This window comes from Serinicoccus profundi (genome assembly GCF_008001015.1).
Taxonomy (GTDB): Bacteria; Actinomycetota; Actinomycetes; order Actinomycetales; family Dermatophilaceae; genus Ornithinicoccus; species Ornithinicoccus profundi.
The window spans coordinates 2,612,734-2,670,404 of record NZ_CP042862.1 but is presented as its reverse complement, the minus strand read 5'-3'; the positions used below and the strand labels follow the sequence as shown (position 1 = coordinate 2,670,404).

The window sequence follows — 57,671 nt, the reverse complement described above, 5'->3', positions numbered from 1 at the left end:
CGGTGCTGCTGCCGCACGTGCTGTGCGTCGCGGTGGTGCTCTGGGGCGTGGGTCGTGCGTGCGTCGAGCTCGGGCGGCCCGCCGGTGTCCCGGTGGTGCAGGTGCTCGCGACGGTGCTCCTCGGGCTCTCGCCCAATGTCGCCGTCCCCTACACCGACGTGCCCGCGGCGGCGGGTGTGGCGGTGGCCGCGGCGGCGATGGCGCGGTGCAGCAGGTCGTGGCACTGGGGGTGGGCGGTGCTCGGCGCTCTCGGTCTGGGCCAAGCGGTGGCGCTCAAGCCGTATGCCGTCGTGCTCGTCATCGCTGCTGTCCTCGTGGCCCTGGGCTCGCGACGGCTCGTTCCGGTCCTGCGGGTCGGGGCGCTGGGGGTGGTCGTGGCCGGCACGGTCGTCGCGGTGTCGGTGGGTGCTGGTGCGGTCACCGGGTTGAGCCAGGAACGGCTGGCCCAGGTGGAGCAGCCGTTCCCGCCGGAGCACTTCCTGGCCATGGGCACGTGGGACTCCGAGGAGGAGTCCGTGGTGCGCCGGTGGGGGGCTTACCGGCAGGACCAGGTCGACGCCACGGCGGCGATGGACCCGGCCACCCGGGCGGAGGAGCTGCGGGAGCAGGCCCGCACCCAGGTCGCCGAGCGGGGGTTGGTCGGCAACGTCCGATTCTTCGGCGCCAAGGCGGTCTGGGTGTGGGGTGACGGGACCTTCTGGGCACACGGTGAGGGAGCCGACGGGGTCGCGCCGAGCAGCCTGCCGGAGCCGGTCTCGGCCCTCACCGAGGCCAGCCGGGGCGCGGGCTCGCTCTACCCGTGGCGGGCCGCCGTCGTGCAGGGGGTCTGGCTCGCGGTGGTCCTGGCCACGGCCGGCGCGCTCCTGCGCGCCCGACCCGGCCCGCTCCTGACGACCTGGGTGCTCGCGCTCGGCGGGCTGACGGCATACCTCATGATCTTCGAGGCGCGACCGCGCTACCTGCTCGCCTTCCTCCCGCTGGTGCTCCTCGTGCTCGTGCGCGCCGGGCTAGGATCGGCCGACCACCGACCGGCGACCTCCGAGGGACGATGACCGCAGCATCACCGGGCGCGCCCGCGCTGAGCGTCGTCGTGCCCGTCTACGACGAGCAGGAGGTGCTGCCACTCTTCGTGCAGCGGCTGCGCCCCGTGGTCGACGGCCTGGGGGTCGACTACGAGGTGCTCGTGGTCGACGACGGCAGCATCGACGCGACCCCGGTCGTGCTGCAGCGCGAGCGCCGCACCTGGCCGCAGCTGCGGGTCGTCCGCTTGCGCGCCAACGCGGGCCACCAGGCGGCGATCTCCGCCGGGCTGGAGCGGGCCCGCGGCGAGCTGGTCGTGACCATCGACGCCGACCTGCAGGACCCGCCCGAGCTCATCGCCGACATGGTGCGGCTGGCCCGCGAGGAGTCGCTGGACGTCGTCTACGCCGCGCGCGGTGACCGCAGCAGCGACACGCGGTTCAAGCGGGTCACCGCCAGCGGCTACTACGACACGATGCGGCGCCTGGGTGCCGACCACGGGCCCACGCACGCGGGCGACTTCCGGCTCATGTCGCGCGCCACCGTCGACGCGGTGACCGCGCTGCCCGAGCACCACCGGGTGCTGCGCCTCGTCGTCCCCTCGCTCGGGTTCCCCGCGGGGGTGCTCACCTACCGCCGTGACGAGCGCGCCGCGGGCACCTCGAAGTACCCCCTCGCCAAGATGCTCCGGCTCGCCGTCGACTCGATCACCGGCGCCAGCCTGGCCCCGCTGCGGCTGGCGACCTGGCTGGGCTTCGCCGGCGCCGTCGTCGCGCTCGGCCTGCTCGTCTACGCGCTCATCGGGTTCGCCGTCGGCCTCAACGTGCCCGGGTGGACCTCGACCTTCATGGTCGTCACCGCGGTGGGCGGGGTGCAGCTGCTGTGCCTAGGCATCCTGGGGGAGTACGTCGGGCGCACCTACACGATGCAGCTCGGCCGGCCCACCTACTACGTCGCCCACGACTCGGCGGCGGACGACCCGCAGGACTGAGCCTCCGCCGGGGCGGCCCCGCCCAGAGTTCCTCCGCGCCAGCCCCTGCTCGCCCGTTCCTGCCGCTCCTCCCCCTAGGAGTGCGGTCGGCATAGCCCGAGCTTCATCGGCAAACTTCCCGATGAAGGTCGGGCTATCCCCACGTTGGTCCCGAGGCCGTCGGGGAAGTGAGGGGTCAGGGGGAGCCGGCCAGCTGGGCCGGGAGCGGCTCGGCGTGGACGACGGTGAGGCCGCTGACGGCGCGGGTGAGGACGACGTAGAGGCGGCGGAGGCCGGTGCGCTCGTCAGGCTCGGCGTCGGCGATCGCGGCCGGTTCCAGGACCACCACCTGGTCGAACTCCAGGCCCTTGGCGACGGTCGCCGGCACGAGGAAGACCCGCACGCCCAGCCCTTCCTCGGCGTGCTCCCCGTCCATCACCTCGTGGGTGACCCCCGTCCCGCGCAGGGCCGTGCCCACCACCTCCATCCAGGCGTCCGGCACGATCACGCCGACCGATCCCTCGTGCGTGGCCGCGTTGGTGGTCGCCTCGACGGCGCCCGCGACCGCGTCAGCGACGGGTATGACGTCCAGTCGCCCGGGGTTGGACCGGACCGACTCCGGCGGGGCGAGGTCGGGGGCGATCGCCGGGAGGAGCCGCGCCGCGAAGTCGATGACGGCCGAGGGTACCCGGAAGCCGCGGACCAGCTCCTCCAGGTGGGTCGTCGGCGAGGAGAGGTCCTTGCCCAGGTGACGCAACGACTCCTCCCACGACGCCGTCGACCACGGCGTGGTGCCCTGGGCGAGGTCGCCCAGCACCGTGAGCGAGCCGGTGGAGGCCCGGCGTCCGACGGCGCGCAGCTGCATAGGGGAGAGGTCCTGGGCCTCGTCGAGCACGACGTGCCCGAGGCTGGGGGTGCGGTCGAGCAGGTCCGCCAGCTCGTCCAGCAGCACCAGGTCGGCGGCGCTCCACCGCGCCCCGGCGGGCGTGCGCGGCGGCTTCTCCCACACGATCGCCTGCTGGTCCTCTGCCAGGTGCTCGCCGGTCGAGAGGACCTGGGCCAGGACCGCGCCCGGCTTGACCTCAGGCCATACCTGCTTGACGTAGGCCTTGACGGGGGCCGAGCGGGCCACGCTGTCCTGCACCCGGTCGTCGGGGGAGTCGCCGGAGCGCTCCATCGCCACCATGACCGCGTGCGCGAGCCGTTGGTGCAGCATGGCGCGGGCGGCGGAGTAGCTCACGCCCCGCCCGCGCAGTTCCTCGATCATGTCCTGCACCTCATACGCGGGGACCCGCCACTTGCGCGAGCCGCGCGGGACGACGAGGGCCTCGGTGGCCGGCCCGACCCCGCCCCAGAGTGCCGCACGTAGGACGCCGGCCATCCGGGCCTCGCCCTTGAGCCGGGCGACCTCGGTGCTCTCGGTGGTGCGGACGCTCGCCGAGGTGCCGCCGACGACCAGGTCGTCGGCCGTGGTGTGCCGCACGCTGATCTCGCCGAGCGAGGGGAGGACCGCCCCGACGTGCTCGAGGAACGCCCGGTTGGGACCGACGACGAGGACGCCGGAGCGGGCCAACCGGTCGCGGAACGCATAGAGCAACCAGGCCGCGCGGTGCAGCCCGACGGCGGTCTTGCCGGTGCCGGGGGCGCCCTGCACGCACAGCGTCGTGCTGACGTCGGCGCGCACGATCTCGTCCTGCTCGGGCTGGATCGTGGCGACGATGTCGCGCATCGGCCCGATCCGGGGTCGTTCGATCTCGCGCGCGAGGATGCTGCTGCCACTGCCCGCGCCGGTGCCGCCCCGACCTCCGGTATCGGCATCGCGCGCAGACCCGTCGTCCGCCCCCGTGCCCAGCAGCTCGTCCTCGTAGGCCGTGATCTGCCCACCCTCCACACCGAAGCGACGCCGCAGCCGCAGGCCCATCGGGTCCTGGGTGCTCGCGCGGTAGAACGGCGTCGACACCCCCGCCCGCCAGTCGATGACGACCGGGTCGCCGTGCCCGTCCGAGACGTGGCGGCGCCCGATGTAGAGACGTTCCTCCTCTGCATCGGCGGGCCCGGCCTCGCGATCGACCCGGCCGAAGAACAGCGTCGTCCCCGGGTCGTCCTGGAGCGCCTTGGCCCGCAACCACAGGGTCTGCGCGAGCGCCTCGCCCGCGATCGCGTCACCGCCGTCCGCCTGCAACGACAGGGTGTGCTCGCGCATGCGGGCCAGCTCGGTGCGGGCGCGGACGAGATGGGCCTGCTCGGCGGCGAGCTCGGCGCGGGGGTCGGAGGGGGTGGGAGCGGGCATCGCGGCAGACCTCGCTGGAGCAGGAGCGGCGGGTGGGGAGGAGGGGGGAGAAGCACCATACCCCCACCGGGCGCCGCAGATGGTTGCGCTGGCTCCGACCGAGCGTCGCAGATGGTCGCCCTGGCTCCGACCGAGCGTCGCGCATGGTTGCCGCTCGAGCCGGCATACCGATCGCGGGCTAGCGTGGTGGCATGCTCTTCGCCTTCTCCGTCGCTCCCACCCAGTCCGCCGACGAGTCCGGCTCGGTCAGCGCCGCCGTCGCCGACGCCATCCGGGTCGTCCGCGACTCCGGCCTGCCCTACGAGCTGACCTCGATGTTCACCACGATCGAGGGGGAATGGGACGAGGTCATACCGGTCGTCAAGGCCGCGTGCGACGCCGTCGCGCACCACTCACCGCGCGTCTCGCTCGTGCTCAAGGCCGACCTGCGACCGGGGTATGCCGGCCAACTCACCGAGAAGGTGGACCGGGTCAACGCATACCTCTCCGACGACTGACCTGGCGCGCGAACCATCTGCGGCGCCCGGTGGGCCGGTGGACAACCATCTGCGGCGCCCGGTGGGCCGGTGGGCGACCATCCGCGACGCTCGGTGGGCCGGTGGGCAACCATCTGCGACGCTCGGTGGGTCGCTGGGCGACCATCTGCGACGCCCGGTGGGTCAGAGCAGGCCGACCAGCGAGGCCAGGAAGAGCAGCGTGAAGCCGATGAGGAAGACCAGCCCGGCGTAGGACAGCACCCGCATGCTGCTCGACAGCTGCCGCTCGCTGCGGATGATCGAGAAGTTCAGCCACGCGAAGACCGGCGCGGTGAGGAAGGCGCTGACCATCGCGAAGCGCAGCATGTCGGCCAGGGAGGCGCTCATCCAGACGACGATCGCGAGGGCGATGACCGAGATCCCGGTGATCCACAGGTCCTTGGAACGGCTGCTCATCTCCTCGCCGCCACGGATGAGCCGCAGCGACTCGGCGCACGCGCGGGCATACCCGTCGACGACCGAGATGACCGTCCCGAACATGCAGGCGAAGGCGATGAGCGCCATGAGCGGCACGGCCCACTGACCGATCGCCGCGCCGTACATGCTCATGAGCTGCGGGATGTAGGCGCCGCCGGCCATCTCCAGCTCCTGTCCGCTGCCGTACTGGACAAAGACGCCGAGGCCGACGAAGAAGACCGCGAGCACGGTGGAGACGGTGTAGCCGAGGTTGAAGTCGAAGAGGACGTCCCGCACGGCGAGGCGCCGACCGTTGGCCTTGGCCTTGACCCACAGCGAGTTGAGGGCGCTGATCTCGATCGGCGCGGGCATCCAGCCGATGACGGCCACGAGGAAGGGCAGCGTCGCCAGCGTCCACGGCGAGGGGTCCTCGAACCCGGGCTGGCGGACCGGCCCCTGGCTGGCGGCCATGACCACCGCGGCCACCGTGGAGACCGCGAGCACGGCCATGATGATCTTCGTGACGCCGTCGAGCGCGGTGTAGTGCCCGCCCACGAGCAGCATCCAGGTCACCGCGAGCAGGGCGGCGGCGAGCACCGGGACCCCGAGCCCCCAGGACGCCGGCAGCAGGTAGGCGAAGATCACGGTGCACAGCAGCGCGACGCCCGCCGTGGAGATGACCGACGACACCGCCGCCAGGACGAAGAACACCCAGAGGTATGCCTTGCCGCGCCGCGCGTAGCCCTCGACCAGGCTGCGGCCGGTCTCGGCGGCATACTGCGGGCCGAACCGGAAGAACGGGTACTTCAGCACGTTGGCGAGTACGATGAGCCACACCAGCTGCCAGCCGAAGAGGGCCCCCGCCTGGGTGGAGGAGATGAGGTGGGAGGCGCCGATGGCCGCCGAGGCCGCGAGTAGCCCTGGCCCCATCGCTGCCCATTTGCTGCTCCAGGTCGAGCGCTCGGTCGCGGTTGTGGTCTCCCCATCGATCACCATGGGCCGCACGGTAGCACCGTGGTGGGCGCGTGCTGCTGCAGCGACATGTGGCGACCATCTGCGGCGCTCGGTGGGGCGTGGGGCGACCATCTGCGGCGCTCGGTCGGGGTGAGAGCGACCATCTGCGGCGCTCGGTGGGTCCCGGGGCGACCATGTGCGGCGCTCGGTGGGATGGTCGGGCGGGGCTCCTACCCTGGGGGCGGGAGGTCGCGGTGCGCCCGGGCACGCAGCGGCTTGGGCACCGGGCGGCGGCCGGCGTGCCGCTCGACCGCGAGCTCGTAGGACTCCACGAGCGACTCGGTCGAGGCCCGCCACGAGTGCGTCAGCGCGTCCGCCCGGGCCGCGGCGCCCATGCGCTGCTTGAGCCCCGGCTCCAGGAGCAGCCGGCGCAGGCGGTCCGCATACCCCGTCGTGTCGCCCGGCTCCACGAGGAAGCCGGTGACGCCGTCCTCGATGACGAACGGTATGCCGCCGGCCCGGGCGCCCACGACCGGCACCTCACTGGCCATCGATTCCAGCGCGACGAGCCCGAGCGTCTCCGTCGTCGAGGGGAAGGCGAAGGCGTCCGCGCTGGCGTAGGCCGAAGCGAGGTCCTCCCCGGCGAGGTAGCCGGTGAAGACGGTCGGCGTGCCGGCGAACATCGTCTCCAGCTCCTCCCGCGCCGGCCCGGACCCGACGAACGCGAGCCGCACCCCCTCAGGAGCGAGCGCGCGGATCGGCTCCAGCAGCTGGTCGAGGTCCTTCTCCCGCGACAGCCGCCCGACGTAGAGCACGAGCGGGGCGTCCGGGTGCCCACCGCTGAGCCGGTCGCGCATCTGCGCGCTGCGCTTGGAGGGGTGGTAGCCGACGGTGTCGACGGCCTTGGGCCACAGGTCGACCTCGCGGATGCCGACCTCGCGGGCCCGCTGCACCATCTGCATCGAGGTGCACAGGTTGACCTCGGCGAGGTTGTGCATCCCGGTGATCCACGCCTGCGAGGGCGCGCGCAGCACGGACAGACCGTTGCCGAGCCGCGTCGTGTAGGACGGGACGTCGGTGTGGAAGCTCGCGAGCAGCGGCAGGTTGCGCCGTCGGGCCGAGATCACGCCGTAGGCCGCCAGCCACACGGGGTTGACCGCGTGCACGATGTCGGGGTGGTAGGCCTGCATCTCGCGGGCGATCCGGGCCGTCGGCAGCCCGACCATGATCTCGGGGTACCACGGTTGGAAGGACACCGAGCGCACCTTGACGACACGGTGCGGGCCGTAGTGCGTCGGCGGCTCACCGGGCGCGAAGACGAGCGCCTCGTGGCCGAGGTCGGTCAGCTGGTCCAGGGTGCGGGTGATGCGGGTGACGACCCCGTCGACCTTGGGCAGGAAGACCTCGGTGAAGAGCGCGATGCGCATGCGGGTATGCCGTCGCCCGGCTCAGGCCGTGCGTTCGACGGAAGAGCCGCGGGAGGCGGGCACGCCGGCCTGCTGGGCGCGGGTCCAGGTGGACGTGCAGGGGATCTTCTCGAGGTCGGCCCGGTCGGCGTAGCGCCGGGCGACGTCCTCGACCTCCATGAGCAGGCCCTCCTCGAGCAGCGTCGGCTCGAGCCCGAGGTCGAGGAAGGTCTCGTTGTGCACGTGCAGCTCGTTCTCGGCCGCCTCGTGGCGCGGGTTGGGGACCAGCTCGACCTCGGCGTCGCTGATCCGGGCGACGAGCTCGGCGAGGTCGCGCACCCGGTGGGTCTGCGTCATCTGGTTGAAGATCTTGACCCGGTCACCGGCGGTGGGCGGGTTCTCCAGGGCGATCTGCACGCAGCGGACCATGTCGCGGATGTGGATGAAGGCGCGGGTCTGGCCGCCGGTGCCGTGCACGGTGAGCGGGTAGCCGACCGCCGCCTGCATGAGGAAGCGGTTGAGCACCGTGCCGTAGTCGCCGTCGTAGTCGAAGCGGTTGATGAGCCGCTCGTCGCGCACCGTCTGCTCCGTGTGGGTGCCCCAGATGATGCCCTGGTGCAGGTCGGTGATCCGCAGCGCGTCGTTCTTGGCGTAGTAGGCGAAGAGCTGCTGGTCCAGGCACTTCGTCATGTGGTAGATCGACCCCGGGTTGGTGGGGTAGAGGATCTGCTGCTCCACCCGCGTGCCGTCGTCCCCGGCGATCTCGACGTCGAGGTAGCCCTCGGGGATCGCCATACCGGCCGTGCCGTAGCCGTAGACGCCCATGGTGCCGAGGTGGACCAGGTGCGCGTCGAGCCCGCTCTCGACGAGCGCGCACAGCACGTTGTGGGTCGCGTTGGTGTTGTTGTCGACGGTGTAGCGCTTGTGCCCCGGCGACTTCATCGAGTAGGGCGCGGAGCGCTGCTCGGCGAAGTGCACGACGGCGTCCGGCCGCGCGGACACCAGGAAGGCGAGCAGGCCGTCGTAGTCCTGCGCGAGGTCCAGCTCGACGAACTCCATCGGTCGGCCGCCGACCTCGGCCCACGCGTCGAGGCGCTCCTGCGGGCTCGCGATCGGGGTGAGCGAGGAGGCCCCGAGCTCCTCGTCGATCCGCCGCCGGATGAGATTGTCGACGATGACCACGTCGTGGCCGAGGTCCGACAGGTGCAGCGCCGCGGGCCAGCCGCAGAAACCGTCACCGCCGAGCACAGCGATCTTCACGGGTGACTCCTAGAACGTCGGGGGGCGTGACGGGGCTGGACGCACGCAGACGTCAAGGTATCAATGCCGGGCTGTCGCGGTGGCATCTCGTCGCCTCCCACGGGCCGCGAAAACCGGTAGGGGCGGCATACCCCAGCCCTGACAATGGACCCATGGGACACGTCGAGATCGCCGGGGTGGGCTTCCACCTGCCCGACGGCCGCCCGCTGCTGCACGACGTCAGCCTGCGCGTCGGCGAGGGTGCGCGGGTGGCTCTCGTCGGGCCCAACGGCAGCGGCAAGACCACGCTGCTGCGGATCGTGGCCGACCAGCTGCGCCCGCACGAGGGCTCGATCTCGCGTGGTGGCGGCCTGGGAGTGATGGCGCAGTTCATCGGGACGATGGGCCGCGACGTCGCTCCGGGGGAGAGCGCGCCGACGGTGCGGGACCTGCTGGTCTCGGTCGCGCCGCCGCGGATCCGCGCCGCGGCGCAGGCGCTGGAGGCGACCGAGCTGGCGATGATGGAGGTCGACGACGAACCCGCCCAGCTCGCCTACGCGCAGGCGCTCGCGGACTGGGCCGATGTCGGCGGCTACGAGCAGGAGACGGCGTGGGACGTCTGCACGGTCGCCGCGCTCGGTATGCCGTTCGAGCGCGCCCAGTGGCGCAGCACCCAGGCCCTGTCCGGCGGGGAGCAGAAGCGGCTGGCGCTGGAGGCGCTGCTGCGCGGGCCGGACGAGGTGCTGCTGCTGGACGAGCCGGACAACTACCTCGACGTGCCGGCCAAGCGCTGGCTGGAGGAGGCGCTGCGGGCCAGCCCCAAGACGGTGTTGCTCGTCAGCCACGACCGCGAGCTGCTGGCGCAGGTGGCGACCCGGGTCGCGACGCTCGAGCCCGGTGGGGCCGGCAGCACGCTGTGGGTGCACCCCGGCAGCTTCACGACCTGGCACCAGGCGCGGCAGCAGCGCAACGACCGGCTGGAGGAAGCACGGCGGCGCTGGGACGAGGAGCACGCCAAGCTGCGCGACCTCATGCTGCGCTACAAGGCCAAGGCGGCCTACAACGCCGACATGGCCAGCCAGTACCACGCCGCCCAGACCCGGTTGCGCCGGTTCGAGGAGGCCGGGCCGCCGGAGGTGGTGGCGCAGGAGCAGCGGGTGACGATGCGGCTGCGGGGCGGGCGCACGGCCAAGCGCGCGGTGATCTGCGAGGGGCTGGAGCTGACCGGGCTGATGAGGCCGGTCGACCTGGAGGTCTGGTACGGCGACCGCGTCGCCGTCCTGGGGTCCAACGGCTCGGGCAAGTCGCACTTCCTGCGGCTGCTGGCCGCGGGCGGCAGCGACCCCGAGACCGAGCACCGCCCGGTCGGCGACGTCGTGCCGGCGCCGGTGGCGCATACTGGCGTGGCCCGGCTCGGCGCACGGGTGCGGCCAGGGTGGTTCGCCCAGACCCACGACCACCCGAGCCTCGTCGGTCGGACCCTGCTGGAGATCCTGCACCGGGGCGATGAGCACCGGCGCGGGCTGCCGCGGGAGGAGGCGTCGCGGGTGCTGGACCGCTACGAGCTGGCCCGGGCCGGTGAGCAGCGCTTCGACTCGCTGTCGGGCGGGCAGCAGGCGCGTTTCCAGATCCTCCTACTGGAGCTGTCCGGCGCGACCCTGCTGCTGCTCGACGAGCCCACGGACAACCTCGACCTGCACTCGGCCGAGGCGCTGCAGGACGGGCTGGAGGCCTTCGAGGGGACGGTCCTGGCGGTCACCCACGACCGCTGGTTCGCCTCCTCCTTCGACCGCTTCGTCGTCTTCGGCGCCGACGGCACGGTCCGCGAGAGCAGCGCCCCGGTCTGGGACGAGGGCCGGGTCGACCGGTCCCGGTGAGGGCGTACGCCGCGCCGTGAACTATCAGCCGCGATGTCATCTGTCAGCCTCCTCGAGGAGGCCGACAGATGACATCGCGGACGACAGTGGACCAACCGGCCGACAGTGGGCGGCTGGAAGGCCCCCGAGCTGGGCCCGACGCGCACCGACCCGCGCCGGCCCGCGCCGGCCCGCTGACCCTCAGCCCTCCTCGTCCGGCCGGGTGGTGAGGGTGACCGTGACCTCGGCGCGCTCGCCGTCACGGATGTAGGCGACGCGGGCCTCGTCACCGGCGCCGCGCTCGCGGACCTGGCCGATGAGGGCGGTGGCGCTGGTGATCTGCTCGTCGTCGATGCCGACGATGAGGTCGCCGGACTGCAGGCCGGCCCCGTCGGCGGGCGAGCCGGTCTCGACCTGGGTGACCGCGGCCCCGGTGAGCACGGCACCGTCCACCTCGGCCTGCGCGTCATCGAGGCCCACCCCGAGGAAGGCGTGGGTCGCGGTGCCGGTCTCGATGAGCTGGTCGGCGATGAGCTGCACCTTGCCCGAGGGGATGGCGAAGCCGATGCCGATCGAGCCGCTCTGCCCGGTGGCGCCGGAGGAGAGCGAGGCGATGGAGGAGTTGATGCCGACGAGCTCGCCCGCGGCGTTGACGAGCGCACCGCCGGAGTTGCCGGGATTGATGGCGGCCGAGGTCTGGATGGCGTTGGTGTAGACCGCGGCGTTGGGGTCGGCCGGGTTGCCGTTGGATCCCTGAGTGGTGACCGGTCGGTCCAGGGCGCTGACGATGCCGGTGGTCACCGTGCCGGACAGGCCCAGGGGGTTGCCGACCGCCATCACCGGGTCGCCGACGCCCAGCGCCGAGTCGTCCCCGACCGCGATCGGGGTGAGGTCGTCGGGCACCGTCTCCAGCTGCAGGACGGCCAGGTCGCTGGAGGGGTCGGAGCCCACGACGTCGGCGGGGTAGGACCGTCCGCCGGGCACCATGACCTGCACCTGCTGGGCCCCCTCCACGACGTGCGCGTTGGTGACGATGTGCCCCTGGTCGTCCCAGACGACGCCGGAGCCGGAGCCCTCCCCGCCCATCCCGGCCACCGAGATGGAGACGGTGCTCGGCGTGACGGCCTCGGCGATGGAGGCCCAGTCCTGCTCGCCGGTGAGGGACACGGTGGTGCCGCGGGCGTCGCCGCTGGCCTGCTCGCCCGCACCCTGCTCGGCGCTGGAGCTCTGCGTGCTGGTGTCGTCACCGGCGAGCTCCACCGCGGCGAAGGTGCCGCCGGAGGCGAGCAGCGCCGCGAGCACGCTGGCCACGGCGATGTCGCCGTAGCGTCGGCGCTCGCGGGGGCGGGGCGTGGACGGTGCAGCCACGGTGGAGGTCTGCGCGGGCACGGGCGCGGTCGCATCGGTGGGGACCGGTCCGGTGGGGTCGCCGTCGCGCTGGGGACCGGTCGTGCCGGCGGGGTACCCGGGCGTGGGGTGCTGCCGGCCGGAGGCGAGGTCCTGCGGGTCGTGCTGTGGGGTGGTCATGGTGCCGATGCAATCACCCTCAGGTCGGCACAGCCTGGGTGTCTCCTATGAATCCGCTGGACGCGGGTCGGCCGGCAGCTCGACCCGGAAGGTCGCCCCACCGCCGGGGGTGGGGGAGTGGCGCACCGAGCCGCGGTGCCGGCCCACGATCGCGGCCACGATCGCGAGCCCGAGGCCGGTGCCTCCGGAGGCCCGGCTGCGCGACTTGTCGGCGCGGTAGAACCGCTCGAAGACGCGCCCGGCGGTGTCCGGGTCGAGCCCGGTGCCGTGGTCGCGGACCTCGACGACGACGGTCCCGTCCACGCGGCCGACGGCCACCTCGACGGCCGTCCCGGCGGGGGTGTGGGCCAGGGCGTTGGCCACGAGGTTGGTGAGCACCTGGCGCAGCGCACCGTCCTCCCCGACGACGACCGGCGCGGTCCCGGGGAGGGCATCGGCGAGCGGCACGAGCCGCACCGACCGGTCCGGGGCACGGACCCGCGCGTCCTGGACGACGTCGGAGGCCAGCACGGTCAGGTCCACCTTGGTGGGGGCCATCTGAGGCTGGGAGTCCCAGCGGGTCAGCGTCAGGAGGTCCTCCACCAGGCGCGTCATCCGCGTCGCCTCGTCCTCGATCCGGCGCATCGCCCCGGCGACGTCCTCGGGCTGGGTCATCGCCCCGAAACGGTGCAGCTCGGCATACCCCTTGACCGTCGCGAGCGGGGTGCGCAGCTCGTGCGAGGCGTCGGCCACGAAGTCGCGCATCCGCTGCTCGGAGGCCTCGCGGACGGCGAAGGAGTGCTCGATGCGGGCGAGCATCCCGTTGAGCGACTCCGAGAGCGAGCCCACCTCGTCCCGGGCGCCGGGCGGGGGGATGCGGCGGGTGAGGTCGCCCTGGGCGATCGCGGCGGCGGTGTCCTCCATCCGGGTCAGCGGGCGGAAGGCGCGGCGCACCGCGAACCACCCGAGCACCCCCACGACGATCATCGTCGTCAGGCCGATGACGACGGTGAGGAAGGCCAGCTGCCGGGTGGTGCTGTCGACCTCGTCGAGCGGCAGCGCAACGGCGATCGTCCCGGAGAGCAGGCCGCCGTCACCCTTGAGCGGAAGCGCGAGCACGCGCCAGGTGCCGCCGCCCTCCGCGCTGCCGACGGTGAAGGTCTCGCCGAGCCGCTCGTCGTCGAGCGCGACCCGGGTGAGGTCCGGGGTGTCGTTCATGCCGCGGGAGGTGAGCGAGACGGGCCGCGCCTCGTCGTCCAGTGGCGTGACGAGGATGTAGTAGGAGTTCGGCGGCAGCCACAGCTCGGCGCTGGTGTCCTGCTGCCCGGTCGCCTCCTCGAGGAGCTGGGCCGAGACGCGCTCGGCCAGCGGGGAGATGTAGGTCTCCAGGTCGGTGTCGACCCGGTCGACGAGGTAGCCGCGGAGCATGGTGATCGTCACCGAGGTGGTGAGGAGGTAGGCGGCGAGCACGAGGAGCACGAGCACCGTCACCAGGCGTCGGGTCAGGGACAGCCCGTGGAGCTTGGTGTAGGCGGCGCGGCGCAGGTGGTGCAGCACGGAGCGGGTATGCCGCTCAGCGCGGCTCGCGCAGGACGTAGCCGACGCCGCGCTTGGTGTGGATCAGCGGCTCGCCGACGACGTCGATCTTGCGGCGCAGGTAGGAGATGTAGGACTCGACGATGTTCATCTCGCCGCGGAAGTCGTAGTCCCACACGTGGTCGAGGATCTGGCTCTTGGACAGCACCCGGCCGGGGTTGAGCATGAGGTAGCGCAGCAGCTTGAACTCGGTGGGGGAGACCTCGATGACCTTGCCGGCCCGGCGCACCTCGTGGCTGTCCTCGTCGAGCTCCAGGTCGGCCACCCGCAGGGCGTGGTCGTCGTCCTCGTCGGCCACCCGGGTCCGGCGCAGCACGGCGCGGATGCGGGCCACGACCTCCTCGAGGCTGAACGGCTTGGTGACGTAGTCGTCACCGCCGACGGTGAGCCCCTTGATCTTGTCGTCGAGGGAGTCCTTGGCGGTGAGGAAGACGATCGGCAGGTCCAGGCCACGCTCGCGAAGGGTGCGGGTGACGGTGAAGCCGTCCATGTCCGGGAGCATGATGTCGAGCACGGCGAGGTCGAAGTCGTGCTCGCCGGAGAGCTGCAGGGCCGCGCGGCCGTCCGCGGCGGCGTGGACGGCGAAGCCCGCGAAACGCAGGCTCGTGGTCAGCAGTTCGCGGATGTTGGTCTCGTCCTCAACGACGAGGAGCGTGGCCTCCGGCTCGGTCTGGCTCGCGGTCATACACCCATCCTGAGGGCGCAGTCTGGAGTTCTGCTGGGAATTCGCTGCGCGTGTCGCCGATCGTCGACGTCGTGGGCGGGACCGACGGCCGAGCCGCCGGGCCCTGACTGCTCAGCTGCCGGGCTGCCCGGGGGCGCCCAGCTCGGCCAGCTCGCCGAGGTCGTCGGCGTCCACGATCCGGTAGGCGTAGCCCTGCTCGGCGAGGAAGCGCTGGCGGTGGGCGGCGAACTCGGCGTCCACCGTGTCCCGCGCGACGAGGGTGTAGAAGTGGGCGGTCCGCCCGTCGCCCTTGGGGCGCAGCACCCGACCCAGCCGCTGAGCCTCCTCCTGGCGGGACCCGAAGGTGCCGGACACCTGGATCGCGACGCTGGCCTCGGGCAGGTCGATGGAGAAGTTGGCGACCTTGCTCACCACCAGGAGCGTGATCTCGCCCTCGCGGAACTGCCGGAAGAGCTCCTGGCGCTGCGCGACGGTCGTCTCACCGGTGATGAGCGGCGCGTCGAGCCGCCCGGAGAGCTGCTCGAGCTGGTCGAGGTACTGCCCGATGACCAGCGTCGGCTGGCCCCGGTGGCGCTCCACGAGCCGGTCGACGACGTCGTCCTTGGCCGGCGCGCACGCGGCGAAGCGGTAGCGCTCCTCGGGCTCGGCGACGGCATACGCCATCCGCATCGACTCCGACATCGTCACCCGCACCTCGACGCAGTCGGCCGGGGCGATGTAGCCCTGCGCCTCGATGTCCTTCCACGGCGCGTCGAAGCGTTTGGGGCCGATGAGGGAGAAGACGTCGGACTCACGGCCGTCCTCGCGGACGAGCGTCGCGGTCAGCCCGAGGCGGCGGCGCGCCTGGAGGTCGGCGGTCATCCGGAAGATCGGCGCCGGCAGCAGGTGCACCTCGTCGTAGAGGATGAGCCCCCAGTCGCGGGCGTCGAGCAGGTCGAGGTGGGGGTAGATGCCCTTCCGTTTGAGGGTGAGCACCTGGTAGGTCGCGATCGTGACGGGGCGGATCTCCTTGCGGGAGCCGGAGTACTCGCCGATCTCGTCCTCGGTGAGCGTCGTGCGCCGCAGCAGCTCCTCACGCCACTGGCGGGCGCTCACCGTGTTGGTCACGAGGATGAGGGTCGTCGTCGAGGAGCGGGCCATCGCGCCGGCGCCGACGAGGGTCTTGCCGGCGCCGCAGGGCAGGACGACGACGCCGGAGCCGCCGTCCCAGAAGCCGTCGACCGCCTGCTGCTGGTAGGGCCGCAGCGACCAGTCGGTGGTGTCGAGGTCGATCGGGTGCGCCTCCCCGTCGACGTAGCCGGCGAGGTCCTCCGCCGGCCACCCCACCTTGAGCAGCTCCTGCTTGAGATGGCCCCGCTCCGAGGCGTGCACCCGCACCGTGTCCTCATCCACCCGGTCGCCGATGAGGGGGCTGATCTTCTTGTGCCGCAACACTTCTGCGAGCACGGCGCGGTCGGTCGTGCGCAGGACGAGGACCGGCTCGTCCTCCCCGGTCAGCGACTCCTTGGTGAGGGTGAGCCGGCCATACCTCGCCATCGTCTCGGCGACGTCGACGAGCAGGGCCTGGGGCACGGGGTAGCGGCTGTGCTCGACGAGCGCGTGTACGACCTGCTCTGCGTCGTGGCCGGCCGCGCGGGCGTTCCACAGGCCGAGCGGGGTGACGCGGTAGGTGTGCACGTGCTCGGGCGCGCGCTCGAGCTCGGCGAAGGGCGCGATGTCGCGCCGCGCCGTCTCGGCGTCGGGGTGGTCGACCTCGAGGAGCAGGGTCTTGTCGGACTGGACGATCAGAGGGCCATTCATCGTGGACCTAACGGTATGCCGCGCCCTCCGCATTCCGCGGCGCCCAATGCCAACCCGCGCCAGCACCCAACCACCCCCTCCGACCGAGCGCCGCAGATGGTCGCTCACGGCCTGACCGAGCGCCGCACATGGTCGTGCCTGGCCTGACCGGGCGTCGCAGATGGTCGCGCCTGGCCTGACCGAGCGCCGCAGATGGTCGTCCTCGACCCGACCGGGCGTCGCACATGGTCGTGCACGGCCCGACCGGGTGTCGCCCGTGGTCACGCTGGCAACCATCTGCGACGCCCGGTGACTGTCCTGGTGACCATCTCCGACGCTCGGTGGGTGTCCTGGCAACCATCTGCGACGCTCGGTGGGGGATGGGGCGGGCGAGAGCTAGACTGGCGGGGAACGACATACGCGCTCCGGGGTCGGTGCAAGTCCGAACCGGCGGTGACAGTCCGCGACCCGGCCGCAGCCAGCGGCCGGTTGACCTGGTGAAACTCCGGGACCGACGGTGAAAGTCCGGATGGGAGGCAGCGCGAGGGTCGACGGGACGTCCCGTCGCCCGGGCCGTCGGCATCTGCCGTCGCCGGGCGCCGTGCACCCGCCCTCCCTGCGAACCTCCCTCGTCCGTCCCCGGGCTGACCAGGAGAGGACGCCGGTGACGGGCACCACCCACGCTCCCGGGCGCATCGCGCCCCCCGCCGCCATCGCGGCTGCCCTCGACCGTGCCGTCGCGCTCGCCCGCCGTGGCCCCCTCCACGACCCCAACCCGCGGGTCGGCTGCGTCCTGCTCGCGCCCGACGGCACGACCCTCGCCGAGGGTCACCACGGCGGGGCGGGCACCCCGCACGCCGAGGCCGCTGCGCTTGCGGCCGCCGGACCCGCCGCAGCGGGCGCGACCGCCGTCGTCACCCTCGAGCCCTGCTCCCACCACGGCCGCACCCCTCCCTGCGCGACGGCGCTCGTCGAGGCCGGCGTCGCCCACGTCGTGTATGCCGTCGCCGACCCCACGCGCGCCGGCGGCGGTGCCCGGACGCTGACGTCCGCCGGGTGCGGGTCGACCACCAGCCGCACCCCGGGGCCGAGGACCTCGTCGCCGACTGGGCGCGGGCGGCCCGGCTCGGGAGGCCCCACGTGACGTGGAAGGTCGCCAGCACCCTGGACGGACGGGTCGCCGCCGCCGACGGCACCAGCCGGTGGATCACCTCGCCGGAGGCCCGCCGGGCCGCCCACCAGGTGCGTTCCCAGGTCGGGGCCGTGCTCGTCGGCACCGGTACCGCCCTCACCGACGACCCCAGCCTCACCGCCCGCGACGCCGACGGCACCCTGCTGGCCGACCAGCCCCTGCGTGTCGTCGTGGGGGAGCGCGACCTGCCCGCGGGGTCGGCGCTGGCCCTCGCCGCCGGCGGTGCCCTGTCTGCGGAGGGCGGCGCGGTGCTGCATCTGCGCACCCATGACCCGGCCCGGGTGCTCGACGAGCTCCGCGAGCGCGGCGTCCACAGCGTGCTCCTGGAGGGCGGGCCCACGCTGGGCGGAGCGTTCTGGCGGGCCGGGCTCGTCGACGAGCTGCTCGTCCATCTCGCCCCCGCGCTCCTCGGCGCCGGCCCCCTCGCCGTGCCCGACCTCGGCATCACCACGATCAGCGACGCCGCCCGGCTCGACCTGGTCGACCTCACCCGGCTCGGCCCCGACCTGCAGCTGCGGCTCCGGCCCACCGCAGGCGGGACCGCCGCGGACAGCACCAGCGACCCCGCCACGTCGACGTCCAGCACGCAGGCGACCTCCACCACCCCAGACCCCACCCCCCAGGAGGACTGATGTTCACCGGCATCGTCGAGGAGCTCGGCACGCTCGTCTCCCGCACCGACGGCCCCGACTCCAGCGTCGTCGAGATCCGCGGCCCGCTCGTGGCCAGTGACGCCACCCACGGCGCCTCGATCACCGTCAACGGCGTCTGCCTGACCGTGACGAGGCATACCGAGGACGGTTTCACCGCCGATGTCATGGCCGAGACCCTCGCCGTCACCACCCTCGGCGCGCTCGCCGCGGGCGACCCGGTCAACCTCGAGCGCTCGCTGCCGGTCACCGGCCGGCTCGGCGGGCACATCGTCCAGGGCCACGTCGACGGCACCACCACGGTGCTGTCCCGCACGCCCGGCGAGAAGTGGGAGGTCGTCCGCCTCGCCCTCCCGCCCCACCTCGCGCGGTATGTCGCGCACAAGGGGTCGGTCGCCCTCGACGGGGTGTCGCTCACGGTGTCGGCGGTGGGAGCGGACTGGTTCGAGGTGTCCCTCATCCCGACCACGCTGGACCTCACGACCCTCGGGCGACGCACGCCGGGGGAGGCGCTCAACGTCGAGGTCGACGTGCTCGCGAAGTATGCCGAGCGCCTGCTCGACTCCCGCCTCGCCCCCGCGGAGGCCGGGTCATGAGCCTCTCGCCCCGACTCGAGGCCGCCGTCATGGCGTTGCGCGAGGGTCGACCCGTGCTCGTGCTCGACGACGAGGACCGGGAGAACGAGGGCGACGTCGTGCTGGCCGCCCAGACCCTCACCCCGGAGTGGACCGGCTGGGCGGTGCGTCACACCTCCGGCTTCCTGTGCGCGCCGATGCCTCCGGAAGTCGCCGACCGTCTCGAGCTGCCGATCATGGTGCGGGACAACGAGGACGAGCTGCGCACGGCATACACGATCACCGTGGACGCCGCCGAGGGGGTGACCACCGGCATCAGCGCCGCCGACCGGTGCCGCACGGCGCGCGTGCTCGCCGACCCCACGACCCGGCCCGCGGACCTGCGCCGCCCCGGCCACCTCATCCCGCTGCGCGCCCGCGCCGGGGGAGTCCTTGCCCGCCCAGGCCACACCGAGGCCACCGTCGACCTGTGCCGGCTCGCCGGTCTCGAGCCGGTCGGTGTCATCGGTGAGCTCGTCGACGACCGGGGCGATATGCTGCGCGGGCCGCAGGTGCACGCGCTCGCCGCCGAGCATGACCTCCCGGTCCTGACGATCGACGAGCTGGTCGCCCACCGCCAGCGGTACGACCGGGTGCAACGGCTCGCCAGCTCGACCCTGCCGACCGAGCACGGTGAGCTCGTCGTGCACGGATACCGCGATCTCGTGACCGGCACCGAGCACCTCGCCCTCCTGGGGCGCCCCGATCCGGGCCCGAGCCCGCTCGTGCGCGTCCACTCCGAGTGCCTGACCGGGGAGGCGCTCGGCTCGCGGCGGTGCGACTGCGGCCCGCAGCTGCAGGACGCTCTCGCCCGCATCGCCCGGGAGGGCGGCGCGGTGGTCTACCTGCGCGGGCACGAGGGGCGAGGGGTCGGACTCATCGACAAGCTGCGCGCGTATGCCGTGCAGGACGGGGGACTCGACACCGTCGCCGCGCAGGAGGCGCTGGGGCTGCCGGTGGACGCCCGGGACTACTCCGTCGCCGCCGCCGTCCTGGAGGACCTCGGTCTCGCAGATCGGCCGCTGCGGCTGCTCACCCACAACCCGGACAAGGTGGCGGCACTCGCGGACCTCGGGCTCACCGTCGCCGAGACGGTGCCATCGGGGCGCCCCGCGCCCGCCGAGGCGACGGCATACCTGCGCACCAAGGTGGAGCGTCTCGGCCACACGCCGCACCTGTCGGCCGCACCGTCACCCGCTACCGAACCTGCGGGCCAGGGGTTCGCGGGCGACGGGCCTCACGAGCCACTGCCCACCACAGCAGCACCCCACACGCACGACACGAGGAGCACAGCATGAGCGGCGCCGGAGCACCCACGATCACTGTCGACGGACGCGGCCTGCGGGTCGTCGTCGTAGCCGCGTCCTGGCACACCACCGTCATGGACGGCCTGCTCGACGGCGCCCGACGGGCACTGGCCGACGCGGGCGTCGAGGGCGTGCGGGAGGTGCGGGTGCCGGGCAGCTTCGAGCTGCCGGTGGCCGCCGCCCGCCTGGCCCGGGAGGGCGCCGACGCCGTCGTCGCGCTCGGCGTGGTCATCCGGGGCGGGACGCCGCACTTCGACTACGTCTGTCAGGCGGCGACCTCCGGGCTGACCCAGGTGAGCATCGACACGGGTGTGCCCGTCGGCTTCGGGGTCCTCACCTGCGACGACGAGGCCCAGGCCCTCGACCGGGCGGGGCTGCCCGGGTCCTCGGAGGACAAGGGGCACGAGGCGGCGACCGCGGCGATCGCGACCGCCCTCGCGCTGCGCTGACCTACCCGCCGGGCGTCGCAGATGGTCGCTGTCTCACCGACCGGGCGTCGCAGATGGTTGCTGGTTCGCTGACTGGGCGTCGCAGATGGTTGCTGGTTCGCTGACTGGGCGTCGCAGATGGTTGCTGGTTCGCTGACTGGGCGTCGCAGATGGTCGCTGGCAGAGATGACGATCGCGGCCGATCTCTGAGTATGCCGGTGCACGGCGGGTGCGCCGTCGAGGCAGCGTCCGCTGCTTGCTCGGGCTCGGATCCAACGATCTGCGGCGCTCGGTGGGTGTCAGCGCGACCATCTGCGGCGCTCGGTGGGTGTGAGGGCGACCATCTGCGGCGCTCGGTGGGTGTGAGGGCGACCATCTGCGGCGCTCGGTGGGTGTGAGGGCGACCATCTGCGGCGCTCGGTGGGTCACGTCCATCTGAGACGCTGAGGCCATGACGCGTGCGCTGCCGATGACGGAGCCGACGACCGGACTGCCCGAGCGGGTCACGATCTACGAGGTCGGGCCGCGGGACGGCCTGCAGAACGAGAAGACCGTCGTGCCGACCGGGGTCAAGGCCGAGTTCGTGCGACGCCTGCTCGCCGCGGGCCTGGAGACCGTCGAGCTCACGAGCTTCGTCCCGCAGCGGTGGGTTCCCCAGCTCGGCGACGCCGAGGACCTCCTCGACCTGCTGGGGGACGCGGGTCTCGGGCAGCACCGGCCGGTGCTCGTGCCCAACGAGCGCGGGCTCGACCGGGCCCTGGAGAAGGGCGTGACGTCGGTCGCGATCTTCGGCAGCGCCACCGAGACCTTCGCCCAGAAGAACCTCAACCGCTCGGTCGTCGAGTCGATCGAGATGTTCGCCCCCGTCGTCAAACGCTCCCTCGACGCCGGGGCGTGGGTGCGCGCCTACGTGTCGATGTGCTTCGGCGACCCCTGGGAGGGCCCGGTGCCGGTCGAGCAGGTCGTCGACGTCTGCTCGCGCCTCATGGACCTCGGCTGCGACCAGCTCTCGATCGGGGACACCATCGGGGTGGGCACCACCGGGCACGTCCTGCGGCTGCTCGACGCTCTGGACGACGCAGGGATCGGTATGCAGCAGGTCGCCGTCCACTTCCACGACACCTACGGCCAGGCGCTGGCCAACACGATGACCGCGATCCGCCGCGGGGTCGAGGTGGTGGACGCCTCGACCGGCGGCCTCGGGGGGTGCCCCTACGCTAAGTCGGCCACCGGCAACCTCGCGACCGAGGATCTCGTGTGGGCGCTGGACGGGCTCGGGATCGAGCACGGCGCGGACCTCGACGCGCTCGTGGCGACGAGCACCTGGATGGCCGACCAGCTCGGCCGCCCCGCACCCTCGCGGGTGGTGAAGGCGCTCGCCGGCGGCTGAGCCCCTGGCCCGGTGACACTCTGCCGACCTGGGCACGCCCGCGATGCGCACTCGGCACCTGGGCAAGCCTGCGATGCCCATGTGGGACCTGAGCAAGCTGGGTCTGCACGCTGCAGCATGGCCATGGTGCAGCCGGATGACTCGGCTTGCTCAGGTTGGTGCAGCCGGAGGACTCGGCTTGCTCAGGTTGGTGCGGCGGGCATACTCGGCGTCCTCACGATGGTCGAGCCTGTGGAGGACGGGGCGCTCGGGGCGGGGGGCGTCCTACGCTGGGGCGATGTTGTTGGCCGACGAGCTGATCCTGCTCCTCCTCGACGACCGCAGGGGGGTCTGGCTCGTCCGTCGCCCCGCGGTGCGGGGCGCGGTCCGGGTGGCGCTGGTGGTGGACCTCCTGGCCCGGCGCCGGCTGGCCCTCGACGACTCCGGCGTGCTCGTGGACGGTGTGCCGGGAGGGACGGGGGGTGACGAGATCCTCGAGCGGGTCGCCCGTGACGTCGTCGGCCACCGTCCCGAGAAGATGCCGCACCCGCGACGGACCGAGGTGGCCCAGCTGCTCGGTCGCCTGCGCGGGCAGGGTGTCCTGCGCCGGGGCTGGGTACTCCGCGGCCGGCACCTGCCGCGCGACGCCCACCCCGAGGCCGGTGTCCGGGCCCTGCTGCGGGAGGCGTTGGGGGTCGACCGCCGACCTGATCGGCATACCGCGCTGCTCGTCGCCCTGGCCTTCGAGCTCGACCTGCTGCCGACCCTGCTCCCCGACGAGGATCCGCTGGTCCTGGCTGATCGGGCGGCGACCATCGTGCACACGCTGCGCACCGACCTGCACTACTTCCCGACCTCCCTGCCGCAGGACGCCCAGGCCCGGGCCGGCGCGGGCGAGGTGGCCGGGGACGTGGTCGACGTGATGGCCGGGATCGGCGACGCGCTGGAGTTCCTCGACGTCCTCGTGGGGGCCGCGCGTCTGCTGAGCCTGCCGATCAGGGGGTTGATCCGGCTCCTGGGCGAGCTTCCCTGAGGCCGGTGGTCAGGCGCCGCTGATGTCGCGCCTGCGGTAGCCCACGGCCCCGAGCCCGAGGAGCACCACTGCCAGGCCGAGCATCCCGAGGACGGCCGGCCAGTCCATCTTCTCCACCGGCAGCTGCGGCAGGGGCGACCACGGCGTGAGCCCGGTCAGCCACTCGGGCAGGTCGAGGGCGGCACCGACCCACACCATGGCCAGGCTCCAGCCGACGACGATCCAGGTGAGCCACGCCAGTCGCGGCGCCCACCCGTGCAGCAGCACGGCGATCCCCAGCACCACCAGACCGCCGGGCGCGAGCGCCGCCCCGGCCCCGGCCACCTCGCCCACGACGCCCCATTCGCCGGTGGTCCGGGCCTGGTTGAGCGAGAGCACGGCACCGACCGCGACGAGGAGCAGCACCGGCGCGAGCGCCGCGACGAGGAGGTATGCCCCCAGCAGGCGCCCGCGGGTGGCCCCGGTGGAGAGCACCAGCTCGGCGTGGCCCCGCTGCTCCTCGGCCGCGAGCCGGGAGAAGAGCTGGACCGCGACCACCGCCACGAGCACCGCCACGATCGAGAGCATCGCCACGAAGAACGCCTCCACGAGCTGCTCCGCGCCGCCACCCGCCCGCTCGAAGATCGCCCGCAGCTGGGGCACCTGCTCCAGCATGTCGTCGAAGGTCGTCGACAGCGAGCCCATCGCCAGCGCGAAGAGGAGCAGCCCGATCGTCCAGCCGATCACCTGGCCGCGCTGGAGCCGTCGGGCCAGGGCCCCCGCGCTGGCGAAGGACGCCGCGGCCTCACCCCGTCCGCGCCGGGCCGCCCACAGACCGGCGCCGTGGTCGCGCCGCGCCTCCAGCACGACGGCCAGCCCCACGAGCAGCAGCGTCGCCACGGCGGCGGCAGCGCGAGCACCCACCAGCGCTCGTCGGCATACGGTCGGGCCAGCGCCATCCACTGCACCGGAGAGCCCCACGCGAGCTGCCGGACGGCGTCGTCGCCGGAGCCGTCGGCGACGGCGCGCAGGGTGTATGCCGCGGCGAGGGTCCACAGGCCCAGCGCCGAGGCGGTGCGCGCCGACGCGGTGAGCTGGGCCGCCACCGCCGCGACGCCGGCGAAGGTGGCGCCGACCAGGGCGAGTCCGGCACCGAAGGCCACCGACCCGGCGACCGGCGCCCCGACCGCGCTCATCGCGACCGCGACGAGCACCCCGAGCGTCGCGCAGGCGAGCAGGGCGAGCAGCACCCCGGCCACGAGCGGCGCGTGCCGACCGGTCGAGCCGGAGCGCAGCAGCTCGGTGCGACCGTCCTCCTCCTCGGCGCGGGTGGAGCGGACGACCCCGAGCACAGCCATGATCCCGGCCATGGCGGCGACGAAGGTGCCCACGCGCCATACCGTGAAGCCGCCCGCGGTCGTGAGGTCGAGCGGTGGCCCGAGCATCGCCCGCATGGTCGGGTTGTTGGTCATCGTGGCGATGAGCAGGTCGGCGTTGGCGGGGTCGATGATCTGCTCGTAGGCCGCCGCCGTGAGCGGCACCACCGCGGTGAGGGCGAGGATCCAGGCGAGGTAGAACCAGCGACCGCGTCGCAGCGCCAGCCGCAGGAGGGTGCCGAGACCCGTCATCGGCCGGACTCGTCGTAGTGGCGCAGGAAGAGCTCCTCCAGCGTCGGGGGAGTGGAGGTGATCGACCGGATGCCGAGGGCCGAGAGACGGGACATGACCGAGCCCAGCTCGGTGTCGTCGACCTGGCAGGTGATCCGGTGCCCGTCCACCTCGGCGTCGTGGACGCCTGGCGCGGTCGCGACCCCCGGGGGGACCGGCACGGCGAGCTCGGCGACGACGAGGGTGCGGGTGAGGTGGCGCAGCTCGGCGAGGGTGCCGGACTCCACGATCTGCCCGGCGCGGATGATCGAGACCCGGTCGCAGAGGTGCTCCACCTCGGACAGGATGTGGCTGGAGAGGAGCACGGTGCGTCCGCGCGCGCGTTCCTCCCCGATGACGGCGCGGAACTGCGCCTCCATGAGCGGGTCGAGGCCGCTGGTCGGCTCGTCGAGCAGGAGCAGCTCGACGTCGGAGGCGAGCGCCGCGACGAGCGCAACCTTCTGCCGGTTGCCCTTGGAGTAGGTCGTGCCCTTCTTGGTCGGATCGAGGTCGAAGCGCTCCAGCAGCGCGGCGCGGCGGGCGGGGTCGGTGCCGCCACGCAGCCGCCCGAGCAGGTCGATGACCTCACCTCCGGTGAGGCTGGGCCACAGGGCCACGTCGCCGGGCACGTAGGCCAGGCGTCGGTGCAGGGTCGGCGCGTCCGTCCACGGGTCACCACCGAGGAGGCGCGTCGTGCCCGAGTCGGCGCGCAGCAGCCCGAGCAGCACCCGGATCGTCGTCGACTTGCCCGAGCCGTTGGGCCCGAGGAATCCGTGCACCTCCCCGGCCGCCACCTGCATCGACAGGGCGTCGAGCGCGGTGGTGCGTCCGAACCGCTTGGTGACCTCGCGCAGCTCGATGGCGTTCATGGTGGCGACGCTACTCCTGAGCCCTACAGTTGGCCGGTGGACACCGAGACCGCGGCCGGGGCCAGCGCCAGCGACTACCTCCCGCCGACGCACGTCCGGGTGCTCAGCCTGGCGCTGATCCGCCACCCAGACACCGGAGCGTTGTTCGTCTCCGAGTACCTCGACCCCGCCCGCGGGGAGGTCCTGCACCGTCCGGCGGGAGGCGGCATCGAGTTCGGCGAGACCTCCGAGCAGGCGCTGCGGCGGGAGTTCCGCGAGGAGTTCGACACCAAGCTCGAGGTGGGGCAGCGGCTGGGCGTGCTCGAGAACATCTTCGTCTTCAACGGCCGCCCGGGGCACGAGTGGATCGTCGTCCACGAGGCGCGCTTCCTCGACCGCGCGATGCTCGACCGGGGGCCGTTCCCGGTGCTCGACGCGCCGACGGACGTGGGGGTACGGCGCTCCGTCACCGGCACCGACCTACCCCGCCTCGTCCCGGACGCCCTCGCCGACCTGCTCTGAGCCGGGCATACTCCGGGTATGCCGACGGGACAGGGCGGGCGCTGGCGCCCGGGGGCGGGAGTGGCGTGCGGACGGGTTGCTCTTCTACGTCGCCATCGCCACCGGCTGGACCCTCATCGCGGGCGTCCTCTGGTGGCGGCACCTGCGAGGACGCTCCGCGCAACGACGGTCGACGGACGGGGCCGCCGAGGCCGACCGGCACGCCCCGCCTGCCTGACGTTGCGGCAGGAAGACCTGCTGCGCCGTACCAGGGCCTAACGCATACGGTGAGCCCATGAAGTCAGGGATCGACCGCGCCATGATGCAGACCGACGTCCGTGCCCAGGACGACCTCTTCGCCCACGTCAACGGGGGGTGGTTGGTGACCGCGATCATCCCGGAGGACCGCTCGCGCTACGGATCCTTCGACATGTTGCGGGAGAACGCCGAGACCGCGGTCCGCGCGCTCATCGAGAAGGCCGCCGAGGCCCAGCCCGCCCTCGACACCGCGGCCGGCAAGGTGGGGGCTCTCTACGCCAGCTTCATGGACGAGGCCCGCGTCGCCGAGCTGGGGCTCACCCCGCTCGCGGACCCGCTGCGCGAGATCGCGCAGGTGCCGGACACCAGCGCCCTGGTCCGCCTCTCCGCACGGCTCCAGCGCGAGGGCGTCGACGGTCTCACCCACCTCTGGGTGACTGCCGACGCCGGCGACCCCGAGAGCTACGTCGCCTACCTCCACCAGGGCGGCATCGGCCTGCCCGACGAGGCCTACTACACCGCCGAGGAGCACGCCGCGGTGCGCGAGGCCTACCGCACCTACCTCGCCCGCCTCCTGGAGATCGCCGCCCCGGCCCTCGCCGAGGCGGGAGTGGCCGACGTGCTGGGCGAGGACGCCGTGGACCGGGTCTACGCCCTGGAGGAGCGTCTCGCCTCCGCCCACTGGGACCGCGTGGCCTCCCGAGACGCGGTGAAGAGCTACACCCGCCTCACCCGTGCCGAGCTGGCCGAGCAGACCCCCGGCATGGACTGGGACGCCTTCGCCGACGGCCTCGGAGCCGCCGCCGGCTCCCTCGACGCCCTCGTCGCCCGCCAGCCCGACGTGCTCGCGGCGCTGGGCACGGCCCTGCAGGACGTCCCGCTCGCCGACTGGCAGGCCTGGCTCGTCGTGCGGCTGCTCGACTCGCTCGCCCCCTACCTCACCGACGACCTCGTCGCCGCGCACTTCGACTTCCACGGGAAGGCCCTGTCGGGCACCCCGGCCAACAAGGAGCGGTGGAAGCGCGGCGTCGGCCTCGTCGAGGCCCTGCTCGGCGAGGCCGCCGGGCAGCTCTACGTCGAGGCGCACTTCCCCCCGGCCGCCCGGGAGCGGATGAGCGAGCTCGTCGCCAATGTCACCGAGGCCTTCCGCCGCCGCATCGGCGAGCTGGAGTGGATGGGGGAGCAGACCCGCGCCCGCGCCGAGGAGAAGCTCGCCACCTTCAGACCCAAGATCGGCCACCCGCCGACCTTCCGTGACTACTCCGACTACCAGCTCGACGCCGGCGACCTCGTCGGCAACGTCCGTCGCGGCGCGGCCTTCGAGACCGACCGCGAGCTCGCCAAGATCGGTGGCCCGATCGACCGGGACGAGTGGCTCATGACCCCGCAGACGGTCAACGCCTACTACCACCCGATGCTCAACGAGATCGTCTTCCCGGCGGCCATCCTGCAGCCGCCGTTCTTCGACGTCGACGCCGACGACGCCGCCAACTACGGCGGCATCGGCGCGGTCATCGCGCACGAGATCGGGCACGGCTTCGACGACCAGGGCAGCCGGTATGCCGGGGACGGCTCGCTCACCGACTGGTGGACCGAGGCCGACCGGGAGGCCTTCGACGCCCGCAGCAAGCGCCTCATCGAGCAGTTCGACAGCCTCTCCCCGCGCGACATCCCCGGCGGCACCGCGACGGTCAACGGCGGGCTCACCGTCGGCGAGAACATCGGTGACCTGTGCGGTCTCGAGCTCGCCCACCTCGCCTACTCCATCGCCACCGACGGCGCCGCTCCCGAGGTCGACGGCTGGACCGGTGACCAGCGCTTCTTCCTCGGCTGGGCCTCGGTCTGGCGGACCGTCGCCCGGGCGGAGGAGGCCCGGCGGCTGCTCTCGATCGACCCGCACGCCCCGGCCGACCTGCGCGCCAACACGGTCCGCAACGTCGACGCCTTCCACGAGGCCTTCGGCACCCAGGAGGGTGACGGGCTCTGGCTCGCCCCCGCCGACCGGGTGCGGATCTTCTAGACCGGTCCGCCTCAGCGGTAGAGCTGCGGAGCGACCCGGCGCAGCTCGGCGTCCAGCGCCGGGGCCAGGGTGCGCATGTAGGTCGCGGTGACGTGGCTGTGGTCGCTGTAGACGACGACGTTGCCGGCCACCGCCGGGCACGTGGTGTCGGTGCACAGCTCGTCGACGAGGTCGACGAAGGACACGTTGTCCGGCAGGTCGTCGCGGCCGAGGTAGGGCGCCACGTCCTGGTAACCCTGCGCCCTCGGCATCGCGCACGCCTGCGGGTCCCCGGGGTGCTCGGTGAGGCAGTCGGGCACGTGCAGGGGCATCCGGGCCGTGTCGCGCATCCCGATGACGTCGATCCCGCGCTCGTCGAGCTCGCGCCACACCTCGACGAAGCCGCGGGACACCTGCTCGGACCCGGGCTGGGTGGTCGACCCCAGGGTCACGACCGCGTCGGGGTCGAGCTCCTCCATCTGCTCCAGGAAGGCGTCGTTCCAGTCCCTGCAGCTCTGCGTCGGGGTCGCGTCGGTCTCCGACGGGTAGTCCCCGGGGTTGGTCGTGAGGTGGCAGCCGGAGCGGCTCGCGACGACGAGGTTCCACCCCTGCTCCCGGGCGACGACCTGCCAGGCGGGCACGAAGTGCACGACGTGCGACCCGCCGGTGAGCACCAGGGTGTGCTCCGCGCCCGGGTCCGTGCCGGGGCAGACCAGCAGCTCGGAGGCAGCCTCGGTGTCCTCGTGGCTCTGGATGCAGCCCTGGTCGTAGACATCGGCATTGTCCTGCGGCGCGGCGGCCAGGTCGGGCACCGGCGTGATGCCGGTGTTGCCGAAGCCGGGCTCGTGCAGCGCAGCCGAACCGGGGTGGTCGGGGGAGTCCTGCGCGGCGCGGGCCAGGGCGGTCTCGCGCTCGCGCACCAGCGTCCCCGTCCAGCCGCTCGCCAGGGCGGCGCCGAGGGCGAGCACCAGTGCGCCCACGCCCACGACGAGCCAGGGCCGCCGCATCGGTGAGGCGGTCACCCGCCGCTCGAGGAGGGTATGCGTGAGGTGGGCCAGGAGGACCGACGCGGCGATGACGAGAGCACCGGCGGTGAGGCCCAGGCGGTCCTGCCCGGTGACGACGAGGGTGTAGACGACGATCGGCCAGTGCCAGAGGAAGAGCGGGTAGGCGATGTCGCCCACCCAGGCGAGCAGTCGACCCGAGAGCCACCGGTCGGCGCCCCACCCGCTGCCCGTCGACCCCGCCATCATCACCAGCGCGAAGCCGCCCACCGGCCACAGCGCCGCCGGGCCGGGGAAGAGCGCCCCTCCGTCGAGCACCACACCGGAGGTGGCCACGAGCCCGACCCCCACCCAGCCGAGCGGCAGCCGCCAGGACCGGGGCAGGCGGGTGTCGAAGGCCAGCAGCGCCACCACCCCGCCCAGGGCGGGCTCCCAGAGCCGGGCCCCGGTGTGCAGGTAGGCCACCTGCTGGTCGGCGGCGTGCAACCACGCGGCATACCCGAAGGACACCGCGGTGACCAGGGCGATTCCCCCCAGCAGCACCGGCCACACCGGGCGGCGCAGCCGCCGGGCGGCGACGACGCAGAGCACGACGACCACCGGCCACACGAGGTAGAACTGCCCCTGCACCGACATCGACCAGAAGTGCTGCAGCGGGCTCGTCGACGCCCCGGCCGCGCCATACCCGAGCTGGGAGGAGATGAGCTCCCAGTTCTCGACGTAGGTCAGGCTGGCGCGCACCTCCCGGCCGAGCTGGACCCACCGGGTCTCCGGGAGCAGCAGCCGCCCGGCGGCCCAGGTCGCCGCGAGCACGAGGAGCGCCGCGGGTAGCAGCCGTCGCACGATGCGGCCGAGGTAGCGCGCGAGGTCGATGCCTCCGCCGGTGCGTACCGCCTCGCGGGCGAGCATCCCGGTGAAGAGGAAGCCGGAGATGGCCAGGAAGACGTCGATGCCGCCGGACACGCGCCCGTCGCCGAAGACGTGGAAGAGGACGACGAGGGCGATCGCCAGGCCGCGCAGCCCGTGCAGCTCGGGGCGGTGGCGGTTGGTGAGCAGCGGGTGGGCTGACCCGGCGGCCGGGTCGTCGCGGCGAGGATCGTTGCCGGGCAGGTCGGTGCGGGCGGCGTCGGTGGTCGTGCTCACCAGGCCGGGCTCACCCTGGTGATCCGGTGCAGCAGGAAGGTGCGGGTGACGTCGGCGTCGCCCACGCTGGCGCGGACCCGGCCGCCCTCGACCGCGAGCGGCCGCACGAGGTGGGTGGCGACGCCGCCGGCGTCGTCGGCATACCCGATCCACAGCGCCTGACCGTCCACGGCGGCCTCGCGGACCGTGGCGCTGACGACGACCGGGTCGGTGCTGGCCTCACCGCTGCTGCTCGCGGTGACGTCGCCGCGGCGCATCACCCCCACGACCTGGCGCGCGACCTCGGCGTCGACGCCGCTGACCCGCACCGCCGGAGTGCTCGGCCGGGGCGCCCGGTGCTGTTGCGCGGCTGCGAGGGCCAGACCGCCGTCGCCGCCGTCGGCGACCGGGCCGTACTGCTCCTCGCGCAGCAGGTCCAGCACCGTCGGGGCGGGGACGGGGGAGACGAGCACGGTGGGCGCGATGCGGCGCCACTGCAGCATGCCGAGCGCGCGGTCGTGCTCGATCCGGTCGAGCAGGGCGGCGTCGTCGCAGCGCAGGTAGGCCGCGCACGCCCCGACCCGGGCCACGCCATGCCGGCGCGCGACGTCGCGCACGAGGTAGTCCAGCGGTTGCGGCACCGGGGTCCGGGAGACCGCGGCCAGCTCCTCGAGCACCCGGTCGGCCGTCCAGCCCAGGTCGAGGGCGCGTCGCACGCTCTGCTCGTCGAAGCGGTGCACGCTCGCCCCGCCGCGCGACTCCACCTCGCTCAGCAGCCGCAGCAGGGAGCGGGCCGGGCCGTCCAGGCGCCCCGGTGCGATCGCCGTGAGGTCGGCCTGCAACAGCACGTGGTCGACCGCCGGGGGGACCAGCGGCGCCATGAGGTCGGCGGCAGGGTCGCCGGCGACGACCGCTCGCCCCGGCGTCGAGAGGGCGCCTCGGCCGGTGACCCCGGCCCACTCCGACTCCCGCAGCACGGTCGCCGGGCCGACCCCGTGGTCGCCGGTGGACCGGGCCGAGCGCAGCGGGTGGCGCCAGCGCAGCAGCTCGCCCAGCGCCTCCTCGCCGCCCACCGCACCGGGCGGCAGGCTGGCCAGGGCGCGCAGGGTGTCGTGGCGGCGCTGCCGCGCCAAGGGGTATGACGTGGCGGTCGACAGCGCGTTGACGCGTCCGCCCTCGGTGGTCCCGACGAGGCTGGGCGCGGCCGAGGTGGACCACCACGCCGCCGCGAGCGCGGCCCACCGGTCACCGGCGTCGTCGGCGAGCCACTCGTCGGCGAGGGCGGTCGGTGCCCACACGGCTGCCTCGTCGGCGCGGACCCGTTGGCGGCCGTCGTCGACGGCGAGCAGCCCGGCGGCGTGGGCCGTCTCCAGCAGCCAGGCCACCTCGTCGGTGCCGGTCTCGAGGTGGGCGGCCAGGCGGCCGAGGTCGCGGACGGCCAGGCCACCGGAGCGCAGCACCCGCGGCGGGCGGGTGCCCCACTCCTCGACGACCTCGGTGACGAGCACGATCAGCTCGGCGGCGCGCCCGCCCGCGGCGGCGTCGACGACCTCCAGGTCCAGGCTCCGGTGCTCCACCTGCGGCGCCGCCACGCCCGAGGTGCGGTGCAGCCGTCCCCCGCGCAGAGCCAGGGCGACCTCGCGCGGCAGGACGACGTGCGCGTCGTCCTCGCGCTCCAGCAGACCGGCCTCGACCAGCTCCTGCGCGGCGACGGACACCGGTGAGGCCGCGCCCTGCCCGGGCACCGCCGCCACCGCGCCGCGCGCCGGGCCCCAGGTCAGGGCGTCGAGCAGGCTGCGGTGCCGCGGCTGGAGCCCGTCGAGCGCCGCGCGCAGCGCCTCCCCGGTCGGCACACCCGACCCCACCGGACCCAACCCACCGGGGAGGCCGACGACGTCCGCCACGGCTCGGGCGGGCCGCATACCCTCCGGTGAGCGCCAGCACAGGGCCAGCGCGTGCAGGTCCCCGACGAGCTCCTCGGCCCGCGCAGCATCCGCGCCCAGCAGGTCGGCGACGTCCTCCGTCGAGGCGGGGGAGGCGACGATCATGGCCTCCAGCGCCTGCAGGTGAGCGAGGTCCAGCCCTTCCAGGGCACGCTGCACGCTGGCGCGCGTGGTGGCGCGCCCGGTCAGGGCGGTGACGTCGGCGGGCCGGGCGGGCGAGGTCGGGCCGGGACTGCAGCAGCGCGGCCAGCTCGTCGTCGCTCCGGGCCCGCAGGTCGTCGGCGAGCGAGCGGACGGGCGACTCAGTCAATGAGAGCCTCGTAGACCTGCTGGAAACGCCGGAACCGGTCGGTGTAGTAGGGCCGCCGGTTGTAGTCGGGGGACAGGGTCGCGCCGCGCTCGAGCTTGGCCCGCCGGACGTCGGGGGCCAGGGTCTCCAGGGCGAGCAGCGCCGTGCCGTGCAGCGTCGAGCGTTTGATCGTCACCGGCGTGACGGGGGTGCGCATGGCGTCGGCCATGATCTGCATGAGCTCGGGCCGGTCCGAGGCGACCCCGCCACCGGCGAAGAGCTTCTCCGGCTGCGGGGCGACCTCGCGCAGCTGGCTGGCGATGCGGGCGTAGGACAGGGCGATCCCTTCGACGACCCCGCGGTAGACCTCGGCGGGCGCGGAGGCGACGGTCACGCCCGTCATCACGGCCTGCGCGTCGGAGGCCCACCCGGTGCTGCGCTCGCCGGTGAGGAAGGGCAGCACGAGCGGCGTCGTCGGGTGCGGTTCCGCGGTGAGGGCCTCGGAGAGCGCCTGCGGCCCGACCTGGTCGACGGCGAGGGTGACGTCCGCCCAAGCCAGGGCCCGGCCGACGTCGTTGAGGGCGCCGCCGAGCAGGGCCCGGTCGTGGGAGACGCGGTAGCACCACAGCCCCGGCGGCAGCGTCTCGGGCATCTCCCGCACGAGCACCCGCAACGCACCCGAGGTGGCGCACGAGGCGGCGATGGCGGTCTCGTCGTGGGCGCCGAGGCCGACGTTGGCGGCGAGGCCGTCGGTGATCGGGGCATACCACCGCGCCTGCGCGAGCGCCGGCCAGTCGGCGGCGATCTGCTCGACGTGCGTCGGCGCGACGTCGACCGGCTCGTCCAGGTGGTGGATGGGTGGCAGCTGCTCGGGCTCGATCCCGCTGATCTCGACGAGCTCGGGGTACCACTGCGCGGTATGCCGGTCCACCAGCCCGGTCCACGACGCCGTGGAGGTGCCGGTCGCGACGGTGCCCGTGAGGGCGAGCAGGAGGTAGTCGCCGAGGGAGAGGAAGGTGGCGGCCTTCTTCATGACCTTGGGCTGCTCGGCGGCGAGCCAGCGCAGCCGGGCCGGCCAGTAGCTGGAGTGCACGCGGGTGCCGGTGCGCTGCTGGAGGTTCTCCTCGGAGAGCTCGTCGCGCAGCTCGGTGACCTGGGGAGCGCACCGTCCGTCGGCATACGTGAAGCAGGGCGTGAGCGGCGAGCCCTCGGCGTCGACGACGACGAGGGAGGAGGCGAAGGTGTCGAGCGCCACCCCGGCGACCTGCTCGTCGCCGAGCGCGCCCAGCAGCTCCCCGATGATCGTCCGGACCTCGCCGACGAGTTGGTCGGGATCGATCTCGGAGGTGCCGTCACCGGCGACGGTGAAGCTGTGGGGCACCTTGGCGCGTTTGCCCACCGGGCGGCCGTGGGCGTCGTAGATCATGCCCCTGCTGGCGGTGGAGCCGACGTCGAGCGCCAGGACCAGCGGCGCGACGGCGTCCTTCAGCTCGATGTCGAAGTTCGAGGCCATGAGCCACCACTCTAGGCGTCATGGCGCGGATCCGAGGCATCGGTCGGCCTGCTGACGGGGTCGTGCGACGATCGGGTCGTGCACCCCTCGACCGCTCTGGCCGCCGTCCTCGTCGATGAGCTGGTCCGCGGCGGGGTGCGGGAGGCGGTGCTCGCGCCGGGGTCGCGGTCGGCGCCCCTGGCCTACGCCCTCGAGGAGGCGGACCGCGCGGGGCGGCTGCGGCTGCACGTCCGGATCGATGAGCGGACGGCCGGTTTTGTCGCGCTGGGGCTGGCCCGGGCGGGTGGCGTGCCGGTGCCGGTGGTCACGACGTCGGGCACCGCGGTCGCCAACCTCCACCCGGCCGTCCTCGAGGCGCACCACAGCGGCGTCCCGCTCGTGGTGCTCTCTGCCGACCGCCCGGCCGAGCTGCGCGGCACCGGGGCCAACCAGACGACGGTGCAGCCCGGACTCTTCGCCGGTGCGGTGCGCTGGGAGGCCGATCTGCCCGCGCCGGAGTCGGTGGGCGCGGCCGCCGGTGCGCACTGGCGCTCGACGGTATGCCGCGCGCTCGCCGCAGCGCGATCCGACGCGGCAGGCCTGGGCGGGGCCGGGCCGGTCCACCTCAATGTCTCCTTCCGCGACCCGCTCGCGCCTGCGCTGGACGAGGGGTCCAGGCCGGGCGAGGTGCAGACCGACGGACTGAGGGCAGCTGGGCCGAGCGGCGAGGGAGAAGCGGGTGCTGGGGCTGCTGACGGGGGAGCGGTCGCTGGGACTGCTGCTGGGGGAGCGGGTGCTGGGGCTGCTGCTGGGGGAGCGGGTGCTGGGGCTGCTGCTGGGGGAGTGGGCGCTGGGACTGATGCCGGGGGAGCAGGCGCTGGGACTGCTGCTGGGGGAGCGGGTGCTGGGGCTGCTGCTGGGGGAGCGGGTGCTGGGGCTGCTGCCGGGGAAGCTCGCGCGGCGGCCGGCCTGACCGGCCGCGCGGGTGGGGCGCCGTGGGTGCAGGTGGCCCCGACCGAGGCGCCCCGGACCGACACCCTGACCCCCGGCGAGCGGACGCTCGTGCTGCTCGGTGACCTGCCCGATCCAGTGCTGAGCGCTCGCGCGCTCGCGTGGGCCGAGGAATCCGGGTGGCCAGTGCTCGCCGAACCCTTCGGCCACCTCCCGGCCGGGCCCGGCGTCGTGCCCCACGCGCCCCTGGTCGCCGCACGGGTCGCGCGCGGCGACCTGCCGGACCTGCGCCCGGAGCGGGTCGTGGTGGTCGGGCGACTGACGCTCTTCCGCGAGCTCGGGGCGCTGCTGCGCCTGCCCGGGATGGTCGTGGAGCACGTCGCCGCGCGGGATCCCTGGACCGACCCCTCGCACGTCGTGAGCCGGGTCCACGGCATCGGCGCCCTCCGCGAGGCGCCGGCACGGCATACCGGTGCCGGGGCGTGGGTGGCGGCCTGGGTCCGCGCCGGCGCCGCGCTCTCCGAGGTCGTCGCCGCGACGACCGCCGGGGACGTGACCGGGCTGGGCGTCGCCCGGACCGTGGCTGACGCGCTGGGGGAGGACGACGTGCTCGTGGTCGGGTCTTCGACCGCCCCGCGGGACCTTGCACTCGCGCTGGACGGGTCGGCCGCACCGGCCCGGGTCATCGCGAACCGCGGCCTGGCCGGCATCGACGGCACCGTGTCGACGGCGGTGGGCGTGGCGCTCGCAGCCGAGCGCAGGCGGCTGAGCGCTCACCTGCGCCGCGGGTCCACGGCCTCGGACGAGATCGACCTTCCTCGCGTCGTCGCGCTCATGGGCGACCTGACCTTCCTGCACGACGCGGGCGGTCTGCTCATCGGGCCGGAGGAGCCGCGACCCGACCTCACGATCGTCGTCGTCAACGACGACGGGGGAGGCATCTTCTCGACGCTGGAGTACGGCGACCCCGCCCGCCTCGCCGGCCCCGACGGGGCGGACAGGGCGGCGGCGACCGAGCGGATCTTCGGCACCCCGCACGGCACCGACCTCGCGGCCCTCTCCCGGGCCTATGGCGTGGTCCACGAGCGGGTCGCCTCGCTCGCCGCGCTGCGCGAGGCGCTCGCCGACCGCACCCGAGGGCTCCGCGTGCTGGAGGTGCCGCTCGACCGGGCGAGCCACCGCCGCGTCCGCGACGCCTTGGGGTGAAGGTCGAGGGACGTCCTGGCGTCAAGGTCTGGGGACGCCCTGCGTCGACCTGGGGGGCCCTGGCGTGAGGGTCTAGAAGGGCGGGGGTTCGTCGTGGGTGTTGTCGGTCCAGGGCTGGGGCGGGTTGGTGTCGGGCGGGTTGGTGTCGGGCGGGTTGGTGTGGGGTGGGTCGGTCTCTGGTGGGAGCCCGAGGACTGTGCGCAGGGTGGGGGTGTCGGGGTGGGCGCCGGTGCGTCGTCGCCCGGAGGGGGTGGTGCGGGTGATCCACATCCAGCCTGAGAGTGGTCCGCCGTGTTCTGTGGAGCCTGGGTGGTCGTCGGTGTCGAGGAGGAAGGCGTCCGGGCCGCGGTGGGCGAGGGCGGCGTAGAAGGCGCGGTTGAGCAGGTCGCGCCGGTCGTCGAGGTCGGCGCGTTGGCTGGGGTGCTGGTCCGGGGCGTCAGCCGGTCCAGCGAGCTCGTCGGGGTCTGGCTTCAGCGGGGCCAGTCGGTCGACCGCGTCGCGGAGCTCCTCGACCGAGAGGTGGCGTTCACCGCGTGCGGTGGTGGGTTGCGGGTGGTGGGTGTACTGCCGGTAGTCGTGGGTGCGGGTGGTTTCGCTCTGGCCTAGCAGGGTGGTCCAGCGCAGGTCGCGTCGGGTGTTGAGTGCGGTGAACGCGAGGGCGCGGGTCTTGAGGTCGTGGTGTCGTTTGGCGAGGGCGACGAGGTTGGTCTCGGCGGTGGCCCCGCCGGGGCTGTCGTTGGACCAGGGGGTGACGTGGTCGATCTCGCAGACCGCGGCGGGTTGTCGTGATCCGGGGGCTCGTGAGGTGACGTCGGCGGCGAGGATCTGGCGTCGCATCGCGGCGTCGGGGCGGTAGGAGGTGGTGCGGCGTTCGATGAGCCGCCCGTCGGCGGGGTCGGTGAGCAGTCTGGACAGGGTGGTGCCGGGCAGCAGGGCGAACTCGCGGGCCTGGCCGGGGCTGAGGTAGGCCGGGTGGCGACCCAGGAGGAACCCGACCTCGCCGTGACGGGTGGTGGCGGTGTCGTCGGTGCTGGGATGGCGACAGGTCGGGTGGCTGGCACGACCGGCGAGAGCATCGAACGGTACGACTACGTGCAGCTCGATCGTCGGCATCCCACAGATCACCCGCGCCATGGCCTCCAGATCCGGCGCGACCAGGTCGTCCTCGCTCACGGCGAGCGTGGACCCCGACACGGAACCGGGCTCCCCAGCTTGGTCAGCGGCGGGGTGCCTGCTGGTGTCGGTGGGTGTGGTGTCGGGGTGCCCGGTGGGTTCGGGTTGGGGGAGTTGGCCGTGGACGAGGAGGGCTGCGGCGGTGTCGGCGCGGAGTTGGTCCAGGGTGCGTGGGTCGCCCTGTTTGCGCAGTAGTCGGGCGGCGCGTTCGATGCGGGTGTGGGCGGCGACCAGGGACACCACGGAGCTGGTGACTTCTAGGGTGGCGGTGCCGTCGTCGTGGATCTGCAGGCTCGCGCGGCGGGCGCGGTAGGCCACCCGGCGTCGTTCTCGCTCGGCGAGGACGTCCTGGCCTTCGGTGCGCTTGGCTTCCCGTTCCAGGGCGGCGGCGTAATCGCCCGTGTGCCACGGGCGTTCGCGTAGCTCATCGTCAGGCCCAGACGCTCCGGGACTGCGGTGTCTGGGGTGGCCCCGAAGAGACTGTCCGCGACGACCGCGGCGTCTTCTGAGAGCTTGTCACGATGTTTGTGTAAGTGATGTGGGTCACATTGGGTTTACAGGTAGGCGTTTACGCGGTCGGGGTAGACGAGGGCGAGCTCGCCAAGGGCGGCTTTCCAACCGGTGACGGCGGCGCCTTCGATCAGGCGGGGCACCGACTTTCGGTCTTTGCCCTTGCTGGCCTGCTTGGCTCGTTCTCGGGCTCGTTTGTCCTCGATGTTCATGATTGCCAGCCAGAGCAGCTTGATCACGGCCTCGTCGCTGGGGAAGTGGCCGCGGTTCTTGATGATCTTGCGCAGCTGGTAGTTCAGGCTCTCGATGCTGTTGGTCGTGTAGATGACCTTGCGCAGCGCGGGCCCGAACGCCAGGAAGGGGATGAACCGGTCCCAGGCGTTCTCCCAGGTGGCGACCGCAGCGGGGTACTTCTTGCCCAGGTTGGAGTCGGCGAAGGCGGCCAGCGCCATGAGCGCTGCGTCCTCGTCAGCGGCGGTGTAGATCGGGCGCAGCATCGCGGCGACGGCCTTGCGGTCGGCGTAGGAGACGAACCGCATCGAGGCCCGGATCAGGTGCACCACGCAGGTCTGCACCATCGCGTGCGGCCAGGTCGCCTCGATCGCCTCGGCCAGGCCGGTCAGCCCGTCGCAGCAGACGATGAGCACGTCCTTGACGCCGCGGTTGGCCAGCTGGGCGCACACGCCGGCCCAGAACTTGGCGCCCTCGGTGGCCGGACCCAAATGCCCAGGACGTGCTTGACGCCGTCCATGTCGACGCCGACGGCCACGTGCGCCGAGCGGTTGGTCACGTGCGACCCGTCGCGGACCTTGACCACCAGGGCGTCGAGGTAGATCACCGGGTAGAACGCCTCCAGCGGGCGGGACTGCCAGGCCTTGACCTCCTCGAGCACGGCGTCGGTGACGTTGCTGATCGTCTCGTGGCTCAGCTCGGTGCCCAGCGTCGCGCCCAGATGATGCTGGATGTCGCGAACGGTCATCCCGCCGGCGTACAGGGAGATGATCATGTCCTCCAGCCCGCCGAGGCGGCGGGCGCCCTTGGGCACCAGCGCCGAGGAGAACGTGGAGTTGCGGTCCCTCGGCTGGTCCAGGGCGATGTCACCGACCTCGGTGCCCACCGTCTTGGGGGTCGTGCCGTTGCGGGAGTTCCCCGAACCTCGGCCGGCCGCGTCGCCCTTGGCGTACCCGAGGTGGTCGGTCAGCTCGGCTCCCATGCCGCGCTCCAGGACGGTCTTGATCATCTCGGGCAGGAAGCCACCGGCCCCGGTCAAGGACACCCCGCGCTCACCGGTCGCCGCGAGCAACTTGTCGACCAGCTCGTCGTCGAAGAACTCCTCACGCAGCCGCGCAGCCGCGGCCCGATGCTCCACCTCGACCTGGTCCAGATCCTCGGCCCTCATCTCGTCGTGCGTCATGCTCACAGTCAATCTCCTTCTCGGTCGGAGACCCGGCACTTACACAGACCATCTGACACCCCCTCTTCTGAGGGCAGGGCCGCGCAGCGGCGCCAGAAGGCTCGCACCATCGACCAGGTCACCTCCCACGGTCCAGGGCGCCCACGGTGGCGACGCGCACGTCCGCCGGTGCGCAGGCCAGGCCCACGAGATGACGTGCCTCGCTGACCCCGACACCCAGGGCCAGCTCCACCTCGGCGCACGCCGCGCGCTTGGTCTCCGCGCGCCACTTCACCCGCTGCCCTGGCTGAGCTCCTCGATGCTGGTGAACCCCTTGTGCGCGAGCACCGCGGCCCCGGTCGTCGCGACCACCAGACGCGCCGCCTCGATCAACCGCGCCTCCAACCCCGACCGAGCAGCAGCGATCGTCCCCAACGCCCCCAGCGCAGCAGACTCCGGCGTCACCGGCTGCTCGATCACTGATGCTGCCACGGTCCCTCCCCCCGGAGCTTGAACGATGTCTCTTCCCCCCAGCGTAGTCGAACTAGTGTTCGACTGTCAAGTGCAGGGGGTGAGGACTTTGTGTGCGAGGGGACCTACCTCTCGCCGACCCACCTAGCGGTCGAGGTGGGGCCGCGGTGTGTGGGCGGGGGAGCCGCGACGTGTGGCGATGGAGTCGCGGTGTGTGGGCGGGGGAGCCGCGTCTGGTGGTCCAGGGCACGAGTCGGTGACTGGTGATCTAGAGGGGAGCCGCACACGCAGGCTCTGTGCCCAAGCGGAGTCACCCATCAGCCCGCGACGCCGTGGCCCCGGGCGCTAGAAGCCGATCGCCGGCACCGGGTCGAGGTCGGCGCGCATCGCGCGGGAGAGGGCCCGCACGGCGCCCGGGGTCTGCTCCTGCACGCCGAGCGTGGGCACCTGAGCGAGGAGCGTCCGACCGCCGAGGTAGGCCGCGCCCAGCGCCGCCACCGGAGCCACGAGGTCGGCGTCGGCGTCGGTGCTTGTGACGGAGGCCGACCCATCTGCGTCGACCTGCAGCCGCCACCGCCCGGCGTTCCACGGGCACACTTCATCCTGCACCTGCAGCACGAGGTCCAGCGGAGCGCCCTCGGCGTACCCCCGCTCGGAGAGGGCGCGGGGCAGGTCAACCAGCCGGATCCACAGCGCGTCGAAGACCCGCATCCCGCTCGAGCGCGGACCGCCGGCCCACCACGCCAGCGGGTCGTCCGCGGGGCGCGACCAGAAGACGGTCCGGCCGGTGAGGTCCATGTCGACCAGGCGCCGCGCCAGGGCCAGCACCGACGCCTGGTCGACCGCGGCGAGCTCGCCCACGGACACCTCGCCGGCGGGCTGCGCGTCGTCCCACTTGCTCTCCCGGCGGAAGACGGCATACCCCGTCAGCTCCTCGCCGCGGCGGGCGAACATCACGCGGCTCGGCTCCTTGCCGCCGCGAGCCTCGGGGTGGTCGCGGAAGGCGAACCACGACTGCTCCATCGACGCCGGCCGGGTGACGGCGCCGAGGGTCGCGGCGGCGCAGGCGAGGTGGGTCCGGTGGACCGCCGCGAGCGCCTCCTCGGTGTCGAGGTCGACGACGTGGGTGCGGATCTGCTCGGCCTCGGCGGTGAGCGCGGGCGGGGCGGTGAGCGTCGTGCCGCGGCCCACGACGAGCTTGGCCTCTGCGCTGGCGTGGCCATACCCGAAGCGGCCGTAGATCGCCGGTTCCGAGGCGTGCAGCCCGGCGATCGCGGCCTCTCCGCGCTCGTGGACACGGTGCAGGTGGTCGGTCATCATCCGGCGCAGGACGCCCTGGCGGCGGCCGTCCGGGTGGACGCTCACCATCGTCAGCCCGTCCATCGGCACCCGCGTGAGACCTCCCCGCGCGGCGGGGATGGTGAGGCCGAGGTCGAAGGCGCTGTAGAGCCCGAGCAGCGGGGCAGCCCCAGCCGCCTCACCGGGCAGCGGCGACCCTCCGGGGCGAGGCACGGCCCGCGCGTGGCGCAGGTCGAGCTCCTCGTCGAGGTGCTGGAGGGTCTTTCCGGGAGTGACGGAGAACCACACGGTCTCGATGAGGTCCCTGATGCGTGGCAGGTCCTGCTCCGTGAGGTCGATGAGGGCGGGGGTCGACGTGGTCACCGGCCCAGTCTGCAGCACGTACGCTGATGTGTCGGGGGATTTACAGGGTTGTCGACGGCAAGGAGTGGGCTCGTGGTGCGGGATGTGCGTGGGTCGGTGACGGCGGTGCTGGCGGTCTTCGCCAGCGCCGGGTTCGTCATGGGGCAGGCGTTGGCCCGCGTCCCGGCGGTGCGCGACCACCTGGGCGCCGACACCGGCGCCCTGGGCCTGGCACTCATGGGTATGGGTCTGGGCTCGCTCCTGGCGATGCCGTTCACCGGGAGGCTGGTGGACCGCTTCGGCAGCCGCCGGGTCGTCATGGTCGCGGTCCTGCTCGGCTGCCTCGGGTGGGCGTGCGTCGCCGCGGTGCCGTCGGTGCCCGTCCTCCTCGGGGTGCTCGTGCTCACCGGCACCAACGTCGGCGTCTGGGACGTCGCGATGAACATCCAGGGCACCCACGTCGAGCAGTCCCGCTCGCGCTCCCTCATGCCCTACTTCCACGCCTGCTTCTCCGGGGGTGCCGTGCTCGGCGCGGGGGCCGGTGCGCTGGCCGCCTGGCTCGGGATCGGTCTCGTGCAGCTGCCCGTGCTGGCGGCCGTGGCGGCCGTGGTGGGGGGATGGGGTGCCAGCCGGTTCGTCCCCGAGGCGCCGGAGGTGCACGCCGAGGTCGGCGAGGCGCCGGACCAGCTCGGCGAGGCGCCGGACCAGCTCGGCGAGGCGCCGGACCAGGTCGCGGGCGAGGGGACACGGGCTCCGGCCCGCCGGGGTGTGACCTCGGCGGAGATCACCATCGGCCTCATCTGCCTGGCCGGCGCGCTGGCGGAGGGGTCGGCCAACGACTGGCTGGCGCTGCTGCTCGTCGACGTCCACGGGGCCCCGGCGGCCTTCGGTGCGCTCACCCTCATGGCCTTCAACCTCACGATGACCATCGGGCGGCTGCTCGGCGGGCCGGCCATCGACCGCTTCGGCCGGGCCACGGTCGTGCGGACCGGTGGAGCCCTCGCCGCGGTGGCCATCCTCGTCGTGACCCTCAGCTCCTCGCTCGCCCTCGCCCTCGTGGGCGGTCTGCTCTGGGGCCTCGGCGTGGCGACGATCTTCCCCGCGGCCATCTCGGCCGCCGGTGAGGTGCCCGGTCGGGGCAACCGCGCGATCACCGTGGTCTCGACGATCGCCTACGGCGCGTTCCTCTTCGGGGCGCCCACGATCGGGCTGCTGGCCGAGGTCATCGGCCTGGACCGCGCGCTCTTCCTCGTCGTCGGCTTCCTCGGCCTGCTCCTCGTGCTCTCCCCGGTCATGCGGGAGAAAAGCGGTGGCCGGGACCGCGCGCGGGCGGCCACGCTGGGGTGATGCTCACCCTGCGACCACCGACCGTCCGCGACGAGGCAGCCCTGCGCGCGATGCACGAGCAGCTGGCCGCCGAGGACTTCAGCTTCCTCCTGGCCGAGGGCACCTGGGCGTGGATCCTGGCGCAGGTGCGCCGCGAGGCTGACGGGCGGGACCTGCCGGCCGGGAGGGTGCGGGCGGACTTCCTCGTGGCGGAGGTGGACGGCATACCGGAGGGGCGGGTCTCGATCCGGCACGAGCTCACACCTTTCCTGTTCGAGCTGGGCGGCCACGTCGGGTATGCCGTGGCCCCGCAGTTCCGGCGTCGCGGCCACGCCACGGAGATCCTGCGCCAGTCGGTCCAGCGGTTGCGCGTCCTCCGCGTCGACCGGGTGCTGGTCACCTGCGCCGATGGCAACGCGGCCTCCGCGGCCACCATCGAGCGCTGTGGCGGCGTGCTGGAGGACGTCCGGGTCCCGGGGTCCGGAGGCGGCGCCCGCCCCCGCTACTGGATCGGCGCCTGACCGCCGCTCCGGGCGCATCCTTCAGCCGCGACGTCATCTTTCGTCCGCCAGGTCATCCTTCGGCCGCCTCGAGGGGGCTGAGAGTGGACTTGGCGGCTGAGAGTGGACCTGGCGGCCGAGCGCTGACGGATCAGCGGCCGGGGCGGACGGGCCTGGCGGGTCAGGCGCCCGCGAGGCCGAGGGCGTGCCGCATGGCGGTGAGCTTGACCTCGGTCTCGGCGAGCTCGGCTGAGGGGTCGGAGGCCGCGACGATGCCGCCACCGGCGAAGAGGCGCATCGAGTGCCGGTCGTCGGCGAGCTCGCCACACCGCAGGGCGATGCCCCAGTCGCCGTCGCCGGAGGCGTCCATCCAGCCCACCGGCCCGGCATACCTGCCGCGGTCCATCCCCTCCAGCTCGGCGATGAGCCGGGCGGCCGGCTCGGTCGGGGTGCCGCACACGGCGGCGGAGGGGTGCAGCGCCGCGGCCAGGCGCAGCGAGGTGGCGCCGCTGCGCATCGTGCCGGTGAGGTCGCTCGCGAGGTGGTAGACGTCGGGCAGCTCCAGGACGTAGGGCGCCTCGGGGACGACGAGCTCCGCGCAGTGCGGCGCCAGCGCCTCCGCGACCGAGCGCACGGCGAAGGCGTGCTCGTCGAGGTCCTTCTCGCTGCTCACCAGCCGCAGCCGGGGGTCCACGGGGTGCTCGGGGTCCGGCGCCGCGCCGGGGGCGTCACCGACCCGTCGCACCGGTATGCCGTTGGGGCGCCGGATCGTGCCCGCCAGCACCCGCGAGCGGGCGCGGCCGCCCTGCAGCCGCACGAGCATCTCCGGGGTGGCCCCCACCAACCCGCCGACGGCGAAGGTCCACGTGGCGGCATACCTGCGCTCCAGCCGCTCCAGCACCGGGGCGAGCCGCACGACCTGACCGTCCCGGTGGCGCACCTCGACGTCCCGGGCGAGCACGACCTTGGCGACCTCGCCGCGCCCGATCCGGTCCACGGCCTGACCCACGACCTCGGGCCAGCGCGTCGCCGGGACCGCCCCGGGCGACTCGACGAGGGGGTCGAGCACCTCGATGTCGGCGTTGGTGCGCCCCAGCAGCTCGGCGGGGTGGGCGGTCGGCCACGGCTCGTCCTCGAGGACCACCTGGGTGACCCAGGCCAGCCCGTCGCGTCGCCCGATGACGACCCGGGGGATGGTGAGCACGCTGGCGTCCTGCGAGTCCGGCGAGAAGGTGAACGACCCGAAGGTCACCAGCCCGGTCCCGGGCAGCCGCACGCCGTCCTCGACCTCGGCCACCTCCTGGACCTCGTTCCACCAGAGCTCGGCGTCGACGAAGCGCCGCTCGCCGCTGGTGCGCACCCCGGCGACCCGCCCCCAGCCGACGAGACCGTCGCCCTCCCGCAGCCAGGTCACGACGTCCGTGGGGTCGATCTCGTCCGGGATCCGGGTGAGCAGGTCGCCGGGCGCGTCCACCGCAAGGGTGCGGGCGCGGAGTCGGGACACGGGACGGGTCACAGCCACAGCCGACCATCGTAGGACGTGGTGGGAGAATGCCCGTCATGAGCCCGACGCGAGCCGACCTGGACAAGCAGCCGCACGAGGTGGCCCGGATGTTCGATGCGGTGGCCCGCCGCTACGACCTCACCAACACCGTCCTCTCCGGCGGCATGGACCACCTCTGGCGCCGCGCCGTGACCCGGGCGGTCGACGCGGCCCCCGGGGAGCGGGTGCTGGACATCGCGGCGGGCACCGGCACCTCCAGCGAGCCGTATGCCGACCGCGGCGTCCAGGTGGTCCCCGCCGACTTCTCCATCGGCATGCTCGCCGAGGGCTACCGCCGCCGCCCGGACCTGCCCTTCACCGCTGCCGACGCCATGCGCCTGCCCTTCGCGGACGACTCCTTCGACGTGGTGACGATGAGCTTCGGGCTGCGCAACGTCGCCGACGTCGACGCGGCGCTGCGCGAGTTCGCGCGGGTCGCGCGGCCCGGCGGGCGCCTCGTCGTGTGCGAGTTCAGCCGCCCGGTCGTGCCCGTCTTCTCGACCGTCTACCGCAACTACCTCATGCGCGCGCTCCCGCAGGTGGCGCGCCGGGTCAGCTCCAACCCCGAGTCCTACGTCTACCTCGCCGAGTCGATCCGGGCCTGGCCGGGCCAGCGGGAGCTGGCCGAGCAGGTCCGCGCCGCCGGGTGGGAGCAGGTGCGCTGGACCAACCTCACCGGGGGCGTCGTCGCGCTCCACCACGCGGTCGCGCCGACCGGCGCCGTCACCACTGGGTAGAGCGGCGCGGTGACCATGGACGTCGAGCTGGCCGAGATCCGGGACTTCCTCGCGGAGCACCCGCCCTTCGACGCCCTGCCGGCGCAGGTCCTCGACGCGCTCCCGCAGCGCTGCTCGATCAGCTATGCCCGACGCGGCACGCACATCCTGCGAGCCGGGGAGCGTGGCGACCGCCTCTTCCTCGTCCGCTCCGGGGCCGTGGACATCACCGACGACGGGCACCTGGTCGACCGGGTCGGCGCCGGGGGCGGCTTCGGGATGTCGGCCCTCGTGGAGCACCTGCCCACGCGCTACGACGTCACCGCGCGGGAGGACACCCTGCTGCTGGAGCTGCCGCAGGAGGACTTCGAGACCCTCGTCGCCGAGCACCCCGCGGTGGCCGTGCACTTCGCGGCCACCCACCACGGGCGCATCACCGCGGCGCTCCGGCAGCTGCAGGCGCCGGTCCGGGGGTCGGCGGTGCTCAAGACCTCGGTCCGCGACCTCCTGCGCGGCGAGCCCGTCGTCGTCACCCCCTCGGCCACCGTCGCGGAGGGGGCGCGGGTCATGACGCGGGCGGGGGTCTCCTCGCTGCTCGTCATGGAGGGTGACGCCCTCGTCGGGATCGTCACCGACCGCGACCTGCGCCGCCGCGTGCTCGCCGCCGGGTTGGCGGCGGACACCCCGGTCGGCGAGGTGATGACCCGTGACCCCGTCACCCTCCCCGCCCGGGCGCTGGCGCTCGAGGCCATGCTGGAGATGACCGGGCGCAACATCCACCACCTGCCGGTGCTCGAGGACGGCCGCGTGCTCGGGCTGGTGACCACGACCGACCTCGTGCGCCTCGAGCGGTCCAACCCGGTCTACGTCGTGGCCGACATCCAGCGGCAGGACGACCTGGCCGGCGTCGTCGAGCAGGCGGCGAGGATCCCGACCGTCGTCGGCCAGCTCGTGCGCGAGGACGCCACGGCGCAGGACGTCGGGCGGGTCGTCGCGGCCCTCACCGACGCGCTGACCCGACGCCTCATCGCGCTCGCCGAGGCCGAGCTCGGCCCCGCGCCCGGGAGGTATGCCTGGGCCGCGCTCGGCTCGGCCGCACGAGAGGAGCAGGGACTGGGCGGCGACCAGGACCACGCGCTCGTGCTCGCCGACGACGCCGACCCCGACGACCCGTGGTGGACCGAGCTCGCGGAGCGGGTCACCGCCGGCCTGGAGGCCTGCGGCTTCCCCCGGTGCGACGGCGAGATCATGGCGACCAACCCGCGGTGGCGCCTGCGCACGAGCGCGTGGCGCGAGCAGTTCGCGCGGTGGAGCGGGGAGCCGACGCCCGACGCCGTGCTGTGGGCGGCGATCTTCTACGACATGCGGGCCGTGCACGGTGACGACACCCTCGTCGAGACCCTGCGCTCGGAGGTCGTTCCCCTCGGCGCCAGGTCGGACCTCCTGCTGGCCTACCTCACCGCGCAGTCGACGCGGATGCGTCCACCGATCGGCTTCTTCCGGGGATTCGTCCTCGAGGACGCCGGTCAGCACCGGGACACCCTCGACCTCAAGCGGGGGATCGCGGCGATCGTGCAGCTGGCCCGGGTCCAGGCGTTGCGTGCCTCCTCGACGGCCCTCGGCACCGGGGCGCGGCTCGCTGCCGCCCGCAGCGCGGGCCTCCTGTCCGCCGAGGGCGCGACCGACCTCACCGATGCCCTGGAGCTGCTCTCCTACCTCCGGCTGAGGCACCAGGCGGACCGCGTCGCGGCCGGCGAGGCGCCCGACAACCACCTCGACCCGCGGGAGCTGGGGAGCCTGGACCGCCGCCACCTGCGGGACGCCTTCGCCATCGTCCGGACCGCCCAGCAGGGCCTGTCCTCGCGGTTGCCCCAGGTCACCTGATGGGGTGGCGCGACGCGCTCGGCCGGTGGGGTGCACGCCCGGACCTGCCGCCCGGTCCGGTGGCCGACCTCCCGGCCGCGGCGGCGGTCGACCCGCGCACCCCCCTGGTCGAGGTGGAGCTGCTCGCTCTCGACCTGGAGACCACCGGCATCGACCCGCGCCGGCACGAGGTGCTCTCGGTGGGGTGGGTGCCGGTGGTCCGTGGCCGCATCGTGCTGTCGGAGGCCCGCCACGAGCTGGTCCGCCCGCAGGGCCCGGTGGGTGGCTCCGCGGTCTACCACGGGCTCACCGACGACCGGCTCGCCCTCGCCCCCGACCTCGAGGCGGTGGTGCCCCGGGTCCTGGGGGCGCTGCTGGCCCCGCCCGCGGACGCTGGGGGAGCGGAGCCGGTGCGCAGGGTGCTGCTGGCCCACTTCGCTCAGATCGAGGTCGACTTCCTCACCGCGGCGTGCCGTCGTCTCTACGGTGCGGGGGTCCCCTTCCAGGTCATCGACACCCTCACCCTCGCGCAACGACTGCTGCGGGTGCCGACGCCGGAGCTGGCCTCCGGCCGGCTCCGGCTGGACGCCTGCCGCCGGCACTACCGCCTCCCGCGCTACCGCGCGCACTCGGCGGTGACCGATGCCCTGGCCTGCGCCGAGCTCTTCCTCGCCCAGGCCGCGGAGATGGAGGAGCAGCGCGGGGCGGCGCTGCGGCTCTCCGACGTCCTGTCACGATGAGCTCGGCCGACTCCCGACGCCTCAGTTTTGCGACAGTTCTGTGGCCTAATCCCTCTGAGGCACCCCTGGGCCGATCTGGAGGGGGTGCAGGCCTAGACTCGGCCGAGTTCGTGAAGGTTGTCACAAGCGAGGCCAAACACCGTGAGTGAGCAGGTCGAGACCGCCGATGTCATCGTCGTCGGAGCCGGGCCGGGAGGCGCCAGCACTGCGGCATACCTCGCGTCCCACGGGCTCGACGTCCTCCTCCTGGAGAAGTCCTCCTTCCCCCGCGACAAGATCTGCGGCGACGGGCTGACCCCGCGGGCGGTGCGCGAGCTCATCAGCCTCGGGGTGCCCATCGACGAGGCCGACGGCTGGCACCGCACCCGCGGACTGCGCATCCTCGGTGGCGGCATGCGCCTGGAGCTGGGACTGGCCGGGCAACGAGACCTTCCCGCCCTTCGGCCTGGTCCGCACCCGGCACGACCTCGACGAGATCCTCGCCCGGCACGCCGTGACGCGCGGCGCCCGGCTGCTCGAGGGCATCAACGTCCAGGAGCCGGTGCTCGACAGCCGCGGTCACATCTGCGGCGTCCGCGCCAAGGTCATGGGCGAGGACGGCCGCGCGACCGGCGAGCGCCGCGAGTTCCGGTCCCGCGTCGTCGTCGCGGCGGACGGCAACTCCAGTCGACTCTCGCTGGCCATGGACCGGCCGAAGCGCGACGACCGCCCCATGGGGGTGGGCGGTGCGCGCCTACTTCGAGACCCCCCGGCACGACGACCCCTACCTCGAGTCCTGGCTGGAGCTGTGGACCAAGGACCAGAACGGCCAGAACGAGGTCCTCATGCCCGGCTACGGGTGGATCTTCCCCGTCGGCGATGGCACGGCCAACGTCGGCCTCGGGATCCTCGACACGGCCGAGGCCTTCGGCACCTTCGACTACCGCGACGTCATGAAGCGCTGGATCGCCACCATGCCGCAGGACTGGACGTTCTCGGAGGAGACGCAGCAGGGCCCGATCCGTGGTGCTGCGCTGCCGATGTGCTTCAACCGTCAGCCGCTCTACGACCGGGGCCTGCTCCTCGTCGGTGACGCGGGCGGCATGGTCAACCCCTTCAACGGCGAGGGTATCGCCGAGGCGATGGAGGCCGGCCGGCACGCCGCCGAGGTCATCGCCTCCGCGCTCGCGCGCGCCACCCCCGGGGAGACCGAGGCGGTGCTGCGCTCCTACACCACGGCGATGAAGGGCGCGCTCGGCGGTTACTACACGCTGGGCCGTGGTTTCGCCACGCTCATCGGCAAGCCGGAGATCATGCGGCTCGCCGTGAAGTACGGTCTGCCCCGGCGCTCACTCATGCGGCTGCTGCTCAAGATCATGGCCAATCTGCCGCAGGAGCGCGGTGGTGGTCTGGACGACCGGGTCATCAATGCCTTGAGCAAGATGACCCCGGCGGCATGATGACCATGTTCACCCCTAGGATTGGGACGCGCGCGACCCTGGCCGGCCCGACGCCGGGCATCTCTCGAAAGGAGTGCTGGCACTGATGGACTACCACCCGTATCTGCCGGTCGTCTTCTTCCTGCTCTTCGGCCTCCTCTTTGCCTTCGGGTCGGTCTTCGGTGGTGCCCTGCTGGGGCGCACCACCTACAACCGGGCCAAGGCCGAGGCCTACGAGTGCGGGATCCAGCCGACGCCGCAGGCGCACGAGGGCGGACGCGTGCCGGTGAAGTACTACCTGACGGCCATGCTCTTCATCGTCTTCGACGTCGAGGTGCTCTTCCTCTACCCGTTCGCGGTGGCCTTCGACCAGGTCGGGTTGTTCTCGGTGCTGGCGATGCTGCTCTTCCTGGTGGTCGTGTCGGTGCCGTTCGTCTACGAGTGGAGCCGCGGGGGACTGGAATGGGACTGACGACAGAGAGTGAGGTGCGGTAGCGATGGGCCTTGAGGACAAGATCCCCGGCGGGATCATGCTGGCGACGGTCGAGGGACTGGCCGGCCATCTGCGGCAGTACTCCGTCTGGCCGGCGACCTTCGGGTTGGCCTGCTGCGCGATCGAGATGATGGCGGTCGGCACCCCCGACTACGACATCGCCCGCTTCGGTATGGAGCGCTTCGCCGCCACCCCGCGTCAGGCCGACCTCATGATCGTGGCCGGGCGGGTGTCGCAGAAGATGGCGCCGGTCGTGCGCCAGGTCTACGACCAGATGCCCAACCCCAAGTGGGTCATCTCCATGGGTGTCTGCGCCAGCTCGGGCGGCATGTTCAACAACTACGCCATCGTCCAGGGTGTCGACCACATCGTGCCGGTCGACGTCTACCTGCCGGGCTGTCCGCCGCGGCCGGAGATGCTGCTCAATGCGGTCCTGGAGCTGCACAAGCAGATCCGCGAGTTCAAGTTCTCGGTCAACCGCGAGGAGGCCGCCCGGGCGGCCGAGGCCGCGGCGCTGAGGGCGATGCCGACGGGCGAGATGAAGGGGCTCTTGGCGTGATGACAGCGAAGCGAGGACACGCAGCGGAGCGAGGCCCGGAGCGAGCGCGGAATCACGCCGGAAGGAGCCTGGCGTGATGGGTAGCGGACCCGAGATGCCGGACAAGCAGCCGCCGGCCCAGGAGACCACCGAGGACCGCGCCAACGCCCCGGAGCGCACCGAGGACCAGAAGGTCGACACGACCCGCGCCCAGGAGAGCGGTGGCGGCTCCGTGCCCGCGTCGGTGCAGACCGACTCCTCCGCGCCGGTGCAGGTCGCGCACAAGAAGGGGATGTTCGGCGGCTCGCTGGGCACCGACACCTCCGGCTACGGCGGGCTGCAGGTGCCCGTGCTGCTGCCCGGGGCCGCGGAGCGCCCCTACGGCTCCTACTTCGACGAGGTGGTCGACGCCCTCGAGGCCGCGGCCCCGCAGGCCGTCGCCGCCGGTCTCGAGCGCGTGGTCGTGGACCGTGACGAGCTCACCCTGCACGTGCACCGTGACCATCTGCCGGCGATCGTGCGCCCGCTGCGCGACGACCCGCGGCTGCGCTTCGAGATCTGCACCGGCGTGTCCGGGGTGCACTGGCCGCAGCAGGAGGGCGCCGAGCTGCACGCGGTCTACCACTTCCAGTCGATCACCCACGGGGTGCGCCGGGTGCGCATCGAGGTGACCTGCCCCGACGAGGATCCGCGGATCCCCTCGATCGTCGGCACCTACCCGGCGAACGACTGGCACGAGCGGGAGACCTGGGACATGTTCGGCATCGTCTTCGAGGGCCACCCCGGCCTGACCCGCATCCTCATGCCGGACGACTGGCCCGGTCACCCGCAGCGCAAGGACTACCCGCTGGGCGGCATCCCGGTCGAGTACAAGGGTGCCACCATCCCGGCCCCCGACCAGCGCAGGAGCTACAGCTGATGGCGACGACGAACAGTGCCGACGAGCAGACCCGCGGCGGCACCCAGGCCGACCAGGGCGCGGCATACCTCGACAGCACCCCGACCGACCTGTATGCCGAGGGGGGCCCGACCTCGGACTCCGTGGACGGGGGCGCCGTGTTCACCGCCGGCGGCGGTGACTGGGACGACATCGCCAAGGACGTCGCGACGCTCGGCGCCGAGCGGATCGTCGTCAACATGGGTCCGCAGCACCCCTCGACCCACGGCGTGCTCCGGCTCATCCTCGAGCTGGACGGCGAGACGGTCCGGGAGGCCCGGGCCGGCATCGGCTACCTCCACACCGGCATCGAGAAGAACATGGAGTTCCGGACCTGGGTCCAGGGCACGACGTTCTGCACCCGGATGGACTACCTCACGCCGATCTTCAACGAGACGGCCTACTGCCTGTCCGTGGAGAAGCTGCTCGGCATCACCGACCAGATCCCGCGCCGCGCCAGCGACATCCGCGTGCTCATGATGGAGCTCAACCGGATCGGCTCGCACCTCATCGCCCTCGCCACCGGCGGCATGGAGCTCGGTGCGACGACCGTCATGACGGTCGGCTTCCGCGAGCGGGAGCGGCTGCTGCGCTTCTTCGAGGCCGTCTCCGGGCTGCGGATGAACAACGCCTACGTCCGCCCCGGCGGCGTGGCCCAGGATGTCCTGCCCGAGCACCTCGACCAGTTCGAGAGCGAGCTGCCGGCGCTGCGCCGGGGCATCGGCGAGCTGGAGAAGCTGCTCCTGGAGAGCCCGGTGCTCAAGGGCCGGACCGTCGACGTCGGCTACCTCTCGCTGGCCAACTGCATGGCCCTCGGCATCACCGGCCCGATCCTGCGCTCGACCGGCCTGCCGCACGACCTGCGCAAGGACCAGCCCTACTGCGGCTACGAGACCTACGACTTCGACGTCATCACCCGTCGCGACATGGACGCCTACAGCCGCATCTGCATCCGGCTCGACGAGATCTGGCAGTCGCTGCGCATCGCCGAGCAGGCCATCGCCCGGCTGCGCGCCAGCCAGGGCGAGCCGGTCATGGTGGCGGACAAGAAGATCGCCTGGCCTGCGCAGCTGTCGGTCGGCGCGGACGGCCAGGGCAACAGCCTGGACCACATCCGCGAGATCATGGGCGAGTCCATGGAGGCCCTCATCCACCACTTCAAGCTGGTGACCGAGGGCTTCCGGGTCCCGCCGGGCCAGGCGTATGCCGCGGTCGAGTCGCCCAAGGGCGAGCTCGGCGTGCACGCCGTCTCCGACGGCGGCACCCGCCCCTACCGCGTGCACTTCCGCGACCCGAGCTTCAACAACCTGCAGGCGGCCTCGGCGATGTCCGAGGGCAGTCTCGTCGCCGACGTCATCGTCGCCGTCGCCTCGATCGACCCCGTGATGGGAGGAGTGGACCGATGAGTGCGGACCCCCTGCACCACCACACCCCGCTGCACGCCTCGGAGGAGCCCTACCCCGAGGACGTGCTGGCCCGGTTGGTGGCGGACAGCGAGCAGATCATCGCGCGCTACCCGCAGAAGCGCTCGGCCCTGCTGCCGATGCTCCACCTCGTCCAGTCGGTCGACGGCTACGTCACCGGCCGCGGTGTCCGGTTGTGCGCCGAGTTGCTCGACCTCACGACCGCCGAGGTCAGCGGGGTCGCGACCTTCTACACCCAGTACAAGCGTCACCCCAACGGTGAGTACACCGTGGGCGTCTGCACCAACACGCTCTGCGCGATCATGGGCGGCGACCAGATCTTCGAGGAGGTCAGCGAGCACCTCGGCGTCGGTCACGACGAGACCACCGAGGACGGCGCGATCACCCTGGAGCGGGTGGAGTGCAACGCCGCCTGCGACTTCGCCCCGGTCGTCATGGTCAACTGGGAGTTCTTCGACCACCAGACCCCGGAGAGCACCAAGCACCTCGTGGACCGCCTCCGGGCCGGCGACCAGGTGACGCCGACCCGTGGGCCCTCGCGGGTCTGCAGCTTCAAGCAGGTCAGCCGGGTGCTGGCCGGCTTCCCCGACGGCCTGGCCGACGAGGGGCCGGGCGCCGGCGAGGCGTCGCTGCGCGGCACCCTCCTGGCCAAGGAGAAGGGGTGGACGGCGCCGCGCCCCGATGCCGGCACCGACACCGACGCGTCGGCCCAGGGTGCGGCCGGCGGACAGGCGGCCGGGCAGTACGACTCGGTCAACACCGGCGCCAACGAGCCGGACGAGGTCCCCACCTCCGAGGGAGTCAAGGACGTCGACGAGACGAGCAAGGGAGACGACGCGTGAGCACGCAGCTGACCCCGATCCTGTCGGAGTTCTGGGACGCCGAGCGGTCCTGGACGCTGGAGACCTACGAGGAGCACGACGGCTACGCCGCGCTTCGCAAGGCGCTGGCCGGCGATGCCGCCGACCTCGTGGCCGCCGCCAAGGACTCCGGCCTGCGCGGTCGCGGGGGAGCGGGCTTCCCCACGGGCATGAAGTGGGGCTTCCTGCCGCCCCCGGACGGTGGTCCGCGCTACCTCGTGGTCAACGCCGACGAGTCCGAGCCGGGGACCTGCAAGGACATGCCGCTGCTCATGGCTGCGCCGCAGTTCCTCATCGAGGGGATGATCATCACCTCCTACGCCATCGGCTGCCACCACGCGTTCATCTACCTGCGCGGCGAGGTCGTCCACGTCTACCGCCGGCTCATGCGCGCCGTCGAGGAGGCGTATGCCGCGGGCTACCTCGGCAAGGACGTCCTCGGCAGCGGGTTCGACCTGGACATCACCGTCCACGCGGGCGCCGGGGCCTACATCTGTGGTGAGGAGACGGCGCTGCTGGACTCCCTCGAGGGTCGTCGCGGCCAGCCGCGGCTCAAGCCGCCGTTCCCCGCGGTCGCGGGCCTCTACGCCCGGCCCACCGTGGTCAACAATGTCGAGAGCATCGCCAGCGTCCCGCCGATCGTCCTGCACGGCGCCGACTGGTTCGCCGGCATGGGCACCGAGAAGTCGCAGGGCTTCGGTCTCTTCAGCCTCTCGGGCCACGTCGAGCGGCCGGGGCAGTACGAGGCGCCCCTGGGCATCACCCTGCGCGAGCTCATCGAGATGGCCGGCGGCATGCGCGGAGGCCGCGCGCTGAAGTTCTGGACCCCGGGTGGCTCCTCCACGCCGATCTTCACCGACGCCCACCTCGACGTCCCGCTCGACTTCGAGTCGGTCGCGGCGGAGGGTTCGATGCTCGGCACCCGGGCGCTGCAGATCTTCGACGAGACCGTCTCGGTGGTCCGCGCGGTCTCGCGCTGGATCGACTTCTACGCCCACGAGTCGTGCGGCAAGTGCACCCCCTGCCGGGAGGGCACCTTCTGGCTCAAGCAGATCCTGGCCCGCCTCGAGGCCGGTCAGGGTCGCGAGGGCGACATCGAGAAGCTCGACGACATCTGCGACAACATCCTGGGCCGCAGCTTCTGCGCCCTCGGTGACGGTGCGACGAGCCCGGTCACCTCGGGCATCAAGTACTTCCGCGAGGAGTTCGAGGCGGGCATGCACACCCCGTGGCACGAGCTCTTCCCCGCCGAGCGCAACACCCTCTTCGCGAAGGAGAGCCAGCCCGCATGAGCGTCAAGACAGAACGCCCGGCGACGGACGCCGACGCGGACGTGACGATGGTCGAGGTCACCATCGACGGCGTCGAGGTCGAGGTCCCCGAGGGCACCCTGGTCATCCGGGCGGCCGAGGAGGTCGGGATCCACGTCCCGCGCTTCTGCGACCACCCGCTGCTCGAGCCGGTCGGTGCGTGCCGGCAGTGCCTCGTCGACGTCTCCACCCCGGACCGCGAGGGCAACCTCAAGCCCATGCCCAAGCCGCAGGCGTCGTGCACGATCGCGGTGTCACCGGGCATGGTGGTCAAGACGCAGCACACCTCCGAGGTCGCCGACAAGGCGCAGACCGGGGTGATGGAGCTGTTGCTCGTCAACCACCCCCTCGACTGCCCGGTCTGCGACAAGGGTGGCGAGTGCCCGCTGCAGAACCAGGCGATGTCCGACGGTCGGCCCACCTCGCGCTTCGAGGACATCAAGCGGACCTTCCCCAAGCCGGTGAGCATCTCCAGCCAGGTGCTCCTGGACCGCGAGCGCTGCGTCCTCTGCGCCCGCTGCACCCGCTTCTCCGAGCAGATCGCCGGTGACCCCTTCATCGCGCTCATCGAGCGCGGTGCGCTGCAGCAGGTCGGCATCTACGAGGAGCAGCCCTTCCAGAGCTACTTCTCCGGCAACACCGTCCAGATCTGCCCGGTGGGCGCGCTCACCGGTGCCGCCTACCGTTTCCGCTCGCGCCCCTTCGACCTCGTGTCCACGCCGAGCGTCTGCGAGCACTGCGCCGACGGCTGCTCGACCCGCACCGACCACCGCCGCGGCCAGGTGCTGCGCCGGATGGCCCTCAACGATCCCGAGGTCAACGAGGAGTGGAACTGCGACAAGGGCCGCTGGGCCTTCACCTACGCCACCCTCCCGGACCGCCTCCACGACCCGGTCGTGCGTGGCGCGGACGGTGAGTATGCCGTCACCTCCTGGCGGGACGCCTACGCCGCCGCGGCGGCCGGGCTGTCCGCCGCCCGCGGAGCCGGCGGCGTCGGGGTGCTGCCCGGTGGCCGCGTCAGCGTCGAGGACGCCTACGCCTACGCCAAGCTGTCCCGCGTCACCCTCGGGACCAACGACATCGACCACCGCGCCCGTCCGCACAGCGCTGAGGAGGCCGACTTCCTGGCCGCCGCGGTGGCCGGTCGGCGCGAGGTGAGCTATGCCGACCTCGAGGCGGCGCCCTCGGTCCTGCTCGTCGGGCTGGAGCCCGAGGAGGAGAGCCCGATCGTCTTCCTCCGCCTGCGCAAGGGGGTGCGCAAGCACGCCACCCAGGTCTTCTCCGTGGCGCCCTTCGAGACACGGGGGCTCGACAAGCTCGACGGCACGCTGCTGGCCTCCGCGCCGGGCACCGAGGCCGAGGTGCTGCACGCGCTGGCCCAGCGCCGCAGCGACGGCCCGGGCACCCCGGACGACGGACCCGTCGAGGCGCTGAGCGTCAACCCGGTCCACGCGGCCTCCGACGCCCTGGCCGCCGGGTCGGTCATCCTCGTAGGGGAGCGGCTCGCCGCGACCCCCGGTGCCCTCTCCGCCGCCGCGGCCCTCGCGCAGGCCACGGGCGCCGCGCTGGCTGGGTGCCGCGCCGCGCCGGTGAGCGCGGTGCGGTCGACGTCGGCACCCTGCCCGGCCTGCTGCCGGGCGGTCGCCCGGTCGGCGACGCCGGCGCCGTGGCCGAGGTCGCCTCCCGCTGGGGTGTCGACGCGCTGCCGGGCCACACCGGTCGTGACCTCACCGGCATCCTGGAGGCCGCCGCGGACGGTGAGCTGGCCGCGCTGGTGGTGGGCGGTGTCGAGATCGACGACCTGCCCGACCCGGCCCTGGCCCGCCGTGCCCTCGAGCGCGCCTTCGTGGTCTCCCTCGAGATCCGCGAGAGCGGGGTCCACGCCTACGCCGACGTCATCCTCCCGGTCGCACCGCAGCAGGAGAAGGCCGGCGCCTACGTCACCTGGGAGGGGCGCCTGCGCCCCTTCGAGCGGGCCATCGAGAGCGGGGCGAGCTCGGACCACGTCATCCTCGACCGCCTCTCCGGCGCCATGGGCATCCGCCTGGGCACCGAGACGGTGACCGACATCCGGCGCGAGCTGACCGGCCTGGACCGCTGGGCGGGCACCCGTCCGACCATGCCGACCGTGACCGCGCCGGGGCCGTCGACGCCCGGACCGGGTGAGGCCGTCCTCGCGACCTGGCACCACCTGCTGGACGCCGGCCGGCTGCAGGACGGCGAGCCGTTCCTGGCGGGCACCGCCCAGCCCGCGGTGGCCCGGGTCTCCGCCGCCACCGCGGCCGGCCTCGGTCTCACCGAGGGCGACCTGCTGGCGGTTTCCACGGCGACCGGCTCTCTGGAGCTGCCGCTGGTGGTGACGACCATGCCGGACGCCGTGGTGTGGGTGCCGACCAACTCCCTGGGGTCCGCCGTCCGCGCCACCCTCGGCGTCGACGCCGGGGCCGTCGTGTCGCTCTCCGCGGCCGCCGCCGGTGGATCCGCCCACGAGACTGTGCGAGGTGAGGTATGAGCCTGCTCACGGCATACCCCGAGGTCGTGGCGAGCGTCCCGCTCGTCATGGAGGACCTGCCGGCCGCCGACTTCAGCGACACCCCCTGGTGGCTCTCGTTGTTCAAGGCGTTCCTGCTGTTCGTCTACGTCATGATCTCCGTCGTCATCGTCATCTGGTTCGAGCGACGGGTGATCGGCCGGATGCAGCAGCGTCCTGGGCCCAACCGCCTCGGTCCGCTCGGGATCCTGCAGACCACG

Annotated in this window: 45 protein-coding genes, 3 pseudogenes and 1 riboswitch (2 of these 49 only partly in view); of the genes and pseudogenes, 29 read left to right on the top strand and 19 right to left on the bottom strand. The window is 73.1% G+C overall.

Annotation, left to right across the window (positions count from 1 at the left end; genetic code table 11):
- Both FA582_RS12345 and FA582_RS12340 read left to right on the top strand, forming a co-directional pair.
- A protein-coding gene (locus FA582_RS12345; protein ID WP_141567561.1) for a glycosyltransferase family protein crosses the window boundary here: on the top strand, window positions 1-1,052 show its 3' portion. 511 nt of this gene lie to the left of the window's left edge; 1,052 of the gene's 1,563 nt are visible here — the last part of the coding sequence; its start codon lies beyond the left edge, outside the window; the stop codon is at window positions 1,050-1,052.
- Window positions 1,049-2,011, top strand: coding sequence for a glycosyltransferase family 2 protein (locus FA582_RS12340; protein ID WP_010147150.1), 963 nt, complete (start codon window positions 1,049-1,051; stop codon window positions 2,009-2,011). Before FA582_RS12345 ends, FA582_RS12340 begins: the two co-directional genes overlap by 4 nt.
- 175 nt (window positions 2,012-2,186) lie before the next feature.
- On the opposite strand, the gene FA582_RS12335 is transcribed toward FA582_RS12340, so the two are convergent.
- Entirely contained in the window at window positions 2,187-4,280 is a 2,094-nt protein-coding gene (locus tag FA582_RS12335; RefSeq protein WP_010147151.1) for a HelD family protein, read from the bottom strand.
- A gap of 191 nt (window positions 4,281-4,471) precedes the next feature.
- On the opposite strand from FA582_RS12335, the gene FA582_RS12330 reads away from it, so the two are divergent.
- On the top strand, window positions 4,472-4,777 hold the full coding sequence (locus FA582_RS12330; protein ID WP_010147152.1) for a thiamine-binding protein: 306 nt from the start codon (window positions 4,472-4,474) through the stop codon (window positions 4,775-4,777).
- Between the two features lie 162 nt (window positions 4,778-4,939).
- Here FA582_RS12330 and FA582_RS12325 read toward each other — a convergent pair whose 3' ends face one another.
- The 3 genes from FA582_RS12325 to FA582_RS12315 all read right to left on the bottom strand — a co-directional run bounded on the left by FA582_RS12325 (window position 4,940) and on the right by FA582_RS12315 (window position 8,832).
- Complete coding sequence (locus FA582_RS12325) at window positions 4,940-6,208, bottom strand: NRAMP family divalent metal transporter (protein ID WP_010147153.1); 1,269 nt, start codon at window positions 6,206-6,208, stop codon at window positions 4,940-4,942.
- 188 nt (window positions 6,209-6,396) lie between these two features.
- Entirely contained in the window at window positions 6,397-7,593 is a 1,197-nt protein-coding gene (locus FA582_RS12320; RefSeq protein ID WP_147899832.1) for a glycosyltransferase family 4 protein, read from the bottom strand.
- A gap of 21 nt (window positions 7,594-7,614) precedes the next feature.
- Window positions 7,615-8,832 (bottom strand): NAD-dependent epimerase/dehydratase family protein, encoded by a 1,218-nt coding sequence (locus FA582_RS12315; protein ID WP_010146314.1) that lies wholly within the window; start codon window positions 8,830-8,832, stop codon window positions 7,615-7,617.
- A gap of 152 nt (window positions 8,833-8,984) precedes the next feature.
- Here FA582_RS12315 and FA582_RS12310 point away from each other — a divergent pair, with 152 nt between their 5' ends.
- Window positions 8,985-10,688: an ABC-F family ATP-binding cassette domain-containing protein gene (locus FA582_RS12310; RefSeq protein ID WP_010146315.1), complete on the top strand. Its 1,704-nt coding sequence runs from the start codon at window positions 8,985-8,987 to the stop codon at window positions 10,686-10,688.
- A gap of 180 nt (window positions 10,689-10,868) precedes the next feature.
- On the opposite strand, the gene FA582_RS12305 is transcribed toward FA582_RS12310, so the two are convergent.
- The 4 genes from FA582_RS12305 to FA582_RS12290 form a co-directional block, all read right to left on the bottom strand.
- Entirely contained in the window at window positions 10,869-12,194 is a 1,326-nt protein-coding gene (locus FA582_RS12305) for a S1C family serine protease (RefSeq protein WP_010146316.1), read from the bottom strand.
- Window positions 12,195-12,239: 45 nt separating this feature from the next.
- Window positions 12,240-13,730: a sensor histidine kinase gene (locus tag FA582_RS12300; protein WP_010146317.1), complete on the bottom strand. Its 1,491-nt coding sequence runs from the start codon at window positions 13,728-13,730 to the stop codon at window positions 12,240-12,242.
- A gap of 16 nt (window positions 13,731-13,746) precedes the next feature.
- The gene (locus FA582_RS12295) at window positions 13,747-14,454 is read right to left on the bottom strand and encodes a response regulator transcription factor (RefSeq protein WP_010146318.1); all 708 of its coding nucleotides are present in this window, start codon (window positions 14,452-14,454) and stop codon (window positions 13,747-13,749) included.
- A 111-nt stretch (window positions 14,455-14,565) separates the two neighbouring features.
- Window positions 14,566-16,254 (bottom strand): DNA repair helicase XPB, encoded by a 1,689-nt coding sequence (locus tag FA582_RS12290; protein WP_010146320.1) that lies wholly within the window; start codon window positions 16,252-16,254, stop codon window positions 14,566-14,568.
- 396 nt (window positions 16,255-16,650) lie between these two features.
- Window positions 16,651-16,779: riboswitch (FMN riboswitch) on the top strand.
- A 118-nt stretch (window positions 16,780-16,897) separates the two neighbouring features.
- Between FA582_RS12290 and FA582_RS17565 the strand changes: the two genes are divergently transcribed.
- From FA582_RS17565 to FA582_RS12260, 7 genes are all read left to right on the top strand, one after another.
- On the top strand, window positions 16,898-17,377 hold the full coding sequence (locus FA582_RS17565) for a hypothetical protein (RefSeq protein ID WP_338093006.1): 480 nt from the start codon (window positions 16,898-16,900) through the stop codon (window positions 17,375-17,377).
- Complete coding sequence (locus tag FA582_RS12285) at window positions 17,290-18,057, top strand: RibD family protein (protein ID WP_338093005.1); 768 nt, start codon at window positions 17,290-17,292, stop codon at window positions 18,055-18,057. The genes FA582_RS17565 and FA582_RS12285 overlap by 88 nt, the downstream gene beginning before the upstream one ends.
- Complete coding sequence (locus FA582_RS12280) at window positions 18,057-18,671, top strand: riboflavin synthase (protein WP_010146322.1); 615 nt, start codon at window positions 18,057-18,059, stop codon at window positions 18,669-18,671. Before FA582_RS12285 ends, FA582_RS12280 begins: the two co-directional genes overlap by 1 nt.
- Window positions 18,668-19,987, top strand: a complete 1,320-nt coding sequence (ribB, locus tag FA582_RS12275; RefSeq protein ID WP_147899831.1) for a 3,4-dihydroxy-2-butanone-4-phosphate synthase — start codon at window positions 18,668-18,670, stop codon at window positions 19,985-19,987. Before FA582_RS12280 ends, ribB begins: the two co-directional genes overlap by 4 nt.
- A complete protein-coding gene (gene ribH, locus FA582_RS12270; protein WP_010146324.1) occupies window positions 19,984-20,445 on the top strand; it encodes a 6,7-dimethyl-8-ribityllumazine synthase in 462 nt (153 codons plus the stop codon). The genes ribB and ribH overlap by 4 nt, the downstream gene beginning before the upstream one ends.
- 430 nt (window positions 20,446-20,875) lie before the next feature.
- Window positions 20,876-21,814: a hydroxymethylglutaryl-CoA lyase gene (locus FA582_RS12265; protein ID WP_010146004.1), complete on the top strand. Its 939-nt coding sequence runs from the start codon at window positions 20,876-20,878 to the stop codon at window positions 21,812-21,814.
- 277 nt (window positions 21,815-22,091) lie between these two features.
- The gene (locus FA582_RS12260; protein WP_010146005.1) at window positions 22,092-22,826 is read left to right on the top strand and encodes a GPP34 family phosphoprotein; all 735 of its coding nucleotides are present in this window, start codon (window positions 22,092-22,094) and stop codon (window positions 22,824-22,826) included.
- A 9-nt stretch (window positions 22,827-22,835) separates the two neighbouring features.
- Here FA582_RS12260 and FA582_RS12255 read toward each other — a convergent pair whose 3' ends face one another.
- Both FA582_RS12255 and FA582_RS12250 read right to left on the bottom strand, forming a co-directional pair.
- Window positions 22,836-23,729 (bottom strand): hypothetical protein, encoded by an 894-nt coding sequence (locus FA582_RS12255; protein WP_147899830.1) that lies wholly within the window; start codon window positions 23,727-23,729, stop codon window positions 22,836-22,838.
- Between the two features lie 700 nt (window positions 23,730-24,429).
- Window positions 24,430-25,320, bottom strand: coding sequence for an ABC transporter ATP-binding protein (locus FA582_RS12250; protein ID WP_010146007.1), 891 nt, complete (start codon window positions 25,318-25,320; stop codon window positions 24,430-24,432).
- A 36-nt stretch (window positions 25,321-25,356) separates the two neighbouring features.
- Here FA582_RS12250 and FA582_RS12245 point away from each other — a divergent pair, with 36 nt between their 5' ends.
- The 3 genes from FA582_RS12245 to FA582_RS12240 all read left to right on the top strand — a co-directional run bounded on the left by FA582_RS12245 (window position 25,357) and on the right by FA582_RS12240 (window position 28,078).
- Window positions 25,357-25,821 (top strand): NUDIX domain-containing protein, encoded by a 465-nt coding sequence (locus tag FA582_RS12245; protein WP_010146009.1) that lies wholly within the window; start codon window positions 25,357-25,359, stop codon window positions 25,819-25,821.
- A gap of 76 nt (window positions 25,822-25,897) precedes the next feature.
- Complete coding sequence (locus tag FA582_RS16415) at window positions 25,898-26,038, top strand: hypothetical protein (protein WP_158640875.1); 141 nt, start codon at window positions 25,898-25,900, stop codon at window positions 26,036-26,038.
- A 57-nt stretch (window positions 26,039-26,095) separates the two neighbouring features.
- A complete protein-coding gene (locus FA582_RS12240) occupies window positions 26,096-28,078 on the top strand; it encodes a M13 family metallopeptidase (RefSeq protein ID WP_010146010.1) in 1,983 nt (660 codons plus the stop codon).
- Window positions 28,079-28,089: 11 nt separating this feature from the next.
- Here the strand turns inward: FA582_RS12240 and FA582_RS12235 are convergent, their stop codons facing one another.
- From FA582_RS12235 to FA582_RS12225, 3 genes are all read right to left on the bottom strand, one after another.
- Window positions 28,090-30,204, bottom strand: a complete 2,115-nt coding sequence (locus tag FA582_RS12235) for an acyltransferase family protein (RefSeq protein ID WP_010146011.1) — start codon at window positions 30,202-30,204, stop codon at window positions 28,090-28,092.
- A complete protein-coding gene (locus tag FA582_RS12230) occupies window positions 30,201-32,285 on the bottom strand; it encodes a helicase-associated domain-containing protein (protein ID WP_147899829.1) in 2,085 nt (694 codons plus the stop codon). The genes FA582_RS12235 and FA582_RS12230 overlap by 4 nt, the downstream gene beginning before the upstream one ends.
- A 143-nt stretch (window positions 32,286-32,428) precedes the next feature.
- The gene (locus tag FA582_RS12225; RefSeq protein WP_010146013.1) at window positions 32,429-33,928 is read right to left on the bottom strand and encodes a gluconokinase; all 1,500 of its coding nucleotides are present in this window, start codon (window positions 33,926-33,928) and stop codon (window positions 32,429-32,431) included.
- Between the two features lie 78 nt (window positions 33,929-34,006).
- Here FA582_RS12225 and menD point away from each other — a divergent pair, with 78 nt between their 5' ends.
- On the top strand, window positions 34,007-36,064 hold the full coding sequence (gene menD, locus FA582_RS17195; protein WP_238705440.1) for a 2-succinyl-5-enolpyruvyl-6-hydroxy-3-cyclohexene-1-carboxylic-acid synthase: 2,058 nt from the start codon (window positions 34,007-34,009) through the stop codon (window positions 36,062-36,064).
- A 72-nt stretch (window positions 36,065-36,136) separates the two neighbouring features.
- Here menD and FA582_RS12215 read toward each other — a convergent pair whose 3' ends face one another.
- The 5 genes and pseudogenes from FA582_RS12215 to FA582_RS12200 all read right to left on the bottom strand — a co-directional run bounded on the left by FA582_RS12215 (window position 36,137) and on the right by FA582_RS12200 (window position 41,273).
- Complete coding sequence (locus tag FA582_RS12215; protein ID WP_141567435.1) at window positions 36,137-37,555, bottom strand: HNH endonuclease signature motif containing protein; 1,419 nt, start codon at window positions 37,553-37,555, stop codon at window positions 36,137-36,139.
- A 236-nt stretch (window positions 37,556-37,791) separates the two neighbouring features.
- Window positions 37,792-39,161, bottom strand: a pseudogene (locus FA582_RS12210) (IS256 family transposase).
- A 118-nt stretch (window positions 39,162-39,279) separates the two neighbouring features.
- Window positions 39,280-39,435, bottom strand: coding sequence for a hypothetical protein (locus FA582_RS16410; protein WP_158640874.1), 156 nt, complete (start codon window positions 39,433-39,435; stop codon window positions 39,280-39,282).
- Window positions 39,432-39,632 (bottom strand): hypothetical protein, encoded by a 201-nt coding sequence (locus FA582_RS12205; RefSeq protein WP_141567458.1) that lies wholly within the window; start codon window positions 39,630-39,632, stop codon window positions 39,432-39,434. The genes FA582_RS16410 and FA582_RS12205 overlap by 4 nt, the downstream gene beginning before the upstream one ends.
- 324 nt (window positions 39,633-39,956) lie before the next feature.
- Window positions 39,957-41,273, bottom strand: a complete 1,317-nt coding sequence (locus FA582_RS12200; RefSeq protein ID WP_158640873.1) for a GNAT family N-acetyltransferase — start codon at window positions 41,271-41,273, stop codon at window positions 39,957-39,959.
- Window positions 41,274-41,345: 72 nt separating this feature from the next.
- On the opposite strand from FA582_RS12200, the gene FA582_RS12195 reads away from it, so the two are divergent.
- Window positions 41,346-42,599, top strand: a complete 1,254-nt coding sequence (locus FA582_RS12195; protein WP_010146283.1) for an MFS transporter — start codon at window positions 41,346-41,348, stop codon at window positions 42,597-42,599.
- Window positions 42,599-43,099 (top strand): GNAT family N-acetyltransferase, encoded by a 501-nt coding sequence (locus FA582_RS12190; protein WP_010146284.1) that lies wholly within the window; start codon window positions 42,599-42,601, stop codon window positions 43,097-43,099. The genes FA582_RS12195 and FA582_RS12190 overlap by 1 nt, the downstream gene beginning before the upstream one ends.
- 160 nt (window positions 43,100-43,259) lie before the next feature.
- On the opposite strand, the gene FA582_RS12185 is transcribed toward FA582_RS12190, so the two are convergent.
- Window positions 43,260-44,600, bottom strand: a complete 1,341-nt coding sequence (locus FA582_RS12185; protein WP_051125079.1) for an isochorismate synthase — start codon at window positions 44,598-44,600, stop codon at window positions 43,260-43,262.
- 38 nt (window positions 44,601-44,638) lie between these two features.
- Here FA582_RS12185 and FA582_RS12180 point away from each other — a divergent pair, with 38 nt between their 5' ends.
- From FA582_RS12180 to nuoH, 12 genes and pseudogenes are all read left to right on the top strand, one after another.
- Window positions 44,639-45,358, top strand: a complete 720-nt coding sequence (locus FA582_RS12180; protein WP_010146286.1) for a demethylmenaquinone methyltransferase — start codon at window positions 44,639-44,641, stop codon at window positions 45,356-45,358.
- A gap of 15 nt (window positions 45,359-45,373) precedes the next feature.
- The gene (locus tag FA582_RS12175) at window positions 45,374-47,221 is read left to right on the top strand and encodes a DUF294 nucleotidyltransferase-like domain-containing protein (protein ID WP_033228486.1); all 1,848 of its coding nucleotides are present in this window, start codon (window positions 45,374-45,376) and stop codon (window positions 47,219-47,221) included.
- Window positions 47,221-47,940, top strand: a complete 720-nt coding sequence (locus FA582_RS12170) for an exonuclease domain-containing protein (RefSeq protein WP_010146288.1) — start codon at window positions 47,221-47,223, stop codon at window positions 47,938-47,940. The genes FA582_RS12175 and FA582_RS12170 overlap by 1 nt, the downstream gene beginning before the upstream one ends.
- 141 nt (window positions 47,941-48,081) lie before the next feature.
- Window positions 48,082-49,379 (top strand): annotated as a pseudogene (locus FA582_RS12165) (geranylgeranyl reductase family protein).
- A gap of 85 nt (window positions 49,380-49,464) precedes the next feature.
- A complete protein-coding gene (locus tag FA582_RS12160; protein WP_010146291.1) occupies window positions 49,465-49,830 on the top strand; it encodes an NADH-quinone oxidoreductase subunit A in 366 nt (121 codons plus the stop codon).
- Window positions 49,831-49,855: 25 nt separating this feature from the next.
- A complete protein-coding gene (locus FA582_RS12155; RefSeq protein WP_010146292.1) occupies window positions 49,856-50,410 on the top strand; it encodes an NADH-quinone oxidoreductase subunit B in 555 nt (184 codons plus the stop codon).
- A gap of 76 nt (window positions 50,411-50,486) precedes the next feature.
- A complete protein-coding gene (locus FA582_RS12150; RefSeq protein WP_010146293.1) occupies window positions 50,487-51,308 on the top strand; it encodes an NADH-quinone oxidoreductase subunit C in 822 nt (273 codons plus the stop codon).
- A complete protein-coding gene (locus FA582_RS12145; protein WP_010146294.1) occupies window positions 51,308-52,732 on the top strand; it encodes an NADH-quinone oxidoreductase subunit D in 1,425 nt (474 codons plus the stop codon). The genes FA582_RS12150 and FA582_RS12145 overlap by 1 nt, the downstream gene beginning before the upstream one ends.
- The gene (gene nuoE, locus FA582_RS12140; protein ID WP_010146295.1) at window positions 52,729-53,592 is read left to right on the top strand and encodes an NADH-quinone oxidoreductase subunit NuoE; all 864 of its coding nucleotides are present in this window, start codon (window positions 52,729-52,731) and stop codon (window positions 53,590-53,592) included. Before FA582_RS12145 ends, nuoE begins: the two co-directional genes overlap by 4 nt.
- Window positions 53,589-54,902 carry an NADH-quinone oxidoreductase subunit NuoF gene (gene nuoF, locus FA582_RS12135; protein WP_010146296.1) on the top strand — a complete coding sequence of 438 codons (1,314 nt, stop codon included), beginning with the start codon at window positions 53,589-53,591 and terminating at the stop codon, window positions 54,900-54,902. The genes nuoE and nuoF overlap by 4 nt, the downstream gene beginning before the upstream one ends.
- Window positions 54,899-57,432 (top strand): annotated as a pseudogene (locus FA582_RS12130) (NADH-quinone oxidoreductase subunit G). Before nuoF ends, FA582_RS12130 begins: the two are co-directional and overlap by 4 nt.
- A protein-coding gene (gene nuoH / locus FA582_RS12125) for an NADH-quinone oxidoreductase subunit NuoH (protein WP_010146298.1) crosses the window boundary here: on the top strand, window positions 57,429-57,671 show its beginning. Its footprint extends 1,200 nt past the window's final position; the window shows 243 of its 1,443 coding nt (coding positions 1-243); the start codon lies at window positions 57,429-57,431; its stop codon lies off the right edge, out of view. Before FA582_RS12130 ends, nuoH begins: the two are co-directional and overlap by 4 nt.

Excerpts from the sequence above, each read along its gene's own strand:
- FA582_RS12155 (WP_010146292.1), top strand. The coding sequence starts at position 49,856 with ATGGGCCTTGAGGACAAGATCCCCGGCGGGATCATGCTGGCGACGGTC.
- FA582_RS12175 (WP_033228486.1), top strand. The coding sequence starts at position 45,374 with ATGGACGTCGAGCTGGCCGAGATCCGGGACTTCCTCGCGGAGCACCCG.
- FA582_RS12295 (WP_010146318.1), bottom strand. The coding sequence starts at position 14,454 with ATGACCGCGAGCCAGACCGAGCCGGAGGCCACGCTCCTCGTCGTTGAG.
- FA582_RS12320 (WP_147899832.1), bottom strand. The coding sequence starts at position 7,593 with ATGCGCATCGCGCTCTTCACCGAGGTCTTCCTGCCCAAGGTCGACGGG.
- FA582_RS12280 (WP_010146322.1), top strand. The coding sequence starts at position 18,057 with ATGTTCACCGGCATCGTCGAGGAGCTCGGCACGCTCGTCTCCCGCACC.
- FA582_RS12265 (WP_010146004.1), top strand. The coding sequence starts at position 20,876 with ATGACGCGTGCGCTGCCGATGACGGAGCCGACGACCGGACTGCCCGAG.
- FA582_RS12325 (WP_010147153.1), bottom strand. The coding sequence starts at position 6,208 with ATGGTGATCGATGGGGAGACCACAACCGCGACCGAGCGCTCGACCTGG.
- FA582_RS12290 (WP_010146320.1), bottom strand. The coding sequence starts at position 16,254 with ATGAATGGCCCTCTGATCGTCCAGTCCGACAAGACCCTGCTCCTCGAG.
- FA582_RS12330 (WP_010147152.1), top strand. The coding sequence starts at position 4,472 with ATGCTCTTCGCCTTCTCCGTCGCTCCCACCCAGTCCGCCGACGAGTCC.
- ribB (WP_147899831.1), top strand. The coding sequence starts at position 18,668 with ATGAGCCTCTCGCCCCGACTCGAGGCCGCCGTCATGGCGTTGCGCGAG.
- FA582_RS12145 (WP_010146294.1), top strand. The coding sequence starts at position 51,308 with ATGGCGACGACGAACAGTGCCGACGAGCAGACCCGCGGCGGCACCCAG.
- FA582_RS12150 (WP_010146293.1), top strand. The coding sequence starts at position 50,487 with ATGGGTAGCGGACCCGAGATGCCGGACAAGCAGCCGCCGGCCCAGGAG.
- FA582_RS12260 (WP_010146005.1), top strand. The coding sequence starts at position 22,092 with ATGTTGTTGGCCGACGAGCTGATCCTGCTCCTCCTCGACGACCGCAGG.
- FA582_RS12225 (WP_010146013.1), bottom strand. The coding sequence starts at position 33,928 with ATGGCCTCGAACTTCGACATCGAGCTGAAGGACGCCGTCGCGCCGCTG.
- FA582_RS12190 (WP_010146284.1), top strand. The coding sequence starts at position 42,599 with ATGCTCACCCTGCGACCACCGACCGTCCGCGACGAGGCAGCCCTGCGC.
- FA582_RS12340 (WP_010147150.1), top strand. The coding sequence starts at position 1,049 with ATGACCGCAGCATCACCGGGCGCGCCCGCGCTGAGCGTCGTCGTGCCC.
- nuoE (WP_010146295.1), top strand. The coding sequence starts at position 52,729 with ATGAGTGCGGACCCCCTGCACCACCACACCCCGCTGCACGCCTCGGAG.
- FA582_RS12240 (WP_010146010.1), top strand. The coding sequence starts at position 26,096 with ATGAAGTCAGGGATCGACCGCGCCATGATGCAGACCGACGTCCGTGCC.
- ribH (WP_010146324.1), top strand. The coding sequence starts at position 19,984 with ATGAGCGGCGCCGGAGCACCCACGATCACTGTCGACGGACGCGGCCTG.
- FA582_RS12180 (WP_010146286.1), top strand. The coding sequence starts at position 44,639 with ATGAGCCCGACGCGAGCCGACCTGGACAAGCAGCCGCACGAGGTGGCC.
- FA582_RS12170 (WP_010146288.1), top strand. The coding sequence starts at position 47,221 with ATGGGGTGGCGCGACGCGCTCGGCCGGTGGGGTGCACGCCCGGACCTG.
- FA582_RS12335 (WP_010147151.1), bottom strand. The coding sequence starts at position 4,280 with ATGCCCGCTCCCACCCCCTCCGACCCCCGCGCCGAGCTCGCCGCCGAG.
- FA582_RS12160 (WP_010146291.1), top strand. The coding sequence starts at position 49,465 with ATGGACTACCACCCGTATCTGCCGGTCGTCTTCTTCCTGCTCTTCGGC.
- FA582_RS12305 (WP_010146316.1), bottom strand. The coding sequence starts at position 12,194 with ATGACCACCCCACAGCACGACCCGCAGGACCTCGCCTCCGGCCGGCAG.
- FA582_RS12310 (WP_010146315.1), top strand. The coding sequence starts at position 8,985 with ATGGGACACGTCGAGATCGCCGGGGTGGGCTTCCACCTGCCCGACGGC.
- FA582_RS12250 (WP_010146007.1), bottom strand. The coding sequence starts at position 25,320 with ATGAACGCCATCGAGCTGCGCGAGGTCACCAAGCGGTTCGGACGCACC.